The sequence below is a fragment of the Klebsiella sp. GG_Kp173 genome (genome assembly GCF_040062415.1).
Lineage (GTDB): Bacteria > Pseudomonadota > Gammaproteobacteria > Enterobacterales > Enterobacteriaceae > Klebsiella > Klebsiella quasipneumoniae.
Genome location: NZ_JBEAFZ010000001.1, coordinates 113759 through 169373 on the forward strand (window position 1 = coordinate 113759; position 55615 = coordinate 169373).

The following is a 55615-nucleotide window of genomic DNA, read 5'->3' on the forward strand; positions in this document are numbered from 1 at the left end:
CATGAGAACGCGCATCAGACCATCCTCGAGCTGGCGAAAGCGGCGGGCCTGGCCACCGGCAACGTTTCTACCGCCGAGCTGCAGGACGCCACCCCCGCGGCGCTGGTGGCGCATGTGACATCGCGTAAATGCTACGGCCCTACGGTTACCAGCGAAAAATGCCCCAGCAATGCGCTGGAGAAAGGGGGCAAAGGCTCCATTACCGAACAGCTGCTGAACGCCCGGCCGGATGTCACCCTGGGCGGCGGCGCGAAGACTTTTGCCGAAACGGCGACGGCAGGCGAGTGGCAGGGCAAAACCCTGCGTGAGCAGGCGGAAGCGCGCGGCTACCAGATTGTGACCGACGCGGCCTCTCTTGCCGCCGCGACGGAAGCCAGCCAGGATAAACCGCTGCTGGGTCTCTTCGCCGACGGCAATATGCCGGTACGCTGGGAAGGGCCCAAGGCGTCTTATCACGGTAATATCGATAAGCCGCCGGTAACCTGTACCCCAAACCCGAAACGCGACGCCTCGGTGCCGACGCTGGCGCAGATGACGGAGAAAGCGATTGACCTGCTGAGCCGCCACGAGAAAGGCTTCTTCCTGCAGGTGGAAGGTGCCTCCATCGATAAGCAGGATCATGCGGCGAATCCGTGCGGCCAGATCGGCGAAACGGTTGATCTCGACGAGGCGGTGCAGAAGGCGCTGGAATTTGCCAAAAAAGACGGCAATACCCTGGTGATCGTCACCGCCGACCATGCGCACGCCAGCCAGATCATCCCGGCGGATAGCAAAGCCCCGGGCCTGACTCAGGCTCTGAATACTCACGATGGCGCAGTGATGGTCATGAGCTACGGCAACTCAGAGGAAGAGTCGATGGAGCACACCGGCACCCAGCTGCGCATTGCGGCCTACGGTCCGCATGCGGCTAACGTCGTCGGCCTGACCGATCAGACCGACCTCTTCTCAACTATGAAAGCTGCCCTGAGTCTGAAATAAGTCGCTGCCGGTGGCGAAATCGCGTCACCGGCTGGTTTTTTTTCTATCTGCGTCCAGACTTACAACGATCCACTCACAGAAGGATGGTGCGATGAAAATAACCTTACTGATGACCCTACTGTTTGGCTTGATCTTTATCAGCGCGGTTGGCGCGGCAGAAAAAACGCCCACTCCTCAGCAGCAAAGGATGACGGACTGCAATCAGCAAGCGTCAGCCAAAACGCTGAAAGGGGAGGAGCGCAAAACCTTTATGAGTCAGTGCCTCAAAAAAGAGACCACGACCTCGCAAGGAAAGCCCCTCACGCCCCAACAGCAGAAGATGAGCGACTGCAACAAAGCGGCTTCGGCAAAATCACTGAAGGGCGATGAACGCAGTACCTTCATGAGTAGCTGCCTGAAGAAAGCCTGAAAAAAAGGGAGCGCACGCGCTCCCTTGTTCTTTGACCTCTCAGGGCTTGCAGCCCGCCAGCTCAGCTTCAGGAGCGGCTCAGTTTCTCTGATTTTTCCATGCACTGGCTGATGGCTTCGATCACCGCGGAGCGGAAGCCTTTTTCTTCCAGCACGCGCACGGCTTCGATGGTGGTCCCGCCAGGAGAGCAGACCATATCTTTCAGCGCTCCCGGATGCTCACCGCTCTCCAGCACCATTTTGGCAGAGCCCATCACCGCCTGCGCGGCGAATTTGTAGGCCTGGGCGCGCGGCATCCCGCCGAGAACGGCGGCATCGGCCATCGCTTCGATAAACATAAAGACATAGGCTGGCGCCGAACCGCTAACGCCCACCACCGGATGGATCATCGGCTCGGCAATTTGCTCCGCCTGGCCAAAGCAGCGGAAAATGGTCAACACTTCGGCCACATCTTCGCTGCTCACCAGCGCGTTTGGCGTAACGGAGGTCATGCCGGCGTTAACCAGCGACGGGGTATTGGGCATCGCGCGAATAATTTTGCGATCGTGGCCGAGCGCGCGCGCCAGCTGGTCAAGCGTGACGCCGGCGGCGATGGAGACCACCAGCGACTCTTTATTCAGGCTGGAGGCGATATCGCCCAGCACTTTGGTCATGATCCCCGGCTTCACCGCGCCGAAGACGATATCGGCAATTTGCGCCACTTCCTGGGCGCTATCGGCGGCGTTGATGCCGTACTGGTCGCGCAGAGCCGCAACCTTGTCCGGCGACGGGGTGTAGACCCAAATTTGTCCCGGCTGTACCTGGCCGCTGGCGATCAGTCCACCCAGAATGGCCTTACCCATATTGCCGCAGCCGATAAAGCCAATTTTCTTATCCATCACCATTCCCCTCTGCTTTTTTCGTTACGATCTGATTAGCTTATCATCCTGGCGCTTTCATGGGGGAGAAAAGCAGGTAACATTGGCGACACTTATTGCAGGTAACAGGAGCTGGCATGGCCATTTGGGTGGATGCAGACGCGTGTCCGAACGTGATTAAAGAGATATTGTTCCGCGCGGCAGAACGGACCCAGACGCCGCTGACGCTGGTGGCGAACCAGCCGCTGCGCGTACCGCCGTCGCGTTTCATCCGCACCCTGCGGGTTGAGCAGGGTTTTGACGTGGCGGATAACGAAATCGTCCGTCAGTGCGCGGCGGGGGATTTAGTGATCACCGCCGATATTCCGCTGGCTGCGGAGGTGCTGGCGAAGGGCGGGGCGGCGCTCAATCCGCGCGGAGAGCGCTACAGCGAAGCGACGATCCGCGAGCGGTTGACGATGCGGGATTTTATGGAGACATTACGGGCCAGCGGCGTTCAGACCGGCGGCCCGGATAGTTTATCGCAGCGCGATCGGCAACAGTTTGCCGCCGAGCTGGAGAAGTGGTTGCTGGCGGTTAAACGTCAGCAGGGTTAAACCCAACTGTCGTCATCGCTGCCAATATCATCATCGCCAAAGCCGGCGTCGAAGTCGTCGTTCCAGGTGTTGTCGGCAAGGAACTGATCGTCTCCCTGACGGAACGGATCGTCACCCGCGGCGGCGTCCTGTGCGGCGGGGGCGTCAGCATCAGGCAGCGGCTTCTCTTCGATGATATTCACAATCTCCTGCGGGTGCGAGCCGCTGAACATACTGGTCAGCATATTGCCCAGCACCACCCCGCCCGCTACGCCTGCGGCCGTTTGCAGCGCGCCCGCCATAAAGCCGCCGCCGCGTGCGGCAGCCTGCGGGGCATAGCTCTGCTGCTGCTGTGGGGCATACTGCGGCTGTGAGCTGGCCTGCGGGCGACCGTATTGCTCCGCGCCCGGGATCGGGTCAGAACCGCGTGACGAGCCGCCGCCGCCAAACAGGCCGGAGAGGAAACCGCCGCTGCTGGGCTTCGCCGCCTGCAGCTGGCTGACCTGGCTCTCCAGCGCCTGGATGCGATCGTTGAGCTGTTTGATCGCGGCTTCCTGGATAAGGATGGTTTGCGCCATATAGTAGGGGGCCGCCGGCTGCGCGCTCACGTGTTGGGCAATCCGCTCCTCGGCGCTGGCATCGCGCGATGCACTGTGCGCCTCAGCCTCTTTCAGCCGGGAAAACAGTCCATCAATAAGGCGTTGTTCTTCAGATTGCATGTTACATTCCTCTGTCACACTGTCGAATAGGCATCAGGGTGCGTCTGAAACACGATGTTGTAAATATGTTGCTTCGTAAAGCTATGCATAAATGTGTTACCGTTTACGCCAGCAGTGGATAAAAAATAACGCCAGGCAGAAAAGTAAAGCTGGTTAAACACCAAATGCAATGATAAGTTTACATTAAGAGCCCTTTGTCTCACTGCGGTGATGGGGTGTAAAGAAGTTGTGTAACGTTTTTTTTACGACTACGTTGCGGAACAGACAGCGATAATACGTTCTTTCGTTTTCCTTTTTTTGCGACAGACGGAACCAGGGGGTCTTCGGTTATGACACAGCCAATCTTTCTCATCGGGCCACGCGGCTGCGGTAAAACCACCGTCGGCCATGCGCTGGCGCGAGCGCGACATTTTCAGTTCTCCGATACCGATCATCGGCTGCAGGCCCATGAGCAGCGGACGGTGGCGGAGATCGTGCAGGCGGAAGGGTGGGCGCGCTTTCGCGAGCTGGAGACCCTGTCGCTGAAGGCCGTGACCCTGCCGAATACGGTGATCGCCACCGGCGGCGGCATCATCCTCGCGGAATGTAACCGTCAGTTTATGCGGGAGAATGGCGTGGTGATTTATCTTCAGGCGTCGGTGTCGGCGCTGATTGACCGTCTGGAAGCCTACCCGAAAGCCGAACAACGGCCGACGCTCACCGGGAAACCGGTGCGTGAGGAAGTGGGCGAGGTGCTGGCGCAGCGTGAAGCGTTATACCGTGATGCTGCCCATCATATTGTCGATGCTACAGCCTCCCCGGATCGGGTGGTGGAGCAAATTATGACCATGCTGTGCGGCGCGACGGCAGCTCCGGTAAGTTAAGAATTTACTTACATTAAGGCGGCGAGGGGCGCCTATACTTGATAGTTCTGATACCGGAAGAAGGAAGAACTATGCCAAACAGACCCCCATATCCGAGAGAAGCGCGCGTGGTTGCGGTAGAGAAAGGTCCTCAGGGTCAGACGGTGACCTGGTATCAACTCCGCGCGGACTATCCTGAGCCCGATTCGCTAATCAGCGAACATCCTACCGAGCAGGAAGCCGTGGATGCCAAGCGGCGTTATGAAGATCCCGACAAGTCTTAACCCCTGAGCCCGGATTGCCTGTCCTGCGGGCAATATCGGGCGTATCTCACATTTTTTATTTATCAGTCGTACTAATGAATTTCTAACACACGGATTTTTCAGGCACGCCGCCGCTGCCCGGTAATCTTTACATTCAACCGCGGCGTGGAGCTGCTACGCTTCTCGACGGTTGATTTTTACTCACCAGGGGGGCGAATGCTGTGTGTGGTAAGCCTGTGTTGAAGCAGTGGTAGTGAAAAGGTACATGATATGAGTAGTGCAACGATGGCAATTTTGACCATCGGCGTTGTGCCGCTGGCGGGAGTATTACCGCTCCTGACCGAACATATCAGGGAAGAACAGATCGCTCACATCAGCCTGCTGGGCGAGATGACGCGTGACGACGTGATGGCAGAGTACGCCGTGGGTGACGGCGAACAGGGTCTGTTGACCTTGCTCAGCGATAACCAGCTGGTGATGGTGTCGCGACAAAAAATTGAACGTGATGTTCGCAGCGTGATCGCCATGCTGGATCGACAGCATTTTGATGTGATCCTGCTGCTCAGCTCCGAACAGCTGACCGGTTTTACCACCCACCACGCGATCCTCCTCGAGCCGCAGCGGATCATTCCGCCGCTGGTGGCGTCGATCGTCGATGGGCACCAGGTCGGGGTGATCGTGCCGGTGGAAGAGATCATGCCCATGCAGCGACAAAAGTGGCATTCACTGGAGAAGTCACCGTACTACGCGCTGGCCAACCCGTTTACCGGTAGCGACAGTGAGCTGTTAACCGCCGGTAAAGCGCTGCTGGAGCAGGGGGCCGACGTGCTGGTCCTCGACTGTCTCGGTTACTATCAGCATCATCGCGATGTGTTACAAAAAGCCCTTGATGTCCCGGTTTTGCTGTCGAATGTGCTGGTTTCCCGACTGGCGGCAGAACTATTAGTCTAATGTGTTAATTTCACGTGACAGGGGCAAGGAGCGCCCCCTATATTGAGCCTTTCAACGACGATCAGAAGGGCTTGTTTATGCTTCAAAGCAATGAATACTTTGACGGAAAAGTGAAATCCATTGGCTTCACCAGCAGCAGTACCGGTCGCGCCAGCGTTGGCGTGATGGCGGAAGGAGAATACACCTTTGGTACGGCGCAGCCGGAAGAGATGACGGTGGTCAGCGGGGCGCTGAATGTCCTGCTGCCGGGTGAGACTGAGTGGAAAGTTTACGCCGCCGGCGAAGCCTTCAATGTGCCAGGCAACAGCGAATTCCATCTGCAGGTGGCTGAGCCAACCTCCTATCTGTGCCGCTATCTGTAAGTCAGCGTAACGCCCGGCGCTTGCCGCCGGGTTGTATTTTTTTTCCTGCCAGGCAGGAAAGAAAGCGGCGCTTAGCGCTGCGCTTCGCCGCCGAGCCCTTCCACCAGGCTTTGGATCAGGGCAGCCAGTTCGCCGGTCATTAAGATAAAGTCGGCGTCAAAGCGCTGGGCGAAATCTTCCCGATCGATATCTTCGTTTTGGTCGCGTAATTCATCGCAGAACTTGAGGCGCTTAATTGACGCGTCGTCGCAGATCACAAACTGAATACGCTGCTGCCAGTTCAGCGCCAGCTTGGTGACGACCTTCCCGGCCTCAATGTGCACAGCGATTTCGTCGCTGACCAGATCCTGCTTCTTGGCGCGGATCACGCCGCCATCCTCCAGCATCGCTTTCAGCTCGGCTTCGTCCAGCAGCTGGAAGCCCTGCGCTACGGTGCCTGAGCGGACCCACTCGGTCAGCGTCAGCTCGATCGGATTCTCCAGGGTCAGCGGCACCACCGGCAGCGAGCCGAGGGTTTTACGCAGCAGGGCCAGGGTATCTTCCGCTTTCTTCGCGCTGGCGCAGTCCACCATGATCAGGCCGTTGACGGTGTCGATCCACATCATCGTCTGGCTGAAGCGGCTGAAGGCGCGCGGCAGGAGCGAGTGCAGCACTTCATCTTTCAGGGAATCTTTCTCAGTCTTCTTCAGCTTGCGCCCCTGATCGGCTTCGAGCTTCTGGATCTTCGCCTCCAGCGCCTGCTTGATCACCGGCGACGGCAGGATCTTTTCTTCTTTACGCGCGCAGATAATGATCTGGCCGTTCGCCGTATGCGTCAGCGCGTCGCTGTGCGATCCCATCGGCGATACCCAACCGGTTTTCGCCATATCCTGGCTGCCACAAGGGGTAAATGTCAGCTCGGCCAGCTGTTTTTCCATCTCCTCGGCGCGCAATTCGATATCGCGGCTGAGACGGTAAACCATTAAATTTTTGAACCACAGCATGATAATTTCCACGGCTTTGTCGTTAAATCAGGCGGGCATGATAGCGAATTGTCGCTATGCTTGCATTGTTAATCGGGGTGAGGAGCTGAGCGTGCGTATTGGTATTGATTTAGGTGGTACAAAAACCGAAGTGATAGCCCTGAGCGACCAGGGAGAGCAGCTGTTTCGCCATCGGTTACCCACGCCGCGGGAGGATTACCGGCAAACCATCGAGACTATCGCTACCCTGGTGGCGATGGCCGAGCAGGCGACCGGACAGCGTGGCACCGTGGGGATGGGGATCCCGGGCTCGATTTCACCCTATACCGGGGTAGTGAAAAACGCCAACTCGACCTGGCTCAACGGCCAGCCCTTTGATAAAGACCTCAGCCTGCGCCTTGACCGTGAAGTCCGGCTGGCTAACGACGCCAACTGTCTGGCGGTGTCGGAAGCGGTGGACGGCGCGGCGGCGGGGGCGCACACGGTGTTCGCGGTGATTATCGGCACCGGCTGCGGCGCGGGCGTAGCGCTCAACGGGCGGGCGCATATCGGCGGCAACGGTAACGCCGGCGAGTGGGGACATAACCCATTGCCGTGGATGAACGACGATGAGCTGCGCTACCGTGCGGAAGTGCCTTGCTACTGCGGTAAACAGGGGTGTATCGAAACTTTTATCTCCGGCACCGGCTTTGCCACTGACTATCAGCGGCTGAGCGGCAAGGGGTTAAGCGGCAGCGAGATTATGCGCCTGGTGGGGGAAGGTGACGAAAAAGCCGAACTGGCGCTGAGCCGCTATGAACAGCGGCTGGCGAAATCGCTCGCCCACGTGGTCAACATCCTCGATCCGGACGTCATTGTGCTGGGCGGCGGGATGAGCAACGTCGAGCGGCTGTATCAGACGGTGCCGGACCTGGTGAAACAGTGGGTCTTTGGCGGCGAGTGTGAAACGCCGATCCGTAAAGCGATGCACGGCGACTCCAGTGGAGTACGCGGCGCGGCATGGCTGTGGCCGCTGCAGGGGACCTGAACCACTCCCCCTCACCCCGGCCCTCTCCCGGAGGGAGAGGGGGAAGGCGGCTTTGGTGGCTGGGGGTGTGGCAGGAACCCCCGGTCTCTTGCGGGGAGAGGGGTAATCGCAACAACGTGCGAAACGGAAAACCAGCGCCGGACGGTTCCCTCTCCCCCGTGAGAGGGTTAGGGTGAGGGAACATCGCAATGACTCAGACCTCACTCCACCGCAAACGCTCTATCCAGCCGACTGTAGCCCAGACCATTTATCTTCTTCACTTTGATCTGCACCGGAATGCGATCTTTCATCGCCTCCACGTGGCTGATCACCCCGATAATCTTGCCGCTGGCGTTGAGCGCATCCAGCGCGTCCAGCGCCGTGTCCAGCGTTTCGCTGTCGAGGGTGCCGAAGCCCTCATCAAGAAACAGAGAGTCAATCCGCGTCTTATGGCTCACCAGGTCTGACAGCGCCAGGGCCAGCGCCAGGCTGACGAGGAAACTTTCGCCGCCGGAGAGGGTGCGGGTGTCGCGCACGGCGTCGGCCTGCCAGGTATCGACCACCTCCAGCTCCAGCGCTTCGCTGGCTTTGCGCTGCAGCAGATAGCGCCCGTGCAGGCGGTTAAGCTGCTGGTTTGCCAGCCAGACCAGATTATCCAGCGTCAGCCCCTGGGCGAATTTGCGGAACCGATCGCCGGTGCTGGAGCCGATCAGCGAGTTGAGATAGCCCCAGTCATCCGCCAGCTGCGCCGCCTCTGCAATCTGCCGCCCCAGCGCCTGCTGATGCTGACGGCTCTCTGCGTCCTGCCTGAGCTGCTGACGGATCTCGCCCTGGCGGGTGGTGTTGTCCCGCAGCCGCTGGGCCAGGTCGTGCAGCTGAGTTTGCAGGGCGGGGATGTCCGCGTCCGTCCCGTGCGGACGCAGCGCCAGGTGCGCCTGCTGCTGTCGGGTCGCCTGCTCGCAGAGCGCCGTCGCCTGCTGAAGCTGCTGCTCCAGCGTCTGTTTTAACTGCGTCAGCCGCTGGGCGGTCTCGTCGTCCAGCAGCGCGGCGAGAAACGCCTGCCGATCGTTAAAGCGGCTGGCGGCCAGGGCGGCGGTAAATTGCGCCTGCGACTGGTCCAGGCGCGCCTTCTCTTCGGTCTCCAGCTGCTGCTGGGCGACAAGCTGGCTGTGCAACGCCAGGCACTCTTCGTGGATCGCGCGCCAGTTGTCGGGGATCGCCGGTTCCGCTTCAGCTTCAGCCTCTGCCTCGTCGCTGGCTGGCAGCGTCTCGAGCAGCGGCTGCAGGGCGGCAATCTGCTCCTGAATGGCGCCATGCCGGGTCTGTTGCGCCTGCCACTGGGCAAATTCGCTTTCGCGAGCGTTCAGCCAGGCGGCTTCAGTCCCTTCTTCCGGCAGGGGCAGCGTCAGGGCCTGCAGGGCGCTCTCCAGCCCCTGGCGCGTGGCCGTCAGCTGCTGCAGAGCCTGGCGCTCCAGCGCCTCCTGATCGTTGAGCTGGCTCTGCAGCATCAGGCGCTGGCTGAGCTGGTAGAGCTGTTGCTCGTAGCGCTCCTGCTCCTGGATCCAGTTGTTTATCTCTTGCGCAATATCCTGCGTGATCTGCAGAGAGGCGCAGGTTTCCTGCCATGCTTTAGTGAGCGCTTGCTCTTCCTCAGCGAGCCGCCCGGCCGCTTCGGTCTCACGCTGGAGCTGCTGCGTCAGGGCGTTGACCTGCCCGAGGATCAGCAGACCTTCTTCTTTTAGCGCGGCGACCTCTTTTTCCAGCGCATCGCGGCGGCGCTGATTATCCGTGACTGTTAGCGAAGCGTATTGCTCAATCGCCGGATGTTCACAGGAGCCGCACAGCGGGCAGGGCTTACCCGCCTCAAGCCGGGCGCGGTAATCTTCCAGATCTTTAATCGTTTCTTCCCGCTGGCAGAGCGCTTTCAGGTCGAGATAGTGCTGGTTTTTGTCTTTGTACTGCGCCCGGCGTTGCGCCAGGGTAGCGTTGAGTTTTGCCTGCTCCGCCTGCGCCTGCTGTACGCTTTCGGCGTTCTGGCGCAGACGCTTGCGCAGCAGCTGATGCTGTTCATGCAGGGAGAGCAGCCGCTGGCGCAGCGGTCGCGACTGGTTTTGCTGCGCTATCGCCGCCGCAACGTCATCGGCGCTCAGCGACAGAGGGCTGGCCGGCAGCGAGGTCAGCTTCTGGCGCAGCGCGGCCAGGCGGCTGGTCTGGGCCGTCAGCTGCTGTTTATCCCGCGTTAGCTGCGAAAATTGCGCCCGCCAGCCGGCAATCTCCTGGCCCCACAAGCGGAATCGCTCATGGGCCGCCAGCCACTGCGCCAGTTCGGTCAGTTCAGCCTGCCGCTGCTGCTGGGCGTGCAGGGCGCTGCGGCGGATGCGCGCGCGCAGCGCCGTGCTGGCAAGTAAGCGAGCATTTACTTCATTGATTCGCTGGCGGGTTTGCTCCAGGCCTGCCGCGTGCTCCTGCTGGCGCTCCCACAGGGGGCGCAGCTGGGCGGCGGGCTGGGCCAGCTCAAGCTTCGCCAGCGCCGGCGCGGCGTCGGCCAGCGCCTGGCGGGCCTGCTGCTGGCCGCTGACCGCCTGCTGCTGCTGCTGCGCCAGCTCGTCGCGGCGTGTTAGCCACTGGAGCTGCTGCTGCTGGTTTTGCTGCTGCGCCAGCAGGGCTTTCTCTTCGTCAGTAAGCACCTGCAAACTTTCCTGCAGCGCCTGCTGCTGGGCCTCCGTCAGCAGGACGATGCCCGCCGCCTGGGCTTCGAACTTCTCCAGCGTATGGCGAGCGGTTTTGTGCTGCTCATAGACCATCGCCGAAATCTGACCGTAGATTTCCGTGCCGGTCAGCTCCTCCAGCAGCTCCGCGCGATCGCTCGGCTTCGCGTTCAGGAAGGCGGCAAATTGTCCCTGGGAGAGCAGCATCGAGCGGGTGAAGCGGCCATAGTCGAGGCCGGTGAGCGTCGCGGTTTGCTCCAGCTTATCCGAGACCTTATCGGCGAGGATTTTGCCGTCGGCGCAGCGCGCCAGCTCGACGCGGGGCGCCTGCAGGTTGCCATCCGGCTGGTTACGCGCCCGGTTCTGGCTCCAGAAGGCGCGGTAGGCGATGCCCTTCACTTCAAACTCCACCTCCGCCAGACACTCGGCGGTATCGCGGGTCATCAGGTCGTTTTGCGACTGGGAGACTTTATTCAGGCGCGGCGTTTCGTGGTAAAGCGCGAGGCAAATGGCGTCGAGCAGGGTGGTTTTCCCGGCGCCGGTGGCGCCGGTAATGGCGAACAGGCCGTTGCTGGCGAACGGCTCGGCGGTAAAGTCTATCTTCCATTCCCCTTTCAGGGAGTTAAGGTTTTTCAGACGCAGACTGAGGATTTTCATGCGTTTTCGTCCTCCGCGGTGAGCGTATGCAGCGTATGGGCGAACAGCTCGTGCAGCCGGGCGCGCTTCTCATCGTCAATCTCGGTCAGCGCCAGCCGGCGCTCGAACACCTCTTCCACCTTCAGTTCGCTGAGGGTCTCCCGCTGGGCGTTGAGCAGTATTTTCTCGCGCTGTTCGCGGCTGCGGCGCACCAGCAATACTTCCACCGGCAGATCCTCCGTCAGCGCCTGAATTTGACGCTGAATATCGTGCAGGTACTCCTCGGTGGTGATTTCGATATCCAGCCACACCGGCGGGTCCTGTTCAACGCCGCGCCACTGCTCCAGCTGGGCGGTGATGGCGGCCAGATCGCCTTTGATGACCGCCAGCGGCTGGGTGACGGGCACCTCGAGGGTTTCCACGGCGCTGAGTCGCCCATCGCTAAAGCTCACCAGATGCACCGATTTCGCTTTGCCGGTTTCATCAAAGCTCAGTGGCAGCGGCGAGCCGCTGTAGCGGATGTGCTCGCAGCCGCCGACCACCTGCGCCCGGTGAATATGGCCCAGCGCAATGTAGTCGGCAGGGGGGAAGTGCTGCGCCGGGAAGGCATCCAGCGTGCCGATATAAATGTCGCGAACGGCATCGCTTTTGCTGGCGCCGACGGTGGTCAGATGGCCGCTGGCAATGACGGGCAGCGGGCGATCGCCGCGCAGCGCGCAGGCCTGCTGATACTGTTCCTGATAATAGTCGCTGATGGCGTGCAGCAGCTGCTGCTGTTTTTCCCGACCGGAGTGGCCGGCCTGGCTGATGACCAGCTCGCGCGGGCGTAAAAACGGCACCGGGCAGAAGATAGCCCCAGGGGTGCCGTCGCGCCGCGGCAGCTCAATGGGCGGGCAGCCGGCGTTCGCCACGACGGTGGTGTGTAAAAAGGCGAGGATATCGCGGGATTCATTGAGCATCGCCACCGAATCGTGGTTGCCCGCCAGCACCACCAGGCGACAGCCGGTCTGCTGCAACTGGACGACAAAGCGGTTATACAGTTCGCGAGCGTAGCTCGGCGGCGATCCGGTATCAAAAATATCGCCGGCCACGATAATGGCGTCGACTTCATACTCCTGCGCGCGGGCCAGCAGCCAGCTCAGGAAGGCGTCATGTTCGGCCGCACGGCTTTTGCTGTAAAAATTCTGGCCCAGGTGCCAGTCGGAGGTGTGAAGGATGCGCATAAATCTTCCCTAGCGAAAAAAGCATGAGCGGCAGTATACCATTTGTCGGAGAGGGGTAAGTCCGCGTCATGCTTCAAAATACCCGATCATCAGACGGTCATTTTTTTCATAAATCTGTCACAAAAGTGACGCATAATGACGCCGCACTTCTATACTGATGGCTAAAAAACACAGGGTAAATAATGGCGAGAAGAATTCTGGTCGTTGAAGATGAAGCTCCAATCCGCGAAATGGTCTGCTTTGTTCTGGAGCAAAATGGCTTTCAGCCTGTCGAAGCGGAAGATTATGACAGCGCGGTGAATCAACTCAATGAACCCTGGCCTGATTTGATTCTCCTTGACTGGATGCTGCCGGGCGGTTCGGGGCTGCAGTTTATTAAGCTGCTCAAGCGCGAGGCGATGACCCGTGATATTCCGGTGGTGATGCTGACCGCGCGCGGAGAAGAAGAGGATCGCGTTCGCGGCCTGGAGACCGGGGCGGACGACTACATTACCAAGCCTTTCTCACCGAAGGAGCTGGTGGCGCGAATCAAAGCGGTGATGCGCCGTATTTCGCCGATGGCGGTGGAAGAGGTGATTGAAATGCAGGGGCTGAGCCTCGATCCCTCATCGCACCGGGTGATGACCGGCGAAAGTCCGCTGGACATGGGGCCAACGGAATTTAAGTTATTGCATTTCTTTATGACCCATCCGGAGCGGGTGTACAGCCGCGAGCAGCTGCTGAACCACGTTTGGGGAACCAACGTCTATGTGGAAGACCGCACGGTGGACGTCCATATTCGTCGCCTGCGCAAAGCGCTGGAACACAGTGGCCATGATCGGATGGTGCAAACGGTTCGCGGCACGGGGTATCGTTTCTCCGCCCGTTTCTGAATTTTGACAGGAGTGTGACCCGTGCTGGAACGGCTGTCATGGAAAAGGCTGGCGCTGGAGCTCTTTTTAGCGTGTATTCCGGCCCTGATTCTGGGGGCGTTTGTGGGTCATTTGCCGTGGTTTTTACTGGCGGCAGTGACCGGTTTGCTGATCTGGCATTTCTGGAATTTGATGCGCCTGTCGTGGTGGCTGTGGGTGGACCGGAGCATGACCCCTCCGCCCGGCCGCGGCAGCTGGGAGCCGCTGCTGTATGGTCTGCACCAGATGCAGATGCGTAATAAAAAGCGTCGACGTGAGCTGGGAAGCCTGATTAAACGCTTCCGCAGTGGAGCGGAATCGTTGCCGGACGCGGTGGTCCTGACCACGGAGGAGGGGGCCATTTTCTGGTGTAATGGCCTGGCGCAGCAGATTTTAAACCTGCGCTGGCCGGACGACAGTGGGCAAAACATTCTTAACCTTCTGCGCTATCCTGAATTCGCCACCTACCTGAAACAGCGTGATTTTTCAAAACCGCTCAATCTGGTGTTGAATAATGCCCGTCATCTGGAAATTCGCGTGATGCCCTACAGCGACAAGCAGTGGCTGATGGTGGCGCGCGACGTGACGCAGATGCATCAACTGGAAGGGGCGCGGCGTAACTTCTTCGCTAACGTCAGCCATGAGCTGCGCACCCCGCTGACGGTGCTGCAAGGCTATCTGGAGATGATGCAGGAGCAGGTGCTGGAAGGGGCGACCCGTGAAAAGGCCCTGCACACCATGCGTGAGCAAACCCAGCGTATGGAGGGGCTGGTGAAGCAGCTGCTCACGCTGTCGCGTATTGAAGCCGCGCCGGCGCTGGCGATGAATGACCGCATCGACGTGCCGATGATGCTGCGGGTGGTGGAGCGCGAGGCGCAGACCCTCAGCCAGGATAAGCAGACGCTGTTTTTTACCGTCGATGAGCAGCTCAAGGTGCTGGGCAACGAGGAGCAGCTGCGCAGCGCCATTTCTAACCTGGTTTATAACGCGGTGAACCACACCCCGCCGGGCACTGAAATTCGCGTCAGCTGGCAGCGAACGCCGCAGGGGGCGCTGTTCAGCGTCGAAGATAATGGGCCAGGCATTGCGCCGGAGCATATTCCCCGTCTGACCGAGCGTTTCTATCGGGTGGATAAAGCCCGCTCCCGGCAAACGGGGGGCAGCGGCCTGGGGCTGGCGATTGTCAAACACGCGGTCAACCATCATGACAGCCGACTGGAAATAGAAAGTACGGTGGGCAAGGGAACCCGTTTTAGCTTCCTGCTCCCGGAACGATTAATTGCCAGAAACGACACCTGAGCGGCGCAGTGTCAGCTTAACTTGCCAATGACCAGCTTCGGCTGGTCATTTTCATTGGCAGTCATTTTCCCCTCGCCTATTTAATGAACGTGCGCTGCTTTTTTGTTCGCATGATAAGCCACGGGTTTTCCATCAATATGGTAAATGATTCTGGTGTGAAACTGATAACCAGCATAATCATCTGCTTTTGCGATCGTGCCTTGCTTTAAAACGTTATAAGCGTTTAAATTGCGCCTGCGCAGTCGATGACAGACTGCTTTTGCGTGGTAATACCAAAAACAATTCTTTCCCACGCCGCTTCGGGAGCATATCTCGCTGAGTTTACAGGCAATCGCCGCTGTATCGTCCCTGAGAGGGTAGCGCGGTATTTTTCCATTTTTTTACAACACCACATCCACAGGCAGTAATGAATTTATGACCCATCAGTTAAAATCTCGCGACATCATAGCGTTGGGCTTTATGACCTTCGCGTTGTTCGTTGGCGCAGGCAATATTATTTTCCCTCCGATGGTTGGCTTACAGGCGGGCGAGCACGTCTGGACGGCGGCGATCGGCTTCCTGATCACTGCGGTGGGTCTGCCGGTGCTGACGGTGGTGGCGCTGGCGAAAGTTGGCGGCGGCGTTGAAAGCCTGAGCACCCCGATTGGTAAAGTGGCGGGTATCCTGCTGGCGGTGGTGTGTTATCTCGCGGTAGGACCGCTGTTCGCGACCCCGCGCACCGCGACCGTCTCATTTGAGGTCGGTATTGCGCCGCTGACCGGCGATGGCCCGCTGCCGCTGCTGATCTACAGCGTTATCTACTTCGCGCTGGTGATCCTGGTCTCACTCTATCCGGGCAAACTGCTGGATACGGTGGGAAATTTCCTTGCGCCGCTGAAAATTATCGCCCTGATTGTGCTGGCGGTCGCCGCGGTTGTCTGGCCGGCGGGCCCGATCAGCGACGCGATGGAAGCGTATCGTACCGCGCCATTCTCCAATGGCTTCGTCAACGGCTACCTGACCATGGACACCCTCGGCGCGATGGTGTTCGGGATCGTGATTGTCAATGCCGCACGCTCCCGCGGCGTCAGCGAAGCGCGTTTGTTGACCCGCTACACCGTCTGGGCGGGCCTGATGGCAGGCGTCGGTCTGACCCTGCTGTATCTGGCGCTGTTCCGTCTGGGCTCTGATAGCGCCACCCTCGTGGACCAGTCTGCTAACGGCGCGGCAATCCTCCACGCTTACGTGCAGCATACCTTCGGCGGGGCGGGCAGCTTCCTGCTGGCGGCGCTGATCTTCATCGCCTGCCTGGTGACGGCGGTGGGTCTGACCTGCGCCTGCGCTGAGTTCTTTGCCCAGTATCTGCCGTTCTCCTATCGCACGCTGGTCTTCATCCTCGGCCTGTTCTCGATGGCGGTCTCCAACCTTGGTCTGAGCCACCTGATTCAGGTGTCGATTCCGGTGTTGACCGCTATCTATCCGCCGTGTATCGCACTGGTTGTATTAAGCTTTACCCGCAGTTGGTGGCATAATTCGTCACGTGTTATCGCGCCGGCCATGTTTATCAGTCTGATGTTTGGTATCATTGACGGGATTAAGTCATCGGCGTTTGCCGCTATCCTGCCGGCCTGGACCGCGCGTCTGCCGCTGGCGGAGCAAGGTCTGGCCTGGCTGATGCCGACCGCCGTGATGGCAATCCTCGCGGTGATCTGGGACCGTGCCGCCGGACGTCAGGTGACCTCCAGCGCGCACTAACCGGCGTTGAGGACAAGCGTTTAACCACGGGACTTCGGGTTCCGTGGTTTTTTATTTTTTGTGTTAAACGGCATTGAAAAACCACGATGGAAAGTAGTAACAAGCTTAAGCGCGGGCTAAGCACCCGGCACATCCGCTTTATGGCCCTGGGTTCCGCCATCGGCACCGGGCTTTTTTACGGTTCAGCCGACGCGATTAAAATGGCCGGACCCAGCGTACTGTTGGCCTACATTATCGGCGGCGTCGCGGCATATATCATTATGCGCGCGCTCGGTGAGATGTCGGTGCATAACCCTTCCGCCAGCTCATTCTCTCGCTATGCTCAGGAAAACCTCGGCGGACTGGCGGGCTATATCACCGGCTGGACCTACTGCTTTGAAATCCTGATCGTCGCCATCGCCGACGTCACCGCCTTCGGTATCTACATGGGCGTCTGGTTCCCGACGGTGCCGCACTGGATCTGGGTGCTCAGCGTGGTGCTCATCATCTGCGCCGTCAACCTGATGAGCGTCAAGGTGTTTGGCGAGCTGGAGTTCTGGTTCTCGTTCTTCAAAGTGGCCACCATCATCATTATGATCCTCGCCGGGTTCGGCATCATTATCTGGGGGATCGGCAACGGCGGCCAGCCGACGGGCATTCATAACCTGTGGAGCAACGGCGGCTTCTTCAGCAACGGTTGGCTGGGAATGGTGATGTCGCTGCAGATGGTGATGTTCGCCTACGGCGGTATCGAAATCATCGGTATTACCGCCGGTGAGGCGAAAGATCCGGAGAAATCCATTCCACGCGCTATCAACTCGGTGCCGATACGCATTCTGGTGTTCTATGTCGGCACGCTGTTTGTCATTATGTCTATCTATCCGTGGAACCAGGTGGGTACCGACGGCAGCCCCTTTGTCCTGACCTTTCAGCATCTGGGCATTACCTTTGCGGCCAGCATTCTTAACTTCGTGGTCCTGACGGCCTCGCTGTCGGCGATTAACTCCGACGTGTTCGGCGTGGGCCGTATGTTGCATGGCATGGCCGAGCAGGGGAGCGCGCCGAAGGTGTTCGCTAAAACCTCGCGTCGCGGTATTCCGTGGGTGACGGTGATGGTGATGACCATTGCGCTGCTGTTTGCGGTATACCTCAATTACATCATGCCGGAAAACGTCTTCCTGGTGATCGCCTCGCTGGCCACCTTCGCCACCGTGTGGGTGTGGATTATGATCCTGCTGTCGCAGATTGCCTTCCGCCGCCGTCTGTCGCCGGAGGAGGTCAAAGCCCTGAAATTCAAAGTTCCCGGTGGGGTGGCAACCACGGTTGTCGGCCTGCTGTTCCTGGCGTTTATTATCGCCCTGATCGGCTATCATCCGGACACCCGCATCTCGCTGTACGTCGGTATGGCGTGGATTGCGCTGCTGCTGCTGGGCTGGGTCTTTAAGACCCGTCGTGAGCGCCGCCTGGCGCAGGCACAGTAATCAACATCGCCCCGGTCTGCATCGCGCGACCGGGGCGGCTTGCCGACCCGCGTCCTCCCCCGTTATCCTCCCCCAAAAAATCCTGTGACGATGAGTTCTGCGCCTGACGGCTATGGCAAGGTGTGCCCATTCTGCACAATGAGGATTCACGATGTTGAAGGCATGGCACCTTCCGGTTGCACCCTTTATCAAGGTGCAACAGGACCGACTGTTTATTACCCTGTGGTTGAGCGGTGAGTCGCTGCCGCAGCGGATCACGCTGCGCGCGGAAGAAGATAACGAAGAGCTGTCGCTGCCGATGCAGCGCCTCCGCCAGGCGCCGAGGCCGGGTGTGGTGGCATGGCGCGGCGAAATCTCTCTCGCCAGCGGTCAGCCGCGCCGCCGCTACAGCTTTAAGCTACTGTGGGCCGACCATCAGCGCTGGTTTACGCCGCAGGGCTTCAGCCGTTTCCCGCCGGCGAGGCTGGAGCAGTTCGCCGTCGACCTGCCGGACGCCGGCCCGCAGTGGGTGGCCGATCAGGTTTTCTACCAGATTTTCCCCGATCGCTTTGCCCGCAGCGCTGCGCGTGACGCCGAACAGGATGCGGTCTATTACCATCACGCGGCGGGACGGGAGATTGTGCGCAAGGCGTGGGACGAACCGCTTACCGGCGAAGCGGGCGGGTCGACGTTCTACGGCGGGGATCTCGACGGCATCAGCGAAAAACTGCCTTACCTGAAGCAGCTCGGCGTCACCGCCCTGTATCTGAACCCGGTCTTCGCCGCCCCCAGCGTGCATAAATACGACACCGAGGATTATCGGCGCGTCGATCCGCAGTTTGGCGGCGACGCGGCGCTGCTCCGCTTGCGCCACAACACCCAGCGGGCGGGGATGCGTATGATCCTCGACGGCGTGTTCAACCATACCGGCGATTCCCATCCCTGGTTCGATCGCCACCAGCAGGGCAGCGGCGGCGCCGGCCACCATCCGGACTCCCCGTGGCGCGACTGGTTTACCTTCTCCGGGCAGGGGCAGGCGCACAACTGGCTGGGCTATGCCAGTCTGCCGAAGCTCGACTATCGGTCGACCAGCCTGGTCAACGAGATCTATGCCGGCGAGGACAGCATCGTACGCCACTGGCTGAAGGCGCCGTGGAGTATGGACGGCTGGCGTCTGGACGTGGTGCACATGCTGGGCGAAGGCGGCGGGGCGCGGAATAACCTGCGGCATATCGCCGGCATCACCCAGGCGGCGAAACAAACGCAGCCGGAAGCCTTTGTCTTTGGCGAACATTTTGGCGACGCGCGCCAGTGGCTGCAGGCGGATGCCGAAGATGCGGCAATGAACTACCGCGGCTTCACCTTCCCGATCTGGGGATTCCTCGCCAATACCGATATCTCTTACGATCCGCAGAAGATAGACGCCCAGACCTGTATGGCGTGGATGGATAATTATCGCGCCGGGCTGTCGCATCAGCAGCAGCTGCGGATGTTCAACCAGCTCGACAGCCATGATACGGCGCGTTTTAAATCTCTCCTTGGCAAAGACGTAGCGCGTCTGCCGCTGGCGGTGGTGTGGCTGTTCAGCTGGCCCGGGGTACCGTGTATCTACTACGGCGATGAGGTGGGCGTAGATGGCAATAACGATCCGTTCTGCCGCAAACCGTTCCCTTGGGATCCGGCGCTGCAGGATACCCAGCTGCTGGCGCTGTATCAGCGAATGGCGAAACTGCGTAAAGCCCACCAGGCGCTGCGCTACGGCGGCTGCCAGGTGATTTACGCCGAGGATAACGTGGTGGTGTTTGTCCGCGTCTACAAACAGCAGCGGGTACTGGTGGCGATTAACCGCGGCGAAGCCTGCGAAGTGGTTATTGAGGATTCGCCGCTGTTGGACGTGGGAGCCTGGACGCTGCAGGAGGGCGCCGGCGCCTTCCATGACGGGGTACTGACGCTCCCGGCTATCTCCGCCTGCGTCTGGTCCGGTCGTTAACGATAGAGCTGGCTCAGCAGGTCGTCGCGGAGGAGCGCCTCCCGCCACCAGCGCTGAGCCAGCCCGTCATTCCCGCTGCGCCAGGCCATGTAGGTGATATCTTTTTCCCGCCAGCCGGCGACGCTTTTCTCCACCAGACAGCCTTTTTCCAGCCACGGGCGGGCGATATGACGCGGCAGAAAGCCGCAGCCCAGCCCGGCGCACAGCAGTTCGACTTTGCTGGCGAAATCATCGACGCCGATTTGCGGCTGTTCATCAAGCAGATTGCTGTTCAGCGGATGGCAATAGCGGGCGCTGTCGCGGATCACCACCGCCCGGTGCTGGCTGAGCTGCTTATTGCTGAGCGGCGTTTCCGCTCCCGCCAGCGGGTGGGCCGGGGCGACCACGAAAATGTTATCCAGCGCGCCGAGGGTTTGCCATGACCACTCGGCGGAGGTGGGCGGCTCATTGATGGCGCCGAGGATAATATCCGCGCCATGGTGGGTCAGCTCTTCCCACGAACCGGCGAGGGTGTGATGACTGAAGTTCAGCCGGGTCTGCGGGTTTTGCGCGTAGAACTCGGCGATCAGCGGCAGCAGGGCCGAAAAGGGAAACGAGGCGTCGAGGGCGATCGCCAGCTCTCGCTCCCAGCCCGCGCTCAGCTGCTGGGCCTGCTTTTCCAGATCTCTGGCGGCGCTTAAAAGCTGTCGCCCCTTCTCCAGCATCAGCCGCCCGGTATCAGTAAATTTTGCCCGATGGCCGGAACGATCCAACAAGACGATCTCCAGATCGCTCTCCAGCTTCTGGATCATATAGCTCAGAGCGGCGGGGGTTTTATACAGCGACTCTGCGGCGGTGGCGAAGGATCCGTGTCGGTCCAGCGCATCAAGGATCATCAGAACATCAAAGTTTACGCGCATCAGGAGTTTCCATTCATTAATTTCCCCTTGTTGTACCTAAGCGCAATAATCAATGCCAGTGAATAAATCAGAACAGTTTGCCGTAAAATTTTGATGAAAGCTGGCATGAGTAAATACTAACCGCTGACAAAATATAAACCACAAAAAAACTTTAATAACTTGTTAGAAATAACTGGCTATACTCACCATGCTTTATCAGTCAGGATCTACACGACGCATTAACCATCATGTCATCTTTTTAACTAATTGATTAAGAAGGTATTTAATGTCTATTCGTGAACTGCTCGATCCCACTAATTCCGCCCTTATCTTTATTGATCATCAGCCACAGATGTCATTCGGCGTGGCGAATATCGATCGCCAGACCCTCAAAAATAACACCGTGGCGCTGGCTAAAGCCGGCAAAATTTTTAATGTACCGGTGATTTACACTTCCGTAGAGACCAAAAGCTTCAGCGGTTATATTTGGCCGGAATTATTGGCCGTGCATCCTGACGTCAAGCCGATTGAGCGTACTTCAATGAACTCCTGGGAAGACGATGCCTTCGTCGCGGCGGTGAAAGCGACCGGCCGTAAAAAGCTGGTGATCTCCGCTCTGTGGACCGAAGTTTGCCTGACGTTTCCGGCGCTGATGGCCCTGGAGGCGGGCTACGAAGTGTATGTGGTCACCGATACCTCCGGCGGTACCTCTGTCGACGCCCATGAGCGCTCCATTGACCGGATGGTGCAGGCGGGCGCGGTGCCGGTGACCTGGCAGCAGGTGCTGCTGGAGTACCAGCGCGACTGGTCGCGCAAAGCGACTTACGATGCGGTGATGGACCTGGTGCGCGAACACAGCGGCGCCTACGGGATGGGCGTGGATTACGCTTATACCATGGTGCATGGCGCGCCAGAGCGTAAAGCTTAAATACACTTCACCCTTCAGGCTGCCTCTTTGTTGGCTGGTTTTGCCCGCCCCGGTCACTGACTGATGTCAGCTCCCGGGACGTGCCGGCTTGCCGCCTCGACGCAGCATGAATGACGTTGTGTATGGTCATCTATGGCTAATGGCGAGAATCATCCTGCCATTCCCCTGAAGCAAGGAATCTTTATGGCGCAGCAAAAATCGGTGACCCTGGTCATCAGCCATCTGCTCGATCCGCAACACGGCCAGCGCTACGAAGAGTGGCTCGGCAAAATCATGCCCATCGCGGCTGAGTTTCCCGGCCATCTCGGGGCGAATGTGATCCGGCCCGCCGCAGGGCAGAATCTGTGGAGCGTGATTATCCGCTTCGACACCCTGGAGCATCTCTATGCCTGGACGCAGTCGGAAACCCGTCGTCAGCTGGTGGCGGAAATTGCCCCGCTGCTGACGGAGGGCGATCGGACGGAGGTGCGGACCGAACCGGCCTTCTGGTTTACCCCGCCGGTGGCGAATGTGCGCCAGCCGCGGCGCTGGAAACAGTTTCTGATCACCCTGCTGGTGATTTTCCCCAGCACCAACCTGGTGCCGACGGTGACCGGCATGCTGTTGCCGTCGCTTAAGGGGAGCCTGCTGCTGCACCTGATCAATGATGCCTGCGTGGTTGCGCTGGTGGTCTGGTTCTGGATGCCCATCGTGACCCGCCTGTTTGCTGGCTGGTTGAAGAAAAACTGAGTCAGCCTCCCCAAGGAGTGTGTTATGTCGCAAACTGCCACACTGATTCTGACCCACGGCCAGATTCATACCCTCGATCGTGCGAATCCGCTGGCGGAAGCCGTGGCCATCGCCGACGGAAAAATTGTTGCCACCGGAAGCCACGATCGGATCATGAGCTTTGCCGCCGAGGGAACGCAGATCGTCGATCTCAAAGGGCATACGGTGATCCCGGGCCTCAACGATTCTCACCTGCATCTGATCCGCGGAGGGTTGAACTACAACCTTGAGCTCCGCTGGGAGGGCGTGCCCTCTCTGGCCGATGCCCTGCGAATGCTTAAGGATCAGGCGGATCGCACACCGTCGCCGCAGTGGGTGCGGGTGGTCGGCGGCTGGAGCGAATTCCAGTTCGCCGAACGACGGATGCCGACCCTGGAAGAGCTAAACGACGCGGCGCCCGATACGCCAGTGTTTGTGCTACATCTCTACGATCGCGCACTGCTGAACCGCGCGGCGCTGAAAGCCGTTGGGTATAGCAAAGAGACGCCGGATCCGGTGGGCGGAGAGATCGTCCGCGATAGCCACGGCAACCCGACCGGGATGCTGATTGCCAAACCAAACGCCATGATCCTCTACGCCACCCTGGCCAAAGGGCCGAAGCTGCCGCTGGATCTGCAGGTGAACTCCACCCGTCAGTTTATGCGCGAGCTGAACCGACTGGGGCTGACCAGCGCCATCGACGCCGGGGGCGGTTTCCAGAACTACCCGGAAGATTACGAAATTATCGAGCAGCTGCACGCAAAAGATCAGATGACCGTGCGCATCGCCTACAACCTGTTTACCCAGCGACCGAAGCAGGAGCTGGAGGACTTCGAGCGCTGGACCGATATGCTGAAGCCGGGGCAGGGAACCGATTTCTATCGCGCCAACGGCGCCGGCGAGATGCTGGTGTTTTCGGCGGCGGATTTTGAAGATTTCCTGCAGCCGCGGCCGGATTTGCCGCAAGGCATGGAAGATGAGCTGGAGCGGGTGGTGCGCCATCTGGTGGAACATCGCTGGCCGTTCCGCCTGCATGCCACCTACGACGAGTCCATCAGCCGGATGCTGGATGTGTTTGAGAAGGTGAACCGTGACATTCCGTTTAATGGCCTGCACTGGTTCTTCGATCATGCCGAGACCATTACCGAGCGCAACATTGAGCGGGTGAAGGCGCTGGGGGGCGGCATTGCGGTGCAGCACAGGATGGCCTTCCAGGGCGAATATTTTGTCGATCGCTACGGCAAAGAGGCGGTGAAACATACGCCGCCGGTAGCGAAAATGCTGGAGTTGGACGTACCGGTAGGGTTAGGGACCGATGCCACCCGCGTCGCCAGCTATAATCCGTGGACCGCGCTGTACTGGCTGGTCTCCGGGCGCACCGTTGGCGGGATGGCGATGTATGACGACAACAACCGCCTGCCGCGCGATGTCGCGCTGGAGCTGTGGACGGCGGGCAGCGCCTGGTTCTCCAGCGAGCAGGGTAAAAAGGGCCGTCTGGCCGCCGGTCAGCTTGCCGATCTGGTGGTGCTGTCGAAGGACTATTTCAGCGTCGCGGAAGAGGAGATCAAAGGCATTGAGTCGGTGCTGACGGTGGTTGATGGCAAAGTGGTGTACGCCGCCGGTCACTTCTCGCCGCTGGCGCCGCCGCCGATCCCGGTGCTGCCGGAGTGGTCGCCGGTGGTGAAGGTCCCGGGCCATTACCGTTCCGCTCCGCCAGCGGCGGCCAAAATTGGCGCCATAGTCCAGATGCACCAGTGCTGCGGTAGCTGCGGTGTCCACGGCCATCAGCATGATATCGCGCGGAAATCGTCGATTCCCGTCTCCGACGAGCAGGCCTTCTGGGGCGTGCTGGGTTGCTCCTGCTTTGCCTTCTGATGCCTGACGCCTCCGCCCCGGTTGCTAAGGGGCGGAGGTCTCAGCCACCTTTCACGCATCAATAGCGCTGCTGTGAGCCAAAAAGCGCCATGCGGCGGGCAATCATTTCGCGTACTGGCTGCAGTCCCTGGGCGATCACTTTCCGCGGATCGTTCACATCGTGCCCGGTATCGGCAGCAAAGATCGCCTTCACCTGCTGGCACCAGGCGTACATATTTTCGGTATTAACGTTAATCTTGGCGGTGCCGCAGGCAATCGCCCGGCGCATATCCTCATCGGCAATACCGGTGCCGCCATGCAGCACCAGCGGAACCTTCACCCGCTCGGCAATGGCTTTCATCTCGGTAAATCCCAGTCGGGCTTTGCCTTTATACAGGCCATGGGTGGAGCCCAGCGCGGCGGCGAGGCAATCCACCTGGGTTTCTGTCACCAGGGTGTAGCACTCCTGCGGATCGGCGTAGATGACTTCGGAATTGACAATGCCGTCTTCACTGCCGGCGATAGTCCCCAGTTCGGCCTCCACGGAGATACCTTTGCTGTGCGCCAGCGTCACCAGATGGCGAGTAATGGCCAGGTTTTCCCTGAACGGCAGATGCGAGCCATCAAACATAATGGAACTGAAGCCGGCGGCGATCGCCGCTTCGCAGGCCTCCCGGGAGGTACCATGATCCAGATGCAGCGCCACCGGAACATCAATATGCAAATACTCCATGGCGTTAACTACGATGTCATGAATACATTTTAACCCGAGCATATGCTTAACCGTGCCGCCGGACACGCCCAAAATAACCGGTGAGCGGCACTGCTGGGCAGTGCTTAATACGGCGCCGACCCATTCCAGATTATTAATGTTGAACTGACCGACGGCGTAGCCGTCCCGCAGGGCATGCTGAAGCATGTCCTTCATCGACACTAACATATTCACCTCTTGATATTTATTAAATGCAGTTATTCTTCAAAATATTGCTTTAAGTTTCTCTCGTAGTTATTTAACGAGTGGTGGACGACCGCCAGGTCCGGCATAGATTCCCGTACCCCTTTTTTCTCAATAGAAATGGCGGCGGTCAGGCTGGCAAATAAAATAATATTATCTATGTGCCATGAGAAGTGGACGCCATAGGTGAAGGCACCGTGAAATACATCTCCGGCTCCGGTGGTATCAACGGCATTGCACAGCCAGGAAGGAACGATCTGCAGCATACCGCTTTTTAAAAAAGCGCAGCCTTTTTCGCCAAGGGTAATAAATGCTTCACCGCGGCAAATTTTATTCAGCTCAATCAGCGCCGCTTTAATTTCTGCTTCGGTGCTCAGCGAGCGATAGCTCATATAATCGCGGGCAAAATGTTCGCTCACTACAAAATAGTCGGTCCAGGCTGCGAGTTTTATATTGCTGGCGCGCAGTGACCCGCCGTCCATCACCACTCTGGCGTTCGGCAGTTTCTTAATTAAATATTCACTGATTTCCGGCTCATGGCCGTCAATTAAAATGGTGACCGGCTCCTCGGCGGCAATCAGTCGTTCGGCGAGGTCGTCCAGTTTGAGCTTTTGATCGTAGGTCAGGGAAGGCGGTGTCTGCATCTTGCGGGTAATAATCGTCCGCGAACCCGTTAAGCGATTGACCAGCACCGAGGCCAGCGGGGTGATCATGTCATCGGAGAAAACCACCTGGCTGGTATCCACCCCCGCTTCGGCAAACTCATCGATAATGCGCTGACCGTAAAGGTCCTGATGCAGATGGCCGATGTAATAGACCTCCTCACCCCATAATCCCAGCAGCCATGCCGCATTGGCCGCCGGGCCGCCGCCGCTTTCTATAAAATCATGACAAAAGTTTTTGGTATTCTCCTGGGGCCATTCATTGAGAAAGAAAAACTGATCGAAACAGGCAAATCCAATGGACAAAATAGCCATAACCACTCCTGATTATTTGTCAGCGGCGGGAAGCGTGACCTTCCCGCAGGGAAAAATGACCTCGCTTATTCATTTTTCTGCTTGGCAGTAAGCTCCTCAGAGCTGAGCGTGTTGCCCACTACCCGTACCTGACGGAAGCAGAAAGGCACCAGCAGCGCGACGAGCAGCGCCAGACAAATCAGGTAGATAGTGACCTGGCCAAACTGGGTGAACGCGTTACCGATAATGATGCCCCACACTGCGAAGTCGAAATCGGCGAAGGTGCTGTTTTCAAACCCAAGGTTGCCGAGCGCCGGCAGCAGCATCGCCGGCAGGAAGGCGAGGAAGATCCCGCCGATAAAGGCGGCGATGATACACCCGCGCTTACCGCCCAGCTTGTCGGCAAAGACCCCGGAGGTGCCGCCGCAGAAGAAGTGCGGCACCATGCCGGGAATAATCAGCGCCATGCCCAGTCCGCCGAGCATGAGCATCCCGACCAGACCGCCCACAAAGGAGCTGATGAATCCCACCACCACCGCGGTGGGGCTAAAGGTGAAGAACACCGCGCAGTCAACGGCCGGGATGGAGTCCGGGATCAGTTTCTGGCTGATGCCCTGGAATGCCGGCACCAGATCGCCGAGGATCAACCGCACGCCGTTGTAGACAATGGCTACGCCAACGCCGAACTGCAGACCGGTCAGCACGGAGAAGATCAGCATATTCTGGTCGGTGATGGTGCTCAGGTACGCCGACCCGGCGACAGCGCTGCAGATGAAGTAGATAACAAACATCACGATACCGGTGGTGACGGTGGTATCGCGCAGGAAACCCCATTTCTCTGAAATTTCGGTATCGGCGAAGGAGTTTGCCGGATTGCCGGTCCGGCTGGCGATCCACGCCGAGAGGTAGTAGCCCAGGGAGCCGAAATGGCCCATGGCGATCCCGCCGTCTTCGGTTACCTGCCTGGTGTAACGCTGGCCAATGGCCGGGGAAATGGCCGACCATGAGCCCAACAGGAATCCGCCGATCAGGATCAACATCCAGCCCTGGAACTCCGCCGCCTGCAGGACGGCGGAGAACAGGCAGGCGAGAAAGAACGAATGATGGCCGGTGAGAAAGATATATTTATATTTGGTGCAGCGGGCTATGATCAGGTTGAAAATAAAGCCCAACAGCAAAATACTCATGGTTTCCACGCCCAGCATTTTCTGGGCGACGGAGACAATGGCTTCATTGTTAGGAATAACGCCGCGGATATTAAATCCAGCTTCGATAATACCGCCCAGCGGGTTGAGATTGGCAACGATAACGCCTGCGCCAGCGCTCAGCATCAAATAGCCTAAAATCGGCTTTAATGTGCCGGTAAGGAGTTTGTTGCCGGGGGAGCGCAGCGCCACTAAGCCAACGAAGGCGATAAGCCCCATTAAAAAAGCGGGTTGACTGAATATTTCCGTTAAGAAACTAAGAATAGCCTGCATGGTCGTTCCCTCTATGCTGATTAAGAGTGAGTCGCAGCAATTTTCATCAGCGCGTCGGTAATATCCTCGGCGATTTTTGCTTTATGGACGTAGCTGCGAATAATGGCGACATGACAGTGGGCCGGAAATTGATTTGCCAGTTCTTTGATCGTGACGTAAAGGTCGGCTTTTTCCCCGACGGCGTTAGCAAAATCGACCGAAGCGACGTCCGCTTTGATACCTAATTCTTCACAGATCTTCTTCACATTATTCGCAGCCATCAATGAACTGCCAATACCGTTACCACAAACCGTTCTGATAACTAACATAATGACTACTCCATTTGTTTTTGGATGAAATGTAAGACTGAATTCACGTCATTTTCCTGCTGAAGAAAAGTCACGATATCTGACTCGATCAGCGAGGCAATCAGTTGGATCATTTTGATATGACTGTCAGCATCGGCGCCGGCGATCGCGATGACGACGGTAACCGGATCGAACTCATCGTGGCCGAAGGTCACTGGTGTGGCGGTGGTGACAAGCGAAAATCCGGTCTGCAATGCCCCTTTTTCCGGGCGGGCGTGCGGCATGGCAATCCCGTCATCTATCACGATGGCGGCGCCAAAATCCTCGTATACTGTCAGCATCTCGTTGACATATTCGGCGCTGCAAATCTGGCGCCTGGCGAGTAATGAACCCGCCAGTTCGATGGCCTCCTCCGCATGGGAAATATTCTGCTTCAGGGCGATTAACGTCGGGTCAAAAATAATATCCATTCTCTTCTCCTGAACGTATTCCTGTTCCTGAGTAAAATCATGACCAAATACATTGATAAAAATGATGGATGAGATCACATCCGCGGTTTTAAATATTGATGGCGATCACATCGACGGCAAAGTGCTGGCTGAAAATCATATAAATAATTTATTTGTTTTTCAGTGTGTTATGAAGTGGTTGAGATTTAACGCTGAAATATGACAGAGAAAAAATGAGAGGCAGAGCGGAATTTTTCAGCAGAAGTGTATTGCTGGTCACAAATATCAGCGGGTCATTTTCTTAAATTTTGACGCCGCTAACAAAAAAGGCCCGCTTGAGCGGGCCTTTTATAAAAACGTGTGCCGATTACAGGCTGGAGACGTTTTCGGTCAGGTATTTTGCCACGCCTTCCGGAGAGGCAGCCATACCTTCTTTTCCTTTTTCCCACTGCGCCGGGCAGACTTCGCCGTGCTCTTCGTGGAACTGCAGCGCGTCAACCATGCGCAGCATTTCGTCGATGTTACGGCCCAGCGGCAGGTCGTTAACCACCTGGTGGCGAACCACGCCGTTGGCGTCGATGAGGAAGGAGCCGCGCAGCGCTACGCCTTCGTCCGGATGCTCGATACCGTAAGCTTTCTGGATTTCACGTTTGATGTCGGCAACCATCGCGTATTTAACCGGGCCGATACCGCCCTGGTCTACCGGGGTATTACGCCATGCGTTGTGCACGAACTCGGAGTCGAAGGAAACGCCAACCACTTCCACGCCGCGTTTCTGGAATTCTTCGTAACGTTTGTCGAACGCGATCAGCTCAGACGGGCAAACGAAGGTGAAGTCCATCGGCCAGAAGAACAGAACGGTAGGTTTACCGTTGGTGTGCTGTTTGAAATTGAATTTCTCAACGATCTCACCATTACCCAGCACAGCGGCTGCAGTAAAATCCGGCGCTTGACGAGTGACCAGAACCATTTGATTCTCCTGTAATTACTAAGGTTATTTGGAACGCAACGCGGGCAAGTATAGAGCCTGTCCGCCAATAACACAAAGAGGCGCTGACAATCGTTCAGCCAGCTTTTACCTATCAATGTCGCAGCGATTACAGCTGTTTGTTTTTCGCCTGACGCATCATCTGAGGATAAAAGCGCCAGAACTGCCCCTCCAGCCGGTCGTAGTGGGTATCCAGATCCTGCCAGGAGTCGCGCAGCGCCTCGAGACGCGGGCGGCGGCTGGCCATGCCATTGAGCACGCGCTGAATAAAATCCATCTCCTGATAGCGCTCCAGCCAGCGCTCCGACCACAGGTATTGATTGAGATTGACGAAGCGGGGCGGCGAGTCGGGCAGGATCGGCACGATCTGCCGCTCGGCGTAGCGCACGAACTCGTCCAGCGGCAGGTCAGGGGAGAGTTGCGCCCAGTGCTGCGACAGGAAATGATCCCACATGACGTCGAGGGTGATGGGGGCGACGCGGCGGGTCTGCGGGCGAAACCACTCCCGCGCCTCTTTGACTTCCGCCAGGTTGTCAGTCAGCACGTCAATTCGCCGATGCATATAGATGCCATCGACGATCGCCGCCGGATAGTCGCCCTGCGGGTTGCCGCGCACAAAGTCGGCCATCAAATTGCCGGGCAGCGAACTGTCGGCGAGATGGGCCAGGTGCAGGTGGGCGAGAAAATTCATAGCGACGACATCCTTTAAATACTTTATGGCGAGCAGAGTGAGCGGTGTAGCGCTGCGCGTCGCCCTGAACGGCAGCCCCGGTGCCCGAATGGCGTGCTGTCTGGCCGCGCGCGGCCCTCTGCCACCGGTGATGCATTCGGCTGCCGCATGGTGGCATTCGGAATGATTTGGAATATAGATTATGTCATTCGTCCGGAGGGGTAAAGGTTGCAGGCAGAACGCCCCGGCACTAGACTACCCGCCTCTTTATTCAGTCTGAGTTACCGTCATGCGCGTTACCGATTTTGCTTTTGAACTACCCGAATCTCTGATCGCCCACTATCCGATGCCTGAGCGCAGCAGCTGCCGCTTACTTTCCCTGGACGGGCCGACGGGCGCGCTGACGCATGGCACCTTCACCGACATCCTCGATAAGCTCAATCCTGGCGATCTGCTGGTGTTTAACAACACCCGGGTGATCCCGGCGCGTCTGTTCGGTCGTAAGGCCAGCGGCGGCAAGATCGAAGTGCTGGTGGAGCGGATGCTGGATGATAAGCGCATCCTCGCCCATATTCGCGCCTCGAAAGCGCCGAAGCCGGGCGCCGAGCTGCTGCTGGGCGACGACGAGAGCATTCAGGCCACCATGCTGGCGCGTCACGGCGCGCTGTTTGAAGTGGAATTTAACGACGAGCGCCCGGTGCTGGAGATCCTTAACGGGATTGGCCATATGCCGCTGCCGCCCTACATTGACCGCCCGGATGAAGACGCTGACCGCGAGCTCTATCAAACCGTCTACGGCACCAGGCCGGGCGCGGTAGCCGCCCCGACCGCTGGTCTGCACTTCGACGAACCGCTGCTGGATAAACTGCGCGCCAAAGGCGTTGAGATGGCGTTTGTCACCCTGCACGTGGGCGCGGGTACCTTCCAGCCGGTGCGCGTCGACAGCATTGAAGAGCACACCATGCACTCTGAATATGCGGAAGTGCCTCAGGAGGTAGTCGATGCGGTGCTGGCGGCGAAGGCGCGCGGCAATCGCGTGATCGCAGTGGGCACCACCTCGGTACGCTCGCTGGAGAGCGCGGCGCAGGCGGCGAAAGACGCCCTGATTGCGCCGTTCTTCGACGATACGCAGATTTTCATCTACCCGGGTTATCAGTACCAGGTGATCGATGCGCTGGTAACCAACTTCCATCTCCCTGAATCCACACTGATTATGCTGGTGTCGGCGTTTGCGGGTTATCAGCACACCATGAACGCCTATAAGGTAGCGGTGGAGCAGAAATATCGCTTTTTTAGCTACGGGGATGCGATGTTTATCACGTACAATCCGCAGGCTATTTCTGAGCGTCCCTGAAGAGGCCGGCCCGCCGGCTTTTTGGACGCCATGACGCATTTTTTTAGCCACGGAATCATTCCGTGGCGAGTATGAAAACGTCGGACTGTTTTTCTGACGCAGGAGCAAGCATGAAATTTGAACTGGATACCACCGACGGTCGCGCCCGCCGCGGTCGCCTGGTGTTTGAGCGCGGCGTGGTGGAAACACCGGCCTTTATGCCCGTTGGCACCTACGGCACCGTCAAAGGGATGACGCCGGAAGAGGTGGAAGCCACCGGCGCGCAGATTATTCTCGGCAACACCTTCCACCTGTGGCTGCGCCCGGGTCAGGAGATCATGAAGCTGCACGGCGATCTGCACGATTTTATGCAGTGGAAAGGACCGATCCTGACCGACTCCGGCGGCTTCCAGGTGTTCAGCCTTGGCGATATCCGTAAGATCACCGAGCAGGGCGTGCATTTCCGCAACCCGATCAACGGCGATCCGATTTTCCTCGATCCGGAAAAATCCATGGAGATTCAGTACGATCTCGGCTCTGATATCGTGATGATCTTCGACGAATGTACGCCGTATCCAGCGGACTGGGATTACGCCAAGCGCTCAATGGAGATGTCTCTGCGCTGGGCGAAGCGCAGCCGTGACCGTTTCGATAGCCTTGGCAATAAAAATGCGCTGTTCGGCATCATTCAGGGCAGCGTTTACGAAGATTTACGTGATATCTCGGTGAAAGGTCTGGTAGAGATTGGCTTTGATGGCTACGCTGTCGGCGGTTTGGCGGTCGGCGAGCCGAAGGAAGACATGCACCGTATTCTGGAGCACGTCTGCCCGCAGATCCCGGCCGATAAACCACGATACCTGATGGGCGTCGGGAAGCCGGAAGATCTGGTGGAAGGGGTACGTCGCGGTATCGATATGTTCGACTGCGTCATGCCGACGCGCAACGCGCGTAACGGCCACCTGTTCGTCACCGACGGCGTGGTGAAAATCCGCAACGCGAAGCACAAAAGCGATACCGCGCCGCTGGACGCCGAGTGTGATTGCTATACATGTCGCAATTATTCACGCGCTTACTTGCATCACCTTGACCGTTGCAACGAAATATTGGGCGCGCGTCTCAATACCATTCATAACCTGCGCTACTATCAGCGTTTAATGGCTGGTTTACGCAAGGCTATCGAAGAGGGTAAATTAGAGAGCTTCGTGACCGATTTTTACCAACGTCAGGGGCGCACCGTGCCTCCTTTGAACGTTGATTAATTTTAATAATGAGGGAATTTCAATGAGCTTTTTTATTTCTGATGCGGTAGCGGCAACGGGTGCACCGGCGCAGGGCAGCCCGATGTCTCTGATTCTGATGCTGGTGGTGTTCGGTCTGATTTTTTACTTCATGATCCTGCGTCCACAGCAGAAGCGCACCAAGGAACATAAGAACCTGATGAACTCCATCGCCAAAGGTGATGAAGTGCTGACCAACGGCGGTCTGGTCGGTCGTGTGACCAAAGTAGCGGAAACTGGCTACATTGCTATTGCGCTGAACGATACCACTGAAGTGGTTATCAAACGTGACTTCGTTGCTGCCGTTCTGCCGAAAGGCACCATGAAGGCGCTGTAATCTAACTTTTCCCAAAGGGAACTGCCGTGTTAAACCGTTATCCTTTGTGGAAGTATGTCATGCTGGTCGTCGTCATTGTCGTCGGCCTGATCTATGCGCTTCCCAACCTGTATGGTGAGGATCCGGCTGTTCAAATCACTGGCGCGCGCGGCGTCGCCGCCAGTGAGCAAACGCTGATCCAGGTCCAGAAAACTTTACAAGAAGAAAAAATTACCGCGAAGTCTGTGGCACTGGAAGAGGGCGCTATTCTTGCGCGCTTCGACACCACTGATACCCAGCTGCGCGCGCGTGAAGCGCTGCTTACCGTGCTGGGTGACAAATACGTCGTGGCGCTAAACCTTGCTCCGGCAACCCCACGCTGGCTGGCGGCACTCTATGCCGAACCGATGAAGCTGGGTCTTGATCTGCGCGGCGGCGTGCACTTCCTGATGGAAGTCGACATGGACACCGCGTTAGGCAAACTGCAGGAACAGAACATCGATAGCCTGCGCAGCGAGCTGCGCGACAAAGGCATTCCTTACGCGACCGTGCGCAAGGAAGACAACTACGGTCTGAGCATCGTCTTCCGCGACAGCGCGGCGCGCGACCAGGCTATCTCTTATCTCAGCCCTCGCCATCGCGATCTGGTGATCTCCTCTCAGGGTGACAACAGCCTGAAAGCGGTGATGACCGATGAGCGCCTGAAAGAAGCCCGTGAGTACGCGGTTCAGCAGAACATTAACATTCTGCGTAACCGTGTGAACCAGCTGGGCGTCGCCGAACCGCTGGTTCAGCGTCAGGGCGCTGACCGCATCGTCGTTGAGCTGCCGGGTATCCAGGATACCGCGCGGGCGAAGGAGATCCTTGGCGCGACCGCGACCCTCGAGTTCCGTCTGGTCAATACTAACGTTGACCAGTCCGCCGCCGCCTCTGGCCGCGTACCGGGCGACTCGGAAGTGAAGCAGACGCGTGAAGGCCAGCCGGTGGTGCTGTACAAGCGGGTGATCCTGACCGGTGACCATATCACCGACTCGACCTCCAGCATGGATGAGTACAACCAGCCGCAGGTCAACATCTCGCTGGACAGCGCGGGCGGTAACATCATGTCCAACTTCACTAAGGACAATATCGGCAAGCCGATGGCGACCCTGTTCGTGGAGTATAAAGACAGCGGTAAGAAAGACGCCAACGGTCGCGCTATCCTGGCGAAAGAGGAAGAGGTGATTAACATCGCCAACATCCAGTCGCGTCTGGGTAACAGCTTCCGTATTACCGGTATCAGCAACCCGAACGAAGCGCGCCAGCTGTCGCTGCTGCTGCGTGCCGGCGCGTTGATTGCGCCGATTCAGATCGTCGAAGAGCGGACTATCGGCCCAACCCTTGGTATGCAGAACATCAAGCAGGGTCTGGAAGCCTGTCTGGCCGGCCTGGTGGTCTCCATCCTGTTCATGATCCTCTTCTATAAGAAGTTCGGTCTGATTGCGACCTCGGCGCTGATTGCCAACCTGGTGCTGATTGTCGGCATTATGTCCCTCATCCCGGGGGCGACGCTGACCATGCCGGGCATCGCGGGTATCGTGTTAACCCTTGCGGTGGCGGTCGATGCTAACGTTCTGATCAACGAGCGTATCAAAGAAGAGCTGAGCAACGGGCGTACCGTTCAGCAGGCGATTGACGAAGGTTATCGCGGCGCGTTCAGCTCGATCTTCGACGCCAACGTGACGACGCTTATCAAAGTGATCATCCTGTACGCGGTCGGTACCGGTGCCATTAAAGGGTTTGCGATTACCACCGGTATCGGTATCGCGACCTCAATGTTTACCGCTATCGTCGGCACCCGTGCCATCGTGAACCTGCTGTACGGCGGCAAGCGCGTTAAAAAGCTGTCTATCTGAGGAGTGCGTTGTGGCACAGGAATATACTGTTGAACAATTGAACCACGGCCGTAAAGTCTGGGACTTTATGCGCTGGGACTACTGGGCCTTCGGCATTTCAGGTTTTCTGCTGATTGTGTCGATCGCCATCATCGGCGTCCGCGGCTTTAACTGGGGTCTCGATTTCACCGGCGGTACGGTGATCGAAATTACCCTTGAGAAGCCGGTCGATCTCGACCAGATGCGCGATTCCCTGCAAAAAGCGGGCTTTGAAGAGCCGCAGGTGCAGAACTTTGGCAGCAGCCGCGACATCATGGTACGTATGCCGCCGGTGCATGACGCCAACGGCAGCCAGGAGCTGGGCAGTAAGGTCGTGACGGTGATTAACGAATCGACCAGCCAGAACGCAGCGGTGAAGCGCATTGAGTTTGTCGGCCCGAGCGTCGGTGCGGACCTTGCGCAAACCGGCGCCCTGGCGCTGATTGCCGCGCTGGTCTGTATCCTGATCTACGTCGGCTTCCGCTTCGAATGGCGTCTGGCGGCGGGGGTGGTTATCGCCCTGGCGCACGACGTGGTGATCACCATGGGCGTGCTGTCGCTGTTCCATATCGAAATCGACCTGACCATTGTGGCCTCGTTGATGTCGGTTATCGGCTACTCGCTGAACGACAGTATCGTGGTATCGGACCGTATCCGTGAAAACTTCCGTAAGATCCGCCGCGGTACGCCGTACGAGATCTTCAACGTGTCGTTGACCCAGACGCTGCACCGTACCTTGATCACCTCCGGGACCACCCTGATGGTGATCCTGATGCTGTTCCTGTTCGGCGGCCCGATTCTGGAAGGCTTCTCGCTGACCATGCTGATCGGTGTCTCCATCGGTACGGCTTCTTCTATCTACGTCGCCTCCGCGCTGGCGTTGAAGCTGGGCATGAAGCGCGAGCATCTGCTGCAGCAGAAGGTGGAAAAAGAAGGGGCGGACCAGCCGTCAATTCTGCCGTAATACGGTTCAGTTGAAATAAAGCAATCCCGGCCCAGGCGGCCGGGATTTTTTTTGCCCGCGACAAAACCTGCTGACAGTATGCTGTCAGGAGCCCTCCCATACACTCCTTTTGAACTCAATAACGAGCAGGAGGAAGTATGAATAACGTGATTAACTGGTTTGAAATTCCGGTCGCCGATATGGATCGCGCCGTCGCGTTTTATGAGCCGGTGATGCAGGTGACGCTGCGTCGCGAAACCATGGACTGCGCCGAGCTGGCGGTGTTCCCGCATCAGGATCCGGCCCCCGGCGGCGCGCTGGCCAAATTTGAGGGTATCGCGCCTTCAGCGCAGGGCGCTATTATTTACCTGCATACAGACCATCTTGCCGCCACACTCGACCGCGTCGCCTCGGCGGGTGGGGCGTGTGTTTTCGGGCCGCTGACGCTGCCGAATAATATTGGCACCATCGCGCTGTTTACTGACAGCGAGGGCAACCGCGTCGGCCTGCACCAACCGGCTTAACCTGAACTTTTTGTGAAGTGAAATATGACCCGACGCGCCGACCGTTTATTTCAGATTGTGCAGATCCTGCGCGGCAGGCGGCTCACCACCGCCTCGCTGCTGGCGGAGCGGCTGGGCGTGTCGGAACGCACCGTGTATCGCGATATTCGCGATCTCTCCCTCTCCGGCGTGCCGGTGGAGGGGGAGGCGGGTAGCGGCTACCGGCTGCTGGCGGGCTACGATCTGCCGCCGCTAATGCTGACCACCAAAGAATCCGAAGCGCTGATCGCCGCGATCCGGCTGCTGAAAACCTGGGGCGGCGAGGCGCTGTCGCAATCGCTGGAGTCCGCTCAGGAGAAGATGCTGGCGATCCTGCCGGAGGCGCGCCGGCGCCAGGCGGAGCAGACCCGCCTGTTTGCCCCCGATCTCGGCGCCCATCGCTATGCCAAAACCTTCTTTGACATCATTCATCAGGCGGTCTCCGGCCAGCAGGTGCTGGCGTTGCGCTATCAGGATGAGTCCGGTCGGGTGACCGAGCGCGACGTGCTGCCGCTGGGGCTGTTTTTCTGGGGGGAGCGCTGGCTGCTGGTAGCCTGGTGTGAGCTGCGCAATGATTATCGCAACTTTCGCCTCGACCGCTGTCTGGCGGTCAGGGCGACCGAGCGTCGATTCAGCGAGTGCGCCGACCGCTCGTTAAGCGATTTTCTGCGCAAGGTTCGGTGCGACGTGTGGGAGAAATAAAAACGCCCGGATGGCCCGGGCGCTGTCTTGCCGTTTCAGCAATTAGAAGTTGTAACCAACCACGAAGTAACCACCCCAGCCGGTTGAGCGGACGCTGAAATCGCCATCGCCGAAGTTCAGCTTGGCATCGTCAGCCCACTGGCCGCCGTTATGGAAGTAACGGGCCACTACCGAGTAGTGCCAGTGCGCGTAGTTCAGCGCCAGGATGTGGCTGGAGGCGATGGAGTTGCTGGTGCGCGCGTGCTTCCCGTTCAGATCGTAGAAGTTGTCATCGCCGAGGTCAGAACCCCAGTCGAAGTTGGTGAAGCCGATGTAGCTCAGCGAACCGCCCCACAGGTCGGTCAGCGGCACAAAGTATTTCACTTTGAAGCGGTAGCCGTCCCACTCGTTCTCATTGGACGCGCCGTAGTTCTGCCATTGGTATTTGGCGTAGACGTTCAGCGACAGGCTCATCGGCAGGCCGGTGTCGATATCGGTACCCAGACCCATATACCAGGTGCTCTGCTCCTGGGAATCATTGCGGCCCATATCGTAGATATAGTTGTTCGCGAAATACCACTCTTTGAACGGCCCGAAGCTCAGATCGGTGTTGGTCAGCTTGTCGATAGAGAAGCGCGGTTCGATCTCCATAAACAGCGGAGAACCGTTGTTCCAGATACCTTTTGCCGTGCTATTGCCGCCGAAGAACACCGGAGCATCGATATAGCCGTAAAAATCAAACCAGTCTTTTTTGGCGAACGCTTCGTATTCCAGATAGGTATCGTTACGGATCTGCGGTCCGAAACGGGTGTGGTAGCTCCCTACCACGTTAACACTCTGGTGCCACCAGTCAGACAGATACTGCGGTTTGTCGTTTTCTGCCGCGCCCGCGGTAAAAGAAGTGGAGAGCGCCACAACCGCACCCGCTGCCAGTAATGTTTTTTTCATAGTAATGCCACTGTTTAAATTGAGCCTGAAGGCGTTAAAAGAAGTGCCGAAGCGTTTCTAAATATTTCGTCTTTCTGTGGGGGTCTATTATAGGAATCATTGCTCACAAAAATACGTGTTGTTTCACATAACCAGAACATGCGTAATCGATTGCGTTCACGATTCTATGCATTTCTTGACAAAATGCTACTGAAAATCGCGATGCAGAACGATTTCTAATGAACTCTTGCGAAAAGTTGTAAGTGGAGAAGAATGACGGGGCAGGATGTCGCCGGGCAGGGGAAAGCCCGGCGCAAAGGCTTACTGTGCGGCGGCGGGCTGGATATCGTGGACGCGAATAAAACCGACTTTGTCCGGCGTCACGTTCAGGCGCAGCGGGATGTTGACATCGCTGGGTGCGAGGATGCTGGCCGGGGCGCTGATCAACTGATCCTGAACATTCACTTCCTGGTAGCTGTGGGTAGTGCCGGTGATCTGTCCGGAGGCGACGGTGGCGGTAAAGGCCGGCAGCGGATCGTTGGATTCGCCCTGAATACGTAACGTCAGGCGTGACCCGTCGCCATCCGGCGTAATGCTCGCCACCGACATGCGCAGGGTGCCGATCTGGCTCTCCAGCCGCGCCGGGGTTTTCGCCTCCGGCAGCAAATAGACGCCGCGGGTAGATTTCGCGTTCAGCGCGTTTTGCTGGGTAATTTTGATCGTTTGCTGATTGAGCTGGGTCATCTCCTGGCTCAGGGTGCTCACACTCTGGTGCATCTGGCGGATTTCGCTTTGCTGGGCGCAGGCGGTCAGGGTAAACAGGCTGCCCGCGATGGCGAGTTTCAGGTAACGTCTTGTCATGGTCAGGATTCCGTTTGCAGAGGATGCTTAATGGTAGCCAAACCGCCTGTCTCTCCCATAGATCCTTTGTCTCAAAAGCTCTTTCTTTGTAGTCAGGTCACTTCGCGGTAAACTACCCTTCAGTTTAACTACCTGTCAGGACGCGCTATGCATTGCCCTTTCTGTTTCGCCGTGGATACCAAAGTGATTGACTCTCGTCTGGTGGGGGAAGGCTCTTCCGTGCGTCGCCGTCGGCAGTGTCTGGTCTGTAATGAGCGCTTTACCACCTTCGAAGTGGCGGAGCTGGTGATGCCCCGGGTGGTGAAGAGTAACGATGTGCGTGAACCCTTCAACGAAGACAAGCTGCGCAGTGGGATGCTGAAAGCGCTGGAGAAACGTCCGGTCAGCGCCGATGACGTCGAAATGGCGGTCAACCATATCAAAACCCATCTGCGCGGAACCGGCGAGCGCGAAGTGGCCAGCAAAATGATCGGCAACCTGGTGATGGAACAGCTGAAAAAACTGGATAAAGTCGCCTATATTCGCTTCGCGTCGGTCTATCGCAGCTTCGAAGATATCAAAGAATTCGGCGAAGAGATCGCCCGCTTACAGGACTAAGCCATGCAGGACGAAATGTACATGGCGCGTGCGCTTAAGCTCGCCGCCCGCGGTCGCTTTACCACCCATCCTAACCCTAACGTTGGCTGCGTCATTGTAAAAGATGGCGAGATCGTCGGCGAAGGGTTCCACTATCGCGCCGGCGAGCCGCACGCCGAAGTGCACGCCCTGCGGATGGCGGGGGAACAGGCGCGAGGCGCCACCGCCTATGTCACCCTTGAGCCCTGCAGTCATCACGGCCGTACGCCGCCGTGCTGCGATGCGCTGATTGCCGCCGGCATCAGCCGCGTGGTCGCCGCGATGCAGGATCCGAACCCGCAGGTGGCGGGGCGCGGCCTGTACCGTCTGCAGCAGGCCGGTATTGAAGTCAGCCACGGGCTGATGATGAACGAGGCGGAAGCGCTGAACAAGGGCTTCCTGAAGCGGATGCGCACCGGTTTTCCCTGGGTGCAGCTCAAGCTGGGTGCTTCGCTGGACGGCCGCACGGCGATGGCCAGCGGCGAAAGCCAGTGGATCACCTCCCCGCAGGCGCGACGCGACGTGCAGCGTCTGCGCGCACAGAGCCATGCCATTCTGACCAGCAGCGCCACCGTACTGGCGGACGATCCGGCGCTGACCGTGCGCTGGCAGGAGCTGAGCGCCGATACCCAGGCGCTGTATCCCCAAGAGAATTTGCGCCAGCCGCTGCGCGTCGTGATCGACAGTCAGAACCGCGTCACGCCTGAGCATCGTATTGTGCAGCAGGCGGGGGAAACGCTGTTTGCCCGCCTGGGCGCCGATGAGCGCCAGTGGCCGGACAGCGTGCGCACGCTGCTGGTTCCGGAACATAACGGCCATCTCGATCTGGTGCTGCTGATGATGCAGCTTGGCAAACAGCAGATCAACAGCGTCTGGGTGGAGGCGGGGGCCACGCTTGCCGGGGCGCTGCTGCAGGCGGGGCTGGTCGACGAGCTTATCGTCTATATTGCGCCTAAACTGTTAGGCAATGCGGCGCGTGGATTATGCGCGCTGCCGGGGCTTGAAGAACTGAGCCAGGCGCCCCATTTTAAATTCAATGAGATACGTCAGGTTGGCCCGGATGTCTGCCTGCATTTAACCACTGCGTGAGGCTTTCCTGATTATTAGGAAGCAGCGCTCAGAATAATATGATAAAATCCGCCCCCCTTGCGGGGCACATGAACCCGAAGGAAGAGTATGAACATTATTGAAGCTAACGTTGCTACCCCGGACGCTCGCGTCGCCATCACCATTGCGCGTTTCAACAACTTTATCAATGACAGCCTGCTGGAAGGTGCGATTGACGCCCTGAAACGCATTGGTCAGGTAAAAGATGAAAACATCACCGTTGTTTGGGTTCCAGGCGCGTATGAGCTGCCGCTGGCGGCTGGCGCACTGGCGAAAACCGGTAAATATGACGCGGTGATCGCGCTGGGTACGGTGATTCGCGGCGGTACCGCCCACTTTGAATATGTGGCAGGCGGTGCCAGCAATGGCCTGGCGCACGTCGCTCAGGACAGCGAAATCCCGGTAGCCTTTGGTGTTCTGACCACTGAAAGTATTGAACAAGCCATTGAGCGCGCTGGCACCAAAGCCGGTAACAAAGGCGCAGAAGCTGCGCTGACCGCGCTGGAAATGATTAACGTATTGAAAGCCATCAAGGCCTGATTTTTGTAAGGGGAATTCCGTGAAACCTGCTGCTCGTCGCCGCGCCCGTGAGTGTGCCGTTCAGGCGCTCTACTCCTGGCAGTTGTCCCAGAACGACATCGCTGATGTCGAATACCAGTTCCTGGCGGAACAGGACGTAAAAGATGTTGATGTTCTGTATTTCCGCGAACTGCTGTCCGGAGTGGCGACTAACAGCGCGTACCTCGACGGCCTGATGAAGCCCTACCTGTCCCGTCAGCTGGAAGAGCTGGGTCAGGTGGAAAAAGCGGTGCTGCGTATCGCGCTGTTTGAGCTGTCCAAACGCGATGACGTACCGTATAAAGTGGCCATCAATGAAGCTATCGAACTGGCGAAAACCTTCGGCGCTGAAGATAGCCACAAGTTCGTCAACGGTGTGCTGGACAAAGCGGCTCCGGTAATTCGTCCCCACAAGAAGTAAACTGCAGGCCGGGTTTTGCGAGGGTCGTCTCGCAACCCGGCCTTATTTATTATTTTGCTGAGGCATAACGTATGGCATGTGGCGAATTCTCCCTGATTGCCCGTTATTTTGATCGCGTTAAAAGCGCTCGTCTTGATGTCGAGACCGGTATCGGCGACGACTGCGCTCTCCTGAATATTCCCGAGAAAAAAACGCTGGCAATCAGCACCGACACTCTGGTGGCGGGCAATCACTTCTTACCCGATATCGACCCGGCCGACCTCGCCTATAAAGCCCTGGCGGTGAACCTGAGCGACCTCGCAGCGATGGGCGCGGAGCCGGCGTGGCTCACCCTGGCGCTGACCTTGCCGGAGGTGGATGAAGCCTGGCTGGAAGCCTTCAGCGACAGCCTGTTTGTCCAGCTTGACTACTACGATATGCAGCTGATTGGCGGCGACACCACCCGTGGCCCGCTCGCCATGACTCTGGGTATCCACGGCTTTGTGCCGCCTGGGCGCGCCATGAAACGTTCAGGTGCGAAGCCGGGAGACTGGATCTATGTCACCGGTACCCCGGGGGACAGCGCCGCCGGCCTGGCGCTGTTGCAGAACCGGCTGACGGTGGATACGCCGACTGACGCCGACTATTTGCTGGCCCGTCACCTGCGTCCGATGCCCCGCGTGCTGCAGGGCCAGGCGCTGCGCGACCTGGCGACGTCGGCGATCGATCTCTCCGACGGCCTGATCTCCGATCTGGGTCATATTCTCAAAGCCAGCGGCTGCGGCGCGCGTATCGATCTTGATGCCATGCCGTACTCTGACGCGATGCTAAGCCAGGTTGATTCTGAGCAGGCGCTACGCTGGGCGCTCGCCGGTGGCGAAGACTACGAGCTGTGCTTTACCGTACCGGAACTGAACCGTGGGGCGCTGGACGTGGCCCTTGGCCATCTTGGCGCGCGTTTTACCTGTATCGGACAGATTGCGCCGGAGAGCGAAGGTCTGCAGTTTATCCGCGACGGTAAGCCGGTCACGCTTGATTTAAAGGGATACGATCACTTTGCGTAGTCGAGACGAGGCGCTTAGTCGCCTGAGTATGCGTAATCCATGGCATCTGCTGGCGACCGGCTTTGGCAGCGGCTTAAGCCCGGTGGTGCCGGGCACGATGGGGTCGCTGGCGGCGATCCCGTTCTGGTATCTGATGACTTTTCTCCCCTGGCAGCTCTACTCGCTGGTGGTGATGATGAGCATCTGTATCGGGGTCTATCTGTGCCATCGCACGGCCAAAGATATGGGCACCCATGACCACGGCAGCATCGTCTGGGACGAGTTCGTCGGGATGTGGATCACCCTGATGGCGCTGCCGACCCTGGACTGGCAGTGGGTGGCCGCCGGCTTCGTCATTTTCCGTATCTTCGATATGTGGAAACCGTGGCCGATTCGCTGGTTTGACCGTAATATTCACGGCGGAATGGGGATCATGGTGGATGATATCGTCGCCGGCGTGATCTCCGCCGGCGTGCTGTATGTTATTGGCCATCACTGGCCCATCGGTCTGCTTTGACCGCTTCTCCCCGGCAGCGCCATGCTGTCGGGGAAACCACGCCCGTCACTTAAATCCCACCACCGGGTGCGGCTGATAGGGCGCCTCCAGTTTGTCGATCTGTTCCGGAGATAGCGTCAAATCCACCGCCTGCAACAGGTCATCGAGCTGTTCCTGACGCGACGGACCGATAATTGGCGCGGCGACGCCGGGCTTGCTTAACAGCCAGGCGAGGGCGACCTGCGCGCGACTGGCGTCGAGCTCTTCTGCCACGTCCGCGAGATTCCCGGCGATCTGCGCGTCATTCTCTTCGCTGGTGCTGTAAAGCGATTTGCCGAACTCATCCGAGACCAGCCGGGCGGTGGTCTCACCCCATGGGCGGGTCAGCCTGCCGCGCGCCAGCGGGCTCCACGGGATCACAGCCACGCCGTTACGCTGGCACAGGGGCAGCATCTCATTCTCTTCTTCCCGGTAAATCAGGTTGTAGTGATCCTGCATGGTGACGAAGCGCGCCCAGCCGTTCTGCTGCTGAAGCGCCAGCGCCTGGGCAAACTGCCGGGCATGCATGGACGAGGCGCCGATATAGCGCGCTTTGCCGGCTTTCACCACCTCGTCCAGCGCTTCGAGCGTCTCTTCAATCGGGGTGCTGTAGTCCCAGCGGTGGATCTGCAACAGGTCGACATAGTCCATACCGAGACGGCGCAGGCTGTCGTCGATAGAGCGCAGGATCTGCGCCCGGGAAAGCCCTTCCGCCAGATCGCCGACCTGGTGATAGACCTTGGTGGCGACAACCACCTCGTCGCGGCGGGCAAAGTCGCGCAGAGCGCGGCCGACGATCTCTTCGCTACTGCCGTCGGAGTAGCTGTTTGCGGTATCGAAGAAGTTGATGCCGCCTTCAATGGCGTGCTGGATGAGCGGGCGACTGCTCTCTTCCGGAAGCGTCCAGGCGTGTCTGCCGCGGTCCGGCTCGCCGAAGGTCATGCAGCCGAGGCAGAGTCGGGAAACACGTAAGGCAGTATCGCCGAGGGGGATATAGTGCATGGTGCGCTCCTGCTATTCATCAAGGGTATCCCTTAAGCATAGCAGGAGCGGGAGGGGCGATTATGCCAGCCAGTCGAGGATTTTGGCTTCAATACCGGCGGCATCGAGGCCGAGGTCGGCGCGGATCTCTTCCTGAGTGCCCTGCGGAATAAAGACGTCCGGCAGGCCAATATTGAGCACCGGTACCGCCCGGCGATGGGCCATCAGCACTTCATTCACGCCGCTGCCGGCGCCGCCCATAATGGCGTTCTCTTCCAGCGTCACCAGAACGTCGTGCTCGCCTGCCAGCTGCAGGATCAGCGCGGTATCCAGCGGCTTCACAAAGCGCATGTCCACCAGGGTGGCGTTGAGTTTGTCCGCCACCGCTGCGGCCTCCGGCAGCAGGGTACCGAAGTTGAGGATCGCGACCTTCTCGCCCTGGCGCTTCACTACCCCTTTGCCGATCGGCAGCGATGCCAGCGGCTCCAGCGTCGCGCCGGTGCCGCTGCCGCGCGGATAGCGCACCGCGCAGGGTCCGTCGCTGTAGTGGTAGCCGGTATACAGCATCTGGCGGCATTCATTTTCATCGCTCGGCGTCATCACCACCATATCCGGAATACAGCGCAGGAAGGAGAGATCGAACGCCCCCTGATGCGTCTGGCCGTCTGCGCCGACAATCCCGGCGCGGTCGATGGCAAACAGCACCGGCAGCTTCTGAATAGCCACATCGTGGATCACCTGATCGTAGGCTCGCTGCAGGAAGGTGGAGTAGATGGCCACCACTGGTTTGTAGTCGCCAATCGCCAGTCCGGCGGCGAAGGTGACTGCATGCTGCTCGGCGATGGCGACATCAAAGTACTGATCGGGGAATTTCTTCGAAAATTCCACCATCCCTGAACCTTCGCGCATCGCCGGGGTGATGGCCATCAGCTTGCTGTCTTTGGCCGCCGTTTCGCACAGCCAGTCGCCGAAGATTTTCGAATAGGAAGGGAGACCGCCGCTGCTTTTGGGCAGTACGCCGCTGGTATGGTCGAACTTTGGCACCGCGTGGAAAGTGATCGGGTCTTTCTCGGCGGGCTCATAGCCGCGGCCTTTTTTGGTCATAATATGCAGGAACTGCGGGCCCTTCAGGTCGCGCATGTTCTTCAGGGTGCTGACCAGACCGAGCACATCGTGGCCATCCACCGGGCCGATGTAGTTAAAGCCCAGCTCTTCAAACAGCGTCCCAGGCACCACCATGCCTTTGATATGCTCTTCGGTCCGCTTAAGCAGCTCTTTAATCGGCGGTACGCCGGAAAAGACCTTTTTGCCGCCTTCGCGCAGGGTGGAGTAGAGCTTACCGGAGAGCAGCTGCGCCAGATGATTATTCAGCGCCCCGACGTTCTCGGAGATCGACATTTCATTGTCATTCAGCACCACCAGCAGGTCGGGTTTGATATCCCCGGCGTGGTTCATCGCCTCAAACGCCATGCCGGCGGTAATCGCCCCGTCGCCAATCACGCACACCGCGCGCCGCTGTTTATCCTCTTTCGCGGCGGCGATAGCCACCCCGATGCCAGCGGAAATGGAGGTGGAGGAGTGACCGACGCTCAGCACGTCGTACTCGCTTTCACCGCGCCACGGGAAGGGGTGCAGGCCGCCTTTCTGGCGAATGGTGCCGATTTTGTCGCGGCGGCCGGTCAGAATTTTATGCGGGTAGGCCTGGTGACCGACGTCCCAGATCAGGCGATCGAAGGGCGTGTTATAGACGTAGTGCAGCGCCACGGTCAGTTCCACCGTGCCGAGGCCAGAGGCAAAGTGACCGCTGGAGCGGCTGACGCTGTCCAACAGGTAGCGCCGCAGCTCATCACACAGCTTCGGCAGGCTCTCTTTTGGCAACAGGCGCAACTCCTGGGTGGAATCTACCAGCGCCAGGGTCGGGTATTTGGCAATATCAAAACTCATCAGAGACTCATTTATTGTTTATTTATCGCGCTGAATAATGTAATTCGCGAGCGCTTCCAGTGCCGAAGTATCCAGAGATTGTGCGGCCAGTTCATCTAACGAACGGCGGGCATCAGCGATCAGGTCGTGCGCTTTCTTCCGGGCTTGCTCAAGACCCAGGAGGGCGGGATAGGTGCTTTTACCCAATTGCTGGTCGGCACCCTGACGTTTGCCAAGGGTCGCAGTATCCCCTACCACGTCGAGAATGTCATCCTGGACCTGGAAGGCCAGGCCGATATTTTCCGCATAGCGATCCAGCGCGGGCAGGGCGGCACGCCCGCGCTCGCCGGCGCTCAACGCCCCCATGCGGACGGCGGCGCGGATTAGCGCGCCCGTTTTGTGGCGGTGGATACGTTCCAGCGCCTGCAGATTCACCTGCTGTCCTTCCGCCTGCAGATCCAGCGCCTGGCCGCCGCACATGCCCGCCACGCCGCTGGCCTGCGCCAGTTCGGAAACCATCGCCAGACGATCCCGGTCAGGGACGTCCGTCATCGGCGCATCACTGAGTATAGAGAACGCCAGCGTTTGCAGGGCATCTCCCGCAAGAATTGCGTTGGCTTCGCCAAATTTAATATGGCAGGTCGGCAGTCCGCGACGCAGATCGTCATCATCCATCGCCGGCAAATCATCATGCATCAGAGAATAAGCATGAATGCATTCGACCGCGGCGGCAGGGGCATCCAGCGTGGTGCGGCTCACGCCGAACATCTCGCCGGTAGCGTAGACAAGGAAGGGACGCAGGCGTTTACCGCCTAAGAGTGCGCCATAATGCATCGCTTCCACCAGCGGAGTGTTCTGAAAGGGCTGCGGCGCGATAAAACGGCGCAGCGCCTCGTTAGCCTGTTCCACACAGGCCTGCAATTGTTGCGGGAAATCCATTTATTCAGCGTCCGGCGTAAAAGGCGTGGTCGGGGAATCTTCACTATCCGCCAGCAGGATCTGCACGCGCTGTTCGGCCTGCTGCAGCTGGCTTTGCCCCTGGCGGGCCAGCTGGACCCCGCGCTCAAATTCGCTGAGCGCTTCTTCTAACGGCAAATCGCCGCTTTCCAGACGGTTTACGATCTGCTCCAGTTCGCCCAGTGCAGTTTCAAAGCTGGCCGGGGCCTCATTTTTCTTTGGCATAGTGAATATAGACTCTTGTTATTTCGCGACGGCAATACCGGGTATGGTAACGAAGTCACGCGTGTAAGCAAATAACGCGCAATGGTGATATACTCCGCGCCCAGGATGCAGGCACCGGTGTGCGCTGCTTTACAACTTTTGCTTAAAGCCCCGTCGGGCTTGCCAACGAACTATTGTCGCCATGAAGTTTATCATTAAATTGTTCCCGGAAATCACCATCAAAAGCCAATCTGTGCGGTTGCGCTTCATTAAAATCTTAACCGGGAACATTCGTAACGTTCTCAAAAACTATGACGAGACGCTGGCCGTCGTTCGCCATTGGGATCATATCGAAGTTCGCGCGAAAGATGAAAATCAGCGCCCGGCTATTCGCGATGCGCTGACCCGTATTCCCGGCATCCACCATATTCTGGAAGTCGAAGACGTACCGTTCACCTCGCTGCACGATATTTTTGAGCAGACGCTGCCGCTGTGGCGCGAGGCGCTGGAAGGCAAAACCTTCTGCGTGCGGGTGAAGCGTCGCGGCAAACATGAATTCACCTCAATTGAGGTGGAGCGCTACGTCGGCGGCGGCCTGAATCAGCATATTGAAACGGCGCGCGTGAAGCTGACCGACCCGGACGTTACCGTCAATCTTGAGATTGAAAACGATCGCCTGCTGCTGGTGAAAGGCCGCTATGAAGGTATCGGCGGTTTCCCGATCGGCACGCAGGAAGATGTGTTGTCGCTGATTTCCGGCGGCTTTGACTCCGGCGTCTCCAGCTACATGCTGATGCGCCGCGGCTGCCGCGTGCACTACTGCTTCTTTAACCTTGGCGGCGCCGCCCATGAGATTGGCGTCCGCCAGGTCGCGCATTACCTGTGGAACCGCTTCGGCAGCTCTCACCGCGTTCGCTTTGTGGCGATTAACTTTGAGCCGGTGGTCGGCGAAATCCTCGAAAAAGTGGATGACGGCCAGATGGGCGTGGTGCTCAAGCGCATGATGGTCCGCGCCGCGTCAAAAGTCGCGGAACGCTACGGCGTGCAGGCGCTGGTCACCGGCGAAGCGCTGGGTCAGGTCTCCAGTCAGACTCTCACCAACCTGCGCCTGATCGACAACGTCTCCGATACCCTGATCCTGCGTCCGCTGATTTCACACGATAAAGAGCACATCATCGACCTGGCCCGCGAGATCGGTACGGAAGATTTCGCCCGCACGATGCCGGAGTACTGCGGCGTGATCTCCAAGAGCCCGACCGTGAAGGCGGTGAAGGCGAAGATTGAAGCGGAAGAAGAACACTTCGATTTCAGCATCCTCGATAAAGTGGTGGAAGAGGCGAGCAATATCGATATCCGCGAAATCGCCCAGCAGACGGAAGAGACGGTGGTGGAAGTGGAAACCGTCAACGGCTTTGGCGCCAACGACGCGATCCTCGACATTCGCTCCATCGACGAGCAGGAAGACAAGCCGCTTAAGGTCGAGGGGGTTGAAGTTGTTTCTCTGCCGTTCTACAAGCTGAGCACCAAGTTTGGCGATCTCGATCAGAGTAAAACCTGGCTGCTGTGGTGCGAACGCGGAGTGATGAGCCGTCTGCAGGCGCTTTATTTGCGCGAGCAGGGCTTCAGCAACGTGAAAGTTTATCGCCCGTAACAGGTTGTTATGATGCAAAAGGCCTTCCCTGATGGAAGGCCTTTTTACTATTGGCAGGGGAGTGTATTAGCGCAGGGTCAGCGCCAGGTCATTGAGTTGATCGATGACAATATTCCAGCCCTCGAAAAATCCCATCTGCTCATGCTGCTCGCGGGTTTCATCATCGGCATGCAGCACTGTGGCCGTATAGCGACACCCGCCCTGTTCATCGGCAAAGGTGATGATGGCCGTCATCGCGAAGGGGGAAACAGCGGGGCGATAATCCGCCGTCAGCATCGAGGTTATGACGATTTTTTGTTGCGGGATAATCTCAAGAAAACAGCCGGGGTTATCGCTGCGTTCACCGTCAGGGCCGTGCATCACGGTGTGAAAGGCCCCGCCGGCGCGAAAATCAAAGGTCAGAACCTCGGTTTGCCAGGGCTTCGGGCACCACCAGGTTCGGAGTAATGCCGGGTCGGCCCACGCGCGCCACAGGGCTGCGGCGGGCGCGCTGAGCAGGCGGCTGATAACAAGATCGCGAGAATCGGTTGCGCTACGGGACATGCTACGACTCCTCAGGAAAAGGGGGAGCCAGTCCGCGGCGCGGACCGGCTATCAGGCTTCGTAGTAATTATAGATGCCGGCGGCCATCACCAACTGTGAGGCGACCTCATACGCTTTCTCGCGCCCCACCAGCAGATCGATCATTTTCAGGGCGAAATCAATCGATGTCCCTGGACCCTGACTGGTTAACAGATTCACCCGCGGATCCCAGACCACCCGCTTATCCTGCCACTGATCGGCGGGGATCTGCGCCTTCAGCGCTGGAAAACCGGTCATGTTGCCGATCGGGAACAGATGATGAGGTACCAGCACGGTCGCCGGAGCGGCGCAGATAGCGGCCACAATGCGCCCAGAGAGATGAAACTGGCGGACGGTTTCCACCAACAGCGGGCTGTCGCGAAAGCACTCCGCTCCCTTGAGGCCGCCCGGGAGGACGATAATATCGAAATCGCCATCGGCCACCTCGACCAGAGGAGCATCCGCCAGCAGCTTGACGCCGCGCGAGCAGACGATGGCCAGGCCGCCGTCGCTGGCGACGCTGGCGGTGGTCACCTTCACCCCGCCGCGGACCAGCAGGTCGATAGTGGTGACCGCTTCGGTCTCTTCGCTACCAGGGGCGAGGCAAATCAGTGCCGACGCGCTCATATTCATTCTCCTTACGCTTGACCAGTTCAAATAAGCGGGCGTTTTCCGGTACGGCAACGCCGTGGGCGCGGGCGCGGTTGAGCAGAAAACCGGTGATATAGTCGATCTCCGTGTGCCGCTGGGCGCGAACGTCCTGCAGCATGGATGAGATATTTTCTGCCGTACTTTCAATCACCTGTTCGACATAAAATAGCAGGTTTTCCGCCGAGGTATGAATACCTTCGCGCTCCATCACTGCCGCCACCTCGCGACAAATGGCCGCAACTTCCTGCGGATAGTCGCGCAGATCGCCATTTTTACACCCTTTTATCGCGGTCAGGGGGTTAATCGCGCAGTTAACCGCGAGTTTGCGCCAGGTGGCCGAGAAAATATTGTTGTGCCAGGCGACATCCGGCAGCACGTTCTGCAGCACTTCAGCGAGGTAGCTGTAGTCCTGTTCGTAGCTTTTCGCCGGCCCGATATGCGTGGTGCCCTGGGCGACGTGGATGATGACATTCCCGTCGCGGCGCGCCGCTTGGGTGGTGGAGGCCAGCAGTAAAGGCTGTTTCACGCCGCGCAGCTCCTCGACGGTGCCCATGCCGTTATGCACCAGCACAATCGGCGTGGTGTCCGGCAGGATCGCGGCCAGGTGCTTTACCGCGTTTGAAACCTGCCAGGCTTTTAAAGTGACAATCAGCAGCTCGCTGCTGGCAAGAAAATCGGGGTCGTTGGCCGTCAGCGACTCGTTGAACACCGAGCCGTCGGTTTCAATGACGTTGACGCTACAGAATGGCTGCGGCACGCGCAGCCAGCCCTGGACTTCATGTCCCTGTTTGCACAACGCGGTCAGCCATAGTTGTCCCAGTGCACCGCATCCCAGTACGGTTACTTTCATTGTTCCTCCTCATCTGCCGCTACCCCAGGCGCTGATGACTAAAGTCTATCTCGTCGCTTTTCACATCGTCGCACGGAAAGGGGGTTTCGGCGTCGTCGGGCAGCATGGGGAAAATAGCGCGAGCGTTGCGTAATCAGCTAAGCTTCCGGGATAACAAGTTGAGTTATGCCGCGTTGCAGGTATTATGCAACGCAAAAGAAACGGAAGGAGAGGAAAAGATGCCATCTTTCGATATTGTCTCTGAAGTTGATCTTCAGGAAGCCCGTAACGCGGTAGACAACGCGAGCCGCGAAGTCGAGTCGCGTTTTGATTTTCGTGGCGTTGAAGCCACGTTTGAATTAAACGACGCCAACAAGACCATTAAAGTGCTGAGCGAGTCTGACTTCCAGGTGAACCAACTGCTGGATATCCTGCGCGCCAAGCTGCTCAAGCGCGGCATTGAAGGCACCTCCCTCGACGTGCCGGAAGATATCGTACACAGCGGTAAAACCTGGTTTGTTGAAGCGAAGCTGAAGCAGGGTATTGAAAGCGCGGTGCAGAAGAAGATCGTTAAACTGATCAAAGACAGCAAGCTGAAAGTGCAGGCCCAGATTCAGGGCGAAGAGATCCGCGTGACCGGTAAGTCCCGCGACGATCTGCAGTCGGTGATGGCGCTGGTGCGCGGTGGCGATCTGGGACAACCGTTCCAGTTCAAAAACTTCCGCGACTAAGGCGGCCGACAGACAGCAAAAAGCGGGGAATTCCCCGCTTTTTTTATACCCCTTTGATGAGCTGCTCTATCTCGAAGCGGTTGGTGACTTTGCTGTCGATTTTGATATACACCGAACGCTCCTCGGGCACCACCAGCGCCTGATGAACCCCGCTGGCATTCAGCAGACGCGCCTGCAGCGCGCTGTCGACCACCACGCCGTCCGGTACCTCTACCCGCAGGCTGCTGACGTAGGGCGGCTCGCTCATGGTGCTGGCCACCAGCAGCCACAGCATCGCCAGCAGGGCGCCCAGCAGAAACACAGTCTGCGAATCAAAGAAACCATCGACCCAACCGCCAAGGGCGCCGCCAATCGCCACCCCGAGGAACTGGCTGGTGGAGTAGACGCCCATCGCGGTGCCTTTGTAGCCCGCCGGCGACTCTTTGCTAATCAACGACGGCAGCAGCGCTTCCAGCAGGTTAAACGCCAGGAAGAAGAGCTGAACGCCCGCCACCAGCTCCCAGAAGTAGCCTCCGGCGCCCCAGAGGACAATCTCCGCAATCAGCAGGATGGCGACGCAGAGCAAAAAGACGCGCTTCATCTTACGCTTCACTTCGGCGTAGATGATAAACGGCACCACCGAGATGAAGGAGATAACCATGGTGACCAGGTAAATCTTCCAGTGCTCGGCGGCCGGGAAGCCGGCGGCCTCCAGCTGTCCGGGCAGCGCGACAAAAGTGGACATCAGCATGATGTGCAGGCACATGATGCCAAAGTTGAGCTTCAACAGGCGCGGCTCCGCCAGCACCTTGCTAAAGCAGCCCTTCACCATCCCAGATTCGCGGTTAAGCACGTGGTTCTGGCTGTTGGGCACCACCCACAGGGTGAGCAGAATGCCGACGGTCGCCAGGATGGCGATCATCCAGAACAGGGCGTGCAGACCCAGCTGATGGGTAATAATCGGCCCCAGCACCATGGCGATAGCGAAAGTGACGCCGAAGCTGACGCCAATAAACGCCATCGCTTTAGTGCGGTTCTGTTCGCGGGTGAGATCGGAGAGCAGGGCCATGACCGCGGCGGCGATGGCGCCGGAGCCCTGAAGGGCGCGGCCAAGAATGATGCCCCAGATGGAGTCGGTGAGCGCGGCGATGACGCTACCGAGCACGAAAATAAGCAGGCCGCCGACGATCAACGGCTTACGGCCAATACGGTCAGATAACAGTCCAAAGGGGATCTGGAACACCGCCTGCGCCAGACCGTAGATGCCGATCGCCAGGCCAATCAGCGCTTCACTGGCGCCCTGCAATGCCATGCCATACGTGGTCAGAACCGGCAGGACCATAAACATGCCAAGCATGCGCAGGGAGAATACCGTCCCCAAACCCCAGGTCGCGCGCAGTTCCCCTGGCGTCATTTTGTTATCGTTCATTACCACCTCAATATAAAAACTGCGCCTAGTGTAGCGGCGGGGGGTAAGAAGCGTAAATAAATGTTTGTTTAACAGATATTACGGGGCTGTTGCGCGATGCGACAAGTTGGTAAAAATCAATAAACCAGTGGAGGAGGACTCCACTGGCGAGGGGGAAAATTAAGGTAAAGTAAAGTCAACCCACTGGCTGCCGGCATCAGCCGATTTGACGCATTGCTCGACCCAATACACGCCGTGCAGACCAGCTTCGACGTCCGGATACCAGAAGTCTTGCAGGAAGGCGCGATCGTCACGGTCCGTAGCGTCAATCGCCTGCGCATAGCGGCGATAGAGGTTGGCCCAGGCTTCAAACAGCCCTTCCGGATGACCGCCGCCGATGCGATCGTCCGCCAGCGCGTTTGCGCTCAGGTAGGGCATCCCGCGTTCCAGAATGCGCGCCGGCTCGCCCTGCACCTCATAGCTGAGCTGGTTAGGATGCTCATCCCACCATTCGATACTCGCTTTTTCGCCGACGATGCGTACTTTTTGCGAGTGCATGGCGCCGCTGTTCACCGCGCTGGTCCACATCGAGCCAACCGCGCCGTTGTCATATTCCATCAGGACAAAGGCGTTATCTTCCAGCGGCGCGCGAGAGGGAACAAAGCTCTGGCGGGAGCACATCAGCCGTTTGATATTGAGCTGTGGCGCCATGGTTTCGGCGACAAACAGCGGATGGGTGGCCAAATCTCCCAGCACATAGCTGGGCCCGGCGAACTTCGGCGTCACGCGCCAGCGGGTAGATTCTGCCTGCAGCTCCACGGCCTGGTTATGAAAGCCGTGGGCGAACTGCATATTGACGATGCGGATCTCGCCGAGCAGCCCATCGGCAATCATCTGCCGCGCCTGCTGGATCATCTGATAGCCGGCATAGCCGTAGGTGACGCCGACGATTTTGTTCTGTTTTTTACTCAGGTCCACCAGTTCGCGCGCCTCTTCGGCGGTAAAACAGAGGGGCTTTTCACAGATGACATGGAGGCCCGCTTCCAGCGCCGCTTTGGTGATGGCGAAATGGGTATTATTCGGGGTGGTGACCGAGACGACCTCGATCCCGTCAGGACGCTGAGCCTCTTCACGAAACAGGGTCTGGTAGTCGGCGTAGCAGCGCTCCGGCGCGATGCCCAGTTGCTCACCGAACGCGCGCCCGCGCTCGGCATCGACGTCAAGCGCGCCGGCCAGTAGGGTGTAAACATTGTCACGCAGCGCCGCACAGCGGTGGCTGTAGCCGATCTGGCTGGTTCCCCCGCCGCCGACCATGCCCCAACGCAGGGAACGGGATAAGGGTTTCAGACCGTTTAACATGGTGCTCTCCTTTTTGAAATCATTCGCACTCTGAGGCGCTCAATGCCGACGCCTGCGGCAACGCGCATCCGGATAGACTGACCTAAACTTAAGGAAATGTTTGTTCTGTTTCAATTGTATTGTGGAATTTATTTTTCATATATGCGAAGGGGATCGAATAAGCAGAAGTTTATTTTCCGCTGGGTTGAAAACGAGAGGGGAATCAACGGCGACGGGTACAGGCCGGAATGTGGCGGAATGCTTTTCGTTACAGAGAAAGATGAAATAAATTTTCTTTTTAACCTCAACGTGCGGTGCAATCCGCAGATTGCACCGGAGGAAGACGACGACATTACGCTCCGCGCACAGATGCGGGGGCTGGCGAAGCGGCGGGAGGATTACCGGCCGCAAAGATACCCTTCGCCGCCAGGCCTGCGACGGTGAGGGCTGCCGGGATGCCGAGGATCAAAAAGACGCTTTCGAAGGGCAGGTTGAGCGCCATCATCTCAGCGCCGGCAAAGGCGCTGAGGATCGCGCCGATCCGCCCGACGCCGTGCATCCAGCTGGATCCCGTCGCCCGCGCCTGTGTGGGGTAGTAACGGGCGGAGAGGGCGTTCATGCCGGTATTGGCGCCGTTCAGGCAGGCGCCGCTGATAAACGCCAGCATACAGAGCAGGGCAAAGCTGCCCGCCGCGTAGCCCATCGCCATGGTAAACAGGCCGCCGACGGCGTAGATCATCCCCAGCGCGCGATGGGGATTGATGCGGTCCATCAGCCAGCCGGCAAACAGCGAGCCGAGGGTACCTCCCGCCTGGTAGATGGCCGTCATGACGGCCGCCTGGCTGACGGTAAGCCCGACCTCCTTAACCAGCGTTGGCAGCCAGCTGCCGAGAATATAGACGAGGAACAGCCCCATAAAGTAGACCAGCCATAGCATCAGCGAGCCAAAGCCATACTGGCGGGAGAGCACAATGCGCATCGCATTCCCGGCCGCCGGCTGCGCCGGCAGGATAAACGTCACGTTGTCACTGATTTGTCCGGGATAAAGACGATTGAGGATGGCGCGAATGCGCGCCGCAGGTGCTTGTTTTATCACCAGAAAACGAACCGATTCCGGCAGCCGCCAGATAAGCAGGGGGGCAAACAGCAGCGGCAGAATGCCGCCGAGCGCCATCAACGAGTGCCAGCCAAACTGCGGGATCAGCCATGACGCGGTAAATCCTCCGGCCGCCGCGCCGAAGGTGAAGCCGCAGAAGATGACGGTAATAATAAATGAGCGCTGGCGTTCCGGAGCGTATTCCGACACCAGCGTCCCGATG

Annotated in this window: 57 protein-coding genes and 1 pseudogene (2 of these 58 cut by a window edge); 33 read left to right on the forward strand and 25 right to left on the reverse strand. The window is 58.5% G+C overall.

Translation table 11 applies throughout. The features are described 5' to 3' along the window. Together phoA and ABLU50_RS00560 are read left to right on the forward strand one after the other, a co-directional pair. On the forward strand, window positions 1–978 hold the 3' portion of the coding sequence (gene phoA, locus ABLU50_RS00555) for an alkaline phosphatase (protein ID WP_032431195.1). 453 nt of this gene lie to the left of the window's left edge; only the last 978 of its 1431 coding nucleotides appear in the window; its start codon lies off the left edge, out of view; its stop codon occupies window positions 976–978. A gap of 91 nt (window positions 979–1069) precedes the next feature. Then, entirely contained in the window at window positions 1070–1387 is a 318-nt protein-coding gene (locus tag ABLU50_RS00560; protein ID WP_004204873.1) for a PsiF family protein, read from the forward strand. Between the two features lie 67 nt (window positions 1388–1454). Here the strand turns inward: ABLU50_RS00560 and proC are convergent, their stop codons facing one another. Next, window positions 1455–2264: a pyrroline-5-carboxylate reductase gene (gene proC / locus ABLU50_RS00565; RefSeq protein ID WP_004204871.1), complete on the reverse strand. Its 810-nt coding sequence runs from the start codon at window positions 2262–2264 to the stop codon at window positions 1455–1457. Between the two features lie 116 nt (window positions 2265–2380). On the opposite strand from proC, the gene ABLU50_RS00570 reads away from it, so the two are divergent. After that, the gene (locus ABLU50_RS00570; RefSeq protein ID WP_004204870.1) at window positions 2381–2839 is read left to right on the forward strand and encodes a YaiI/YqxD family protein; all 459 of its coding nucleotides are present in this window, start codon (window positions 2381–2383) and stop codon (window positions 2837–2839) included. On the opposite strand, the gene ABLU50_RS00575 is transcribed toward ABLU50_RS00570, so the two are convergent. After that, complete coding sequence (locus ABLU50_RS00575; protein WP_087832590.1) at window positions 2836–3537, reverse strand: DUF2076 domain-containing protein; 702 nt, start codon at window positions 3535–3537, stop codon at window positions 2836–2838. The two genes, ABLU50_RS00570 and ABLU50_RS00575, sit on opposite strands and share 4 nt — an antisense overlap. Before the next feature lie 329 nt (window positions 3538–3866). On the opposite strand from ABLU50_RS00575, the gene aroL reads away from it, so the two are divergent. The 4 genes from aroL (at window position 3867) to ppnP (ending at window position 5955) form a co-directional block, all read left to right on the forward strand. After that, window positions 3867–4400, forward strand: coding sequence for a shikimate kinase AroL (aroL, locus tag ABLU50_RS00580; protein ID WP_023319827.1), 534 nt, complete (start codon window positions 3867–3869; stop codon window positions 4398–4400). A 71-nt stretch (window positions 4401–4471) separates the two neighbouring features. After that, window positions 4472–4663: a YaiA family protein gene (locus tag ABLU50_RS00585; protein ID WP_002890278.1), complete on the forward strand. Its 192-nt coding sequence runs from the start codon at window positions 4472–4474 to the stop codon at window positions 4661–4663. A gap of 249 nt (window positions 4664–4912) precedes the next feature. Further along, on the forward strand, window positions 4913–5593 hold the full coding sequence (locus ABLU50_RS00590) for an AroM family protein (RefSeq protein WP_072096489.1): 681 nt from the start codon (window positions 4913–4915) through the stop codon (window positions 5591–5593). Between the two features lie 77 nt (window positions 5594–5670). Beyond that, the gene (gene ppnP / locus ABLU50_RS00595) at window positions 5671–5955 is read left to right on the forward strand and encodes a pyrimidine/purine nucleoside phosphorylase (RefSeq protein WP_004204865.1); all 285 of its coding nucleotides are present in this window, start codon (window positions 5671–5673) and stop codon (window positions 5953–5955) included. 71 nt (window positions 5956–6026) lie between these two features. On the opposite strand, the gene rdgC is transcribed toward ppnP, so the two are convergent. Beyond that, window positions 6027–6938 carry a recombination-associated protein RdgC gene (rdgC, locus tag ABLU50_RS00600; RefSeq protein ID WP_087832589.1) on the reverse strand — a complete coding sequence of 304 codons (912 nt, stop codon included), beginning with the start codon at window positions 6936–6938 and terminating at the stop codon, window positions 6027–6029. Between the two features lie 91 nt (window positions 6939–7029). Between rdgC and mak the strand changes: the two genes are divergently transcribed. Then, the gene (mak, locus tag ABLU50_RS00605; protein WP_048323138.1) at window positions 7030–7944 is read left to right on the forward strand and encodes a fructokinase; all 915 of its coding nucleotides are present in this window, start codon (window positions 7030–7032) and stop codon (window positions 7942–7944) included. 200 nt (window positions 7945–8144) lie between these two features. On the opposite strand, the gene sbcC is transcribed toward mak, so the two are convergent. Together sbcC and sbcD are read right to left on the reverse strand one after the other, a co-directional pair. Further along, window positions 8145–11288: an exonuclease subunit SbcC gene (sbcC, locus tag ABLU50_RS00610; protein ID WP_087832588.1), complete on the reverse strand. Its 3144-nt coding sequence runs from the start codon at window positions 11286–11288 to the stop codon at window positions 8145–8147. Further along, the gene (sbcD, locus tag ABLU50_RS00615; RefSeq protein ID WP_065903496.1) at window positions 11285–12490 is read right to left on the reverse strand and encodes an exonuclease subunit SbcD; all 1206 of its coding nucleotides are present in this window, start codon (window positions 12488–12490) and stop codon (window positions 11285–11287) included. The genes sbcC and sbcD overlap by 4 nt, the downstream gene beginning before the upstream one ends. A 182-nt stretch (window positions 12491–12672) precedes the next feature. Between sbcD and phoB the strand changes: the two genes are divergently transcribed. The 5 genes from phoB to malZ all read left to right on the forward strand — a co-directional run bounded on the left by phoB (window position 12673) and on the right by malZ (window position 19842). Continuing rightward, window positions 12673–13362, forward strand: coding sequence for a phosphate response regulator transcription factor PhoB (gene phoB / locus ABLU50_RS00620; RefSeq protein WP_004204861.1), 690 nt, complete (start codon window positions 12673–12675; stop codon window positions 13360–13362). 21 nt (window positions 13363–13383) lie between these two features. Then, window positions 13384–14679, forward strand: a complete 1296-nt coding sequence (gene phoR / locus ABLU50_RS00625; RefSeq protein ID WP_017898936.1) for a phosphate regulon sensor histidine kinase PhoR — start codon at window positions 13384–13386, stop codon at window positions 14677–14679. Window positions 14680–15093: 414 nt separating this feature from the next. Then, window positions 15094–16413: a branched-chain amino acid transporter carrier protein BrnQ gene (gene brnQ / locus ABLU50_RS00630; protein ID WP_004204859.1), complete on the forward strand. Its 1320-nt coding sequence runs from the start codon at window positions 15094–15096 to the stop codon at window positions 16411–16413. An 86-nt stretch (window positions 16414–16499) separates the two neighbouring features. Next, window positions 16500–17873, forward strand: coding sequence for a proline-specific permease ProY (gene proY, locus ABLU50_RS00635; protein WP_087832587.1), 1374 nt, complete (start codon window positions 16500–16502; stop codon window positions 17871–17873). A gap of 151 nt (window positions 17874–18024) precedes the next feature. Further along, on the forward strand, window positions 18025–19842 hold the full coding sequence (gene malZ, locus ABLU50_RS00640; RefSeq protein WP_087832586.1) for a maltodextrin glucosidase: 1818 nt from the start codon (window positions 18025–18027) through the stop codon (window positions 19840–19842). Here the strand turns inward: malZ and ABLU50_RS00645 are convergent. Continuing rightward, on the reverse strand, window positions 19839–20741 hold the full coding sequence (locus tag ABLU50_RS00645; protein WP_004204855.1) for a LysR substrate-binding domain-containing protein: 903 nt from the start codon (window positions 20739–20741) through the stop codon (window positions 19839–19841). The two genes, malZ and ABLU50_RS00645, sit on opposite strands and share 4 nt — an antisense overlap. 265 nt (window positions 20742–21006) lie before the next feature. Between ABLU50_RS00645 and ABLU50_RS00650 the strand changes: the two genes are divergently transcribed. The 3 genes from ABLU50_RS00650 (at window position 21007) to ABLU50_RS00660 (ending at window position 24270) form a co-directional block, all read left to right on the forward strand. After that, window positions 21007–21648, forward strand: a complete 642-nt coding sequence (locus tag ABLU50_RS00650; RefSeq protein WP_002890357.1) for a hydrolase — start codon at window positions 21007–21009, stop codon at window positions 21646–21648. 183 nt (window positions 21649–21831) lie between these two features. After that, the gene (locus ABLU50_RS00655; RefSeq protein WP_004204853.1) at window positions 21832–22377 is read left to right on the forward strand and encodes an antibiotic biosynthesis monooxygenase; all 546 of its coding nucleotides are present in this window, start codon (window positions 21832–21834) and stop codon (window positions 22375–22377) included. A 24-nt stretch (window positions 22378–22401) separates the two neighbouring features. After that, entirely contained in the window at window positions 22402–24270 is a 1869-nt protein-coding gene (locus tag ABLU50_RS00660) for an amidohydrolase (protein ID WP_017898933.1), read from the forward strand. A 58-nt stretch (window positions 24271–24328) separates the two neighbouring features. On the opposite strand, the gene fba is transcribed toward ABLU50_RS00660, so the two are convergent. The 5 genes from fba to ABLU50_RS00685 all read right to left on the reverse strand — a co-directional run bounded on the left by fba (window position 24329) and on the right by ABLU50_RS00685 (window position 28395). Further along, window positions 24329–25183, reverse strand: coding sequence for a class II fructose-1,6-bisphosphate aldolase (gene fba / locus ABLU50_RS00665; RefSeq protein WP_074423857.1), 855 nt, complete (start codon window positions 25181–25183; stop codon window positions 24329–24331). A 35-nt stretch (window positions 25184–25218) separates the two neighbouring features. Continuing rightward, window positions 25219–26181, reverse strand: coding sequence for a PfkB family carbohydrate kinase (locus tag ABLU50_RS00670; protein ID WP_087832585.1), 963 nt, complete (start codon window positions 26179–26181; stop codon window positions 25219–25221). Window positions 26182–26246: 65 nt separating this feature from the next. Continuing rightward, on the reverse strand, window positions 26247–27638 hold the full coding sequence (locus tag ABLU50_RS00675; RefSeq protein ID WP_087832584.1) for a PTS ascorbate transporter subunit IIC: 1392 nt from the start codon (window positions 27636–27638) through the stop codon (window positions 26247–26249). Window positions 27639–27658: 20 nt separating this feature from the next. Beyond that, window positions 27659–27946 carry a PTS sugar transporter subunit IIB gene (locus ABLU50_RS00680; protein WP_017898931.1) on the reverse strand — a complete coding sequence of 96 codons (288 nt, stop codon included), beginning with the start codon at window positions 27944–27946 and terminating at the stop codon, window positions 27659–27661. A 5-nt stretch (window positions 27947–27951) separates the two neighbouring features. After that, window positions 27952–28395, reverse strand: a complete 444-nt coding sequence (locus ABLU50_RS00685; RefSeq protein ID WP_004204845.1) for a PTS sugar transporter subunit IIA — start codon at window positions 28393–28395, stop codon at window positions 27952–27954. 55 nt (window positions 28396–28450) lie between these two features. On the opposite strand from ABLU50_RS00685, the gene ABLU50_RS00690 reads away from it, so the two are divergent. Continuing rightward, window positions 28451–28597, forward strand: coding sequence for a hypothetical protein (locus tag ABLU50_RS00690; protein WP_060656998.1), 147 nt, complete (start codon window positions 28451–28453; stop codon window positions 28595–28597). A 144-nt stretch (window positions 28598–28741) separates the two neighbouring features. On the opposite strand, the gene ABLU50_RS00695 is transcribed toward ABLU50_RS00690, so the two are convergent. Next, a complete protein-coding gene (locus tag ABLU50_RS00695; protein ID WP_004178733.1) occupies window positions 28742–29344 on the reverse strand; it encodes a peroxiredoxin in 603 nt (200 codons plus the stop codon). A gap of 127 nt (window positions 29345–29471) precedes the next feature. Then, a complete protein-coding gene (gene acpH / locus ABLU50_RS00700; RefSeq protein WP_004204843.1) occupies window positions 29472–30053 on the reverse strand; it encodes an ACP phosphodiesterase in 582 nt (193 codons plus the stop codon). 88 nt (window positions 30054–30141) lie between these two features. Here acpH and ABLU50_RS00705 point away from each other — a divergent pair. From ABLU50_RS00705 to ABLU50_RS00740, 8 genes and pseudogenes are all read left to right on the forward strand, one after another. Then, window positions 30142–30257 (forward strand): annotated as a pseudogene (locus ABLU50_RS00705) (hypothetical protein). A 64-nt stretch (window positions 30258–30321) separates the two neighbouring features. Then, the gene (gene queA, locus ABLU50_RS00710) at window positions 30322–31386 is read left to right on the forward strand and encodes a tRNA preQ1(34) S-adenosylmethionine ribosyltransferase-isomerase QueA (RefSeq protein WP_004204841.1); all 1065 of its coding nucleotides are present in this window, start codon (window positions 30322–30324) and stop codon (window positions 31384–31386) included. Between the two features lie 110 nt (window positions 31387–31496). Continuing rightward, on the forward strand, window positions 31497–32624 hold the full coding sequence (tgt, locus tag ABLU50_RS00715) for a tRNA guanosine(34) transglycosylase Tgt (RefSeq protein ID WP_002890395.1): 1128 nt from the start codon (window positions 31497–31499) through the stop codon (window positions 32622–32624). Between the two features lie 22 nt (window positions 32625–32646). Further along, window positions 32647–32979, forward strand: a complete 333-nt coding sequence (gene yajC / locus ABLU50_RS00720) for a preprotein translocase subunit YajC (protein ID WP_002890398.1) — start codon at window positions 32647–32649, stop codon at window positions 32977–32979. A 26-nt stretch (window positions 32980–33005) separates the two neighbouring features. Beyond that, the gene (secD, locus tag ABLU50_RS00725) at window positions 33006–34853 is read left to right on the forward strand and encodes a protein translocase subunit SecD (protein ID WP_004204840.1); all 1848 of its coding nucleotides are present in this window, start codon (window positions 33006–33008) and stop codon (window positions 34851–34853) included. A gap of 10 nt (window positions 34854–34863) precedes the next feature. Next, window positions 34864–35835 (forward strand): protein translocase subunit SecF, encoded by a 972-nt coding sequence (gene secF / locus ABLU50_RS00730; protein WP_004204839.1) that lies wholly within the window; start codon window positions 34864–34866, stop codon window positions 35833–35835. A 137-nt stretch (window positions 35836–35972) separates the two neighbouring features. After that, window positions 35973–36338, forward strand: coding sequence for a VOC family protein (locus tag ABLU50_RS00735; RefSeq protein ID WP_004204838.1), 366 nt, complete (start codon window positions 35973–35975; stop codon window positions 36336–36338). Window positions 36339–36362: 24 nt separating this feature from the next. Then, window positions 36363–37058: a YafY family protein gene (locus ABLU50_RS00740; RefSeq protein ID WP_048294246.1), complete on the forward strand. Its 696-nt coding sequence runs from the start codon at window positions 36363–36365 to the stop codon at window positions 37056–37058. A gap of 42 nt (window positions 37059–37100) precedes the next feature. On the opposite strand, the gene ABLU50_RS00745 is transcribed toward ABLU50_RS00740, so the two are convergent. Together ABLU50_RS00745 and ABLU50_RS00750 are read right to left on the reverse strand one after the other, a co-directional pair. Then, window positions 37101–37985 (reverse strand): nucleoside-specific channel-forming protein Tsx, encoded by an 885-nt coding sequence (locus ABLU50_RS00745; protein WP_004204836.1) that lies wholly within the window; start codon window positions 37983–37985, stop codon window positions 37101–37103. A gap of 300 nt (window positions 37986–38285) precedes the next feature. Continuing rightward, window positions 38286–38825 carry a DUF3251 domain-containing protein gene (locus ABLU50_RS00750; RefSeq protein WP_004204835.1) on the reverse strand — a complete coding sequence of 180 codons (540 nt, stop codon included), beginning with the start codon at window positions 38823–38825 and terminating at the stop codon, window positions 38286–38288. 147 nt (window positions 38826–38972) lie between these two features. Here ABLU50_RS00750 and nrdR point away from each other — a divergent pair, with 147 nt between their 5' ends. The 6 genes from nrdR (at window position 38973) to pgpA (ending at window position 43065) form a co-directional block, all read left to right on the forward strand. After that, window positions 38973–39422, forward strand: coding sequence for a transcriptional regulator NrdR (gene nrdR, locus ABLU50_RS00755; protein ID WP_002890417.1), 450 nt, complete (start codon window positions 38973–38975; stop codon window positions 39420–39422). Between the two features lie 3 nt (window positions 39423–39425). Continuing rightward, the gene (ribD, locus tag ABLU50_RS00760; RefSeq protein WP_087832583.1) at window positions 39426–40529 is read left to right on the forward strand and encodes a bifunctional diaminohydroxyphosphoribosylaminopyrimidine deaminase/5-amino-6-(5-phosphoribosylamino)uracil reductase RibD; all 1104 of its coding nucleotides are present in this window, start codon (window positions 39426–39428) and stop codon (window positions 40527–40529) included. An 87-nt stretch (window positions 40530–40616) separates the two neighbouring features. Further along, window positions 40617–41087 carry a 6,7-dimethyl-8-ribityllumazine synthase gene (gene ribE / locus ABLU50_RS00765; protein WP_001021161.1) on the forward strand — a complete coding sequence of 157 codons (471 nt, stop codon included), beginning with the start codon at window positions 40617–40619 and terminating at the stop codon, window positions 41085–41087. A 19-nt stretch (window positions 41088–41106) separates the two neighbouring features. Further along, a complete protein-coding gene (gene nusB, locus ABLU50_RS00770; protein WP_004204833.1) occupies window positions 41107–41526 on the forward strand; it encodes a transcription antitermination factor NusB in 420 nt (139 codons plus the stop codon). Window positions 41527–41597: 71 nt separating this feature from the next. Continuing rightward, the gene (thiL, locus tag ABLU50_RS00775) at window positions 41598–42569 is read left to right on the forward strand and encodes a thiamine-phosphate kinase (protein WP_023319837.1); all 972 of its coding nucleotides are present in this window, start codon (window positions 41598–41600) and stop codon (window positions 42567–42569) included. Beyond that, window positions 42562–43065, forward strand: coding sequence for a phosphatidylglycerophosphatase A (gene pgpA / locus ABLU50_RS00780; RefSeq protein WP_004177266.1), 504 nt, complete (start codon window positions 42562–42564; stop codon window positions 43063–43065). Before thiL ends, pgpA begins: the two co-directional genes overlap by 8 nt. Before the next feature lie 45 nt (window positions 43066–43110). Here pgpA and ABLU50_RS00785 read toward each other — a convergent pair whose 3' ends face one another. From ABLU50_RS00785 to xseB, 4 genes are read right to left on the reverse strand one after another with little or no spacing between them, the layout of a single operon-like run. Next, window positions 43111–44085, reverse strand: a complete 975-nt coding sequence (locus tag ABLU50_RS00785; protein ID WP_017898927.1) for an aldo/keto reductase — start codon at window positions 44083–44085, stop codon at window positions 43111–43113. Between the two features lie 60 nt (window positions 44086–44145). Further along, the gene (gene dxs / locus ABLU50_RS00790; RefSeq protein ID WP_004204827.1) at window positions 44146–46008 is read right to left on the reverse strand and encodes a 1-deoxy-D-xylulose-5-phosphate synthase; all 1863 of its coding nucleotides are present in this window, start codon (window positions 46006–46008) and stop codon (window positions 44146–44148) included. 18 nt (window positions 46009–46026) lie between these two features. Next, the gene (ispA, locus tag ABLU50_RS00795; RefSeq protein ID WP_004204826.1) at window positions 46027–46926 is read right to left on the reverse strand and encodes a (2E,6E)-farnesyl diphosphate synthase; all 900 of its coding nucleotides are present in this window, start codon (window positions 46924–46926) and stop codon (window positions 46027–46029) included. After that, a complete protein-coding gene (gene xseB, locus ABLU50_RS00800) occupies window positions 46927–47169 on the reverse strand; it encodes an exodeoxyribonuclease VII small subunit (RefSeq protein WP_004204824.1) in 243 nt (80 codons plus the stop codon). A 181-nt stretch (window positions 47170–47350) separates the two neighbouring features. Here xseB and thiI point away from each other — a divergent pair, with 181 nt between their 5' ends. Beyond that, complete coding sequence (gene thiI / locus ABLU50_RS00805) at window positions 47351–48799, forward strand: tRNA uracil 4-sulfurtransferase ThiI (RefSeq protein ID WP_004204823.1); 1449 nt, start codon at window positions 47351–47353, stop codon at window positions 48797–48799. 66 nt (window positions 48800–48865) lie between these two features. Here thiI and ABLU50_RS00810 read toward each other — a convergent pair whose 3' ends face one another. Genes ABLU50_RS00810 through panE form a run of 3 tightly spaced genes read right to left on the reverse strand, consistent with a single transcriptional unit; the run spans window position 48866 to window position 50861 of the window. After that, on the reverse strand, window positions 48866–49342 hold the full coding sequence (locus ABLU50_RS00810; RefSeq protein ID WP_087832582.1) for an SRPBCC family protein: 477 nt from the start codon (window positions 49340–49342) through the stop codon (window positions 48866–48868). Between the two features lie 51 nt (window positions 49343–49393). After that, a complete protein-coding gene (gene yajL, locus ABLU50_RS00815; RefSeq protein WP_087832581.1) occupies window positions 49394–49987 on the reverse strand; it encodes a protein deglycase YajL in 594 nt (197 codons plus the stop codon). Further along, window positions 49950–50861: a 2-dehydropantoate 2-reductase gene (gene panE, locus ABLU50_RS00820; protein ID WP_087832580.1), complete on the reverse strand. Its 912-nt coding sequence runs from the start codon at window positions 50859–50861 to the stop codon at window positions 49950–49952. Before panE ends, yajL begins: the two co-directional genes overlap by 38 nt. Before the next feature lie 218 nt (window positions 50862–51079). On the opposite strand from panE, the gene ABLU50_RS00825 reads away from it, so the two are divergent. Then, window positions 51080–51571 (forward strand): YajQ family cyclic di-GMP-binding protein, encoded by a 492-nt coding sequence (locus tag ABLU50_RS00825; protein WP_002891465.1) that lies wholly within the window; start codon window positions 51080–51082, stop codon window positions 51569–51571. Window positions 51572–51614: 43 nt separating this feature from the next. Here ABLU50_RS00825 and ABLU50_RS00830 read toward each other — a convergent pair whose 3' ends face one another. The 3 genes from ABLU50_RS00830 to ABLU50_RS00840 form a co-directional block, all read right to left on the reverse strand. Then, window positions 51615–52979 carry an MFS transporter gene (locus ABLU50_RS00830; RefSeq protein WP_004204817.1) on the reverse strand — a complete coding sequence of 455 codons (1365 nt, stop codon included), beginning with the start codon at window positions 52977–52979 and terminating at the stop codon, window positions 51615–51617. A 159-nt stretch (window positions 52980–53138) separates the two neighbouring features. Beyond that, window positions 53139–54317: a Gfo/Idh/MocA family oxidoreductase gene (locus ABLU50_RS00835; RefSeq protein WP_004204816.1), complete on the reverse strand. Its 1179-nt coding sequence runs from the start codon at window positions 54315–54317 to the stop codon at window positions 53139–53141. A 331-nt stretch (window positions 54318–54648) separates the two neighbouring features. Next, window positions 54649–55615 carry the 3' portion of an aromatic acid/H+ symport family MFS transporter gene (locus ABLU50_RS00840; RefSeq protein WP_087832579.1) on the reverse strand. 395 nt of this gene lie beyond the right edge of the window, so only the last 967 of its 1362 coding nucleotides appear in the window; its start codon lies beyond the right edge, outside the window — the gene reads right to left on this strand; its stop codon occupies window positions 54649–54651.

Bases quoted from the DNA above. Each gene is read 5' to 3' on its own strand.
- ABLU50_RS00560 (WP_004204873.1), top strand. From the start codon at position 1,070: ATGAAAATAACCTTACTGATGACCCTACTGTTTGGCTTGATCTTTATC.
- proC (WP_004204871.1), bottom strand. From the start codon at position 2,264: ATGGATAAGAAAATTGGCTTTATCGGCTGCGGCAATATGGGTAAGGCC.
- ABLU50_RS00570 (WP_004204870.1), top strand. From the start codon at position 2,381: ATGGCCATTTGGGTGGATGCAGACGCGTGTCCGAACGTGATTAAAGAG.
- ABLU50_RS00575 (WP_087832590.1), bottom strand. From the start codon at position 3,537: ATGCAATCTGAAGAACAACGCCTTATTGATGGACTGTTTTCCCGGCTG.
- aroL (WP_023319827.1), top strand. From the start codon at position 3,867: ATGACACAGCCAATCTTTCTCATCGGGCCACGCGGCTGCGGTAAAACC.
- ABLU50_RS00585 (WP_002890278.1), top strand. From the start codon at position 4,472: ATGCCAAACAGACCCCCATATCCGAGAGAAGCGCGCGTGGTTGCGGTA.
- ABLU50_RS00590 (WP_072096489.1), top strand. From the start codon at position 4,913: ATGAGTAGTGCAACGATGGCAATTTTGACCATCGGCGTTGTGCCGCTG.
- ppnP (WP_004204865.1), top strand. From the start codon at position 5,671: ATGCTTCAAAGCAATGAATACTTTGACGGAAAAGTGAAATCCATTGGC.
- rdgC (WP_087832589.1), bottom strand. From the start codon at position 6,938: ATGCTGTGGTTCAAAAATTTAATGGTTTACCGTCTCAGCCGCGATATC.
- sbcC (WP_087832588.1), bottom strand. From the start codon at position 11,288: ATGAAAATCCTCAGTCTGCGTCTGAAAAACCTTAACTCCCTGAAAGGG.
- sbcD (WP_065903496.1), bottom strand. From the start codon at position 12,490: ATGCGCATCCTTCACACCTCCGACTGGCACCTGGGCCAGAATTTTTAC.
- phoB (WP_004204861.1), top strand. From the start codon at position 12,673: ATGGCGAGAAGAATTCTGGTCGTTGAAGATGAAGCTCCAATCCGCGAA.
- brnQ (WP_004204859.1), top strand. From the start codon at position 15,094: ATGACCCATCAGTTAAAATCTCGCGACATCATAGCGTTGGGCTTTATG.
- proY (WP_087832587.1), top strand. From the start codon at position 16,500: ATGGAAAGTAGTAACAAGCTTAAGCGCGGGCTAAGCACCCGGCACATC.
- malZ (WP_087832586.1), top strand. From the start codon at position 18,025: ATGTTGAAGGCATGGCACCTTCCGGTTGCACCCTTTATCAAGGTGCAA.
- ABLU50_RS00645 (WP_004204855.1), bottom strand. From the start codon at position 20,741: ATGCGCGTAAACTTTGATGTTCTGATGATCCTTGATGCGCTGGACCGA.
- ABLU50_RS00650 (WP_002890357.1), top strand. From the start codon at position 21,007: ATGTCTATTCGTGAACTGCTCGATCCCACTAATTCCGCCCTTATCTTT.
- ABLU50_RS00655 (WP_004204853.1), top strand. From the start codon at position 21,832: ATGGCGCAGCAAAAATCGGTGACCCTGGTCATCAGCCATCTGCTCGAT.
- ABLU50_RS00660 (WP_017898933.1), top strand. From the start codon at position 22,402: ATGTCGCAAACTGCCACACTGATTCTGACCCACGGCCAGATTCATACC.
- ABLU50_RS00670 (WP_087832585.1), bottom strand. From the start codon at position 26,181: ATGGCTATTTTGTCCATTGGATTTGCCTGTTTCGATCAGTTTTTCTTT.
- ABLU50_RS00675 (WP_087832584.1), bottom strand. From the start codon at position 27,638: ATGCAGGCTATTCTTAGTTTCTTAACGGAAATATTCAGTCAACCCGCT.
- ABLU50_RS00680 (WP_017898931.1), bottom strand. From the start codon at position 27,946: ATGTTAGTTATCAGAACGGTTTGTGGTAACGGTATTGGCAGTTCATTG.
- ABLU50_RS00685 (WP_004204845.1), bottom strand. From the start codon at position 28,395: ATGGATATTATTTTTGACCCGACGTTAATCGCCCTGAAGCAGAATATT.
- ABLU50_RS00695 (WP_004178733.1), bottom strand. From the start codon at position 29,344: ATGGTTCTGGTCACTCGTCAAGCGCCGGATTTTACTGCAGCCGCTGTG.
- acpH (WP_004204843.1), bottom strand. From the start codon at position 30,053: ATGAATTTTCTCGCCCACCTGCACCTGGCCCATCTCGCCGACAGTTCG.
- queA (WP_004204841.1), top strand. From the start codon at position 30,322: ATGCGCGTTACCGATTTTGCTTTTGAACTACCCGAATCTCTGATCGCC.
- tgt (WP_002890395.1), top strand. From the start codon at position 31,497: ATGAAATTTGAACTGGATACCACCGACGGTCGCGCCCGCCGCGGTCGC.
- yajC (WP_002890398.1), top strand. From the start codon at position 32,647: ATGAGCTTTTTTATTTCTGATGCGGTAGCGGCAACGGGTGCACCGGCG.
- ABLU50_RS00735 (WP_004204838.1), top strand. From the start codon at position 35,973: ATGAATAACGTGATTAACTGGTTTGAAATTCCGGTCGCCGATATGGAT.
- ABLU50_RS00740 (WP_048294246.1), top strand. From the start codon at position 36,363: ATGACCCGACGCGCCGACCGTTTATTTCAGATTGTGCAGATCCTGCGC.
- ABLU50_RS00745 (WP_004204836.1), bottom strand. From the start codon at position 37,985: ATGAAAAAAACATTACTGGCAGCGGGTGCGGTTGTGGCGCTCTCCACT.
- ABLU50_RS00750 (WP_004204835.1), bottom strand. From the start codon at position 38,825: ATGACAAGACGTTACCTGAAACTCGCCATCGCGGGCAGCCTGTTTACC.
- nrdR (WP_002890417.1), top strand. From the start codon at position 38,973: ATGCATTGCCCTTTCTGTTTCGCCGTGGATACCAAAGTGATTGACTCT.
- ribD (WP_087832583.1), top strand. From the start codon at position 39,426: ATGCAGGACGAAATGTACATGGCGCGTGCGCTTAAGCTCGCCGCCCGC.
- ribE (WP_001021161.1), top strand. From the start codon at position 40,617: ATGAACATTATTGAAGCTAACGTTGCTACCCCGGACGCTCGCGTCGCC.
- thiL (WP_023319837.1), top strand. From the start codon at position 41,598: ATGGCATGTGGCGAATTCTCCCTGATTGCCCGTTATTTTGATCGCGTT.
- ABLU50_RS00785 (WP_017898927.1), bottom strand. From the start codon at position 44,085: ATGCACTATATCCCCCTCGGCGATACTGCCTTACGTGTTTCCCGACTC.
- dxs (WP_004204827.1), bottom strand. From the start codon at position 46,008: ATGAGTTTTGATATTGCCAAATACCCGACCCTGGCGCTGGTAGATTCC.
- ispA (WP_004204826.1), bottom strand. From the start codon at position 46,926: ATGGATTTCCCGCAACAATTGCAGGCCTGTGTGGAACAGGCTAACGAG.
- xseB (WP_004204824.1), bottom strand. From the start codon at position 47,169: ATGCCAAAGAAAAATGAGGCCCCGGCCAGCTTTGAAACTGCACTGGGC.
- thiI (WP_004204823.1), top strand. From the start codon at position 47,351: ATGAAGTTTATCATTAAATTGTTCCCGGAAATCACCATCAAAAGCCAA.
- ABLU50_RS00810 (WP_087832582.1), bottom strand. From the start codon at position 49,342: ATGTCCCGTAGCGCAACCGATTCTCGCGATCTTGTTATCAGCCGCCTG.
- yajL (WP_087832581.1), bottom strand. From the start codon at position 49,987: ATGAGCGCGTCGGCACTGATTTGCCTCGCCCCTGGTAGCGAAGAGACC.
- panE (WP_087832580.1), bottom strand. From the start codon at position 50,861: ATGAAAGTAACCGTACTGGGATGCGGTGCACTGGGACAACTATGGCTG.
- ABLU50_RS00825 (WP_002891465.1), top strand. From the start codon at position 51,080: ATGCCATCTTTCGATATTGTCTCTGAAGTTGATCTTCAGGAAGCCCGT.
- ABLU50_RS00830 (WP_004204817.1), bottom strand. From the start codon at position 52,979: ATGAACGATAACAAAATGACGCCAGGGGAACTGCGCGCGACCTGGGGT.
- ABLU50_RS00835 (WP_004204816.1), bottom strand. From the start codon at position 54,317: ATGTTAAACGGTCTGAAACCCTTATCCCGTTCCCTGCGTTGGGGCATG.